Consider the following 57,671-nt stretch of genomic DNA (forward strand, 5'->3'; position numbering starts at 1 on the left):
TATTGAAGTAAATCAAACTTTTTCAACGACATAATCTCGATTTCTTTAAAATAATAGCAAATGGTCATTTTATCCAAAGGATATTTTTTGTGAAAATATTCTCTTCAAATATTGACGAAGAAACATTGTGATAAGTTTCAATTATTACTAACCAATTAAGTTATGCCTTATATACAATTGTCAATAAAAAAAAAGCAAGGACTAAAAATCCTTGCTTTTCTTAAGTAGACGGTCGATTTGGACCTGATAATTTTGGGTTACTATTTCCTGCCTTTGTCTTAGCTTTTTCTTCTTTTTCCTTTTGTTTTTTTAGCTCGTTATTCATATTTGAAAACACCTCCTAAATTTATTTTGTACTTCGCTTAACTTCTCATACATTTAAAAAATACTGTCGAAAAAGGATTCAAGTAATGTATATTTACCACTTTCTTTGCCGAATCCGTTCTAGTTTTGTCATGCTTGAAGGTGAATCAAAATAGAACAAGAATATGTATTTTAAGAAGCAAAAGGAGGGGGAAGTTTTATGTTATTAAAAGATGATGTTTTATTAAAGTTAGGTGAGTTAGAGCAATTAGTTGAAAACCTGGAGGATAGCCTCGTTATACGTTGTAATAATGAAAGAAAAGAAATTGCATCAAAAATACATCGATCCCATTTGCAATTGGAGAAAAAAATTAAAATGCTTGAGAAAAAAGTAAGCATTAAAATGAATTCTACACCTAAAACAATTAATAAATTTACGTATAAACTACAAAACCTAGGTTAATACGTGTTCTTTGACCGGATTGGAAACAAACTTTATAATAATATATATTCTTTTTAGAAATTCAGTAGCTTTTAAAGCTGCTTTTTATTTAGGAGGTACATTTTAATGGTTGAAGATCAGCTAATTGAATTAACAAAACAATTAATCGCATTAAATGAGGCTGCTTTTCAGTCATACAATTCAGTTAGGGAAACTGGGGTACAAGGAGATTTTTATTTAGAAGTAAAACCCTTTGCTGATCGAGTTAAACATATGTGTGACGAATGGTTACCACTTGCAACCGAATGGGTAGAGACCGTACAGCCAAAACATCTTCATTCCATACAATTAAAAAATACGAGTGAAAATTTACAAATGGTATCGGTTAAAGCATTCTTTCCGGATGCGAGTTTAAAAAAGTTTAAAGAACATATACGATCTGTTGATTATGTATTAAGAAGATTACTTGAAGAATTGACAAAATATCATAATAACCCTTAAAGAGATAATTAAATAGATATATCACCATTTGAATTCCCCTTCATATTGTAATAATGTGATGACTGTGTAAACGGGAGGAAATGCAAAATGAAGGGAAACCGTTCAAATAGTATAAATCCAATGTTGTTGCGTAATTATCAACCTCAAAATCACCAATATTCAGCACCTTTTCAACCATATGTTCAAGGGTATCAACAAGCAAATAATTACTATTATCATCCATTTGGAAACCCTCAACCATCTCAATTACCACAGCAGGGGCCATTTGGCTCTAGTTCTTATTTTCATCAGCAAGGAAATGGGTATTCTAATGATGTACAACAAACCCATATCTTTCAAAACCCATTACAGCCCGCAGAAGAATATCAAAACCTTAAATCACAAAATATGCAAAATCACTTTCTAAATCCATATCCGCCACAAGCTGGAACAGCCGTAAAACCTCAGCAAGGTGGCGTAAACTCGTTAATGAATTCTTTTAAATCACAGGATGGGTCACTAGATTTTAATAAAATGGTCAATACAGCCGGGCAGATGATGAACGCTGTCAACCAAGTTTCAACGATGGTCAAAGGGCTAGGAGGTCTCTTTAAGTCATAGGCTCCGAGGCCTTTTTATTTTTTGTTCATTACATAGTAAAAAGGAGTCATTATCTAACTCCTTTTTATCCCGTTTATTCAATTCTTAAGCGCTTTCCCTTTTCTTTAGGAATGGTGATCGTTAATAGTCCATCTTCGTAACTAGCATTAATTTTCTCTTCAATTATCGGACCCGGTAAAGGAATTGTCCTTGACGATCGTTGAAGCGTGTTCTTTTTATAAATTGATTTTTGTGATTCATCCTCTTTTGAAACTTTTTCTTTATGTTCAACAGTAATTGTTATATATTTTTCTAAAATATCTATATCTATTTGTTCTTTTTTTATGCCAGATAGTTTTGCCGTTATTATATAATTATCACCAGAATCACTAAATTCTACGGGAAATCCACTTAACGGAAAAGGTGATGTGAAAAAGTCATCAATACTTTGAAGAACCCCTTTAACAGGACGTTCCTGAAAAAGTTCATTGATTGATCGAAAAAGATCTTGAAATGGTTCTTGGAATAAGTTTTTCTTTGGTTCTTCTGGTAATTTATTAGACATTCACTCTACTCCTCTCGAAACATGCTTTTTTACAATTATTATATGTATTTGCTAAGGAATAAGTGATTTGATAATTGAGGATATAAATAACTATGAAAACGAACGTTTATTCGCTAAAATAGAGATATTGAGGTGGAAATTGATGAAAAGAAAAAAAGATCTTCAAGATCTCATACAATTTTTAAAAGAAGACACAACTTTTAATAAACAAATTGTTCATTGGCACACGCTGGAAGCCACACCCGCTAAAACAGTACCGTTTCCTTCAAATATACATCCAAAAATAAAGAGTTCGCTTGAAAAAAGGGGGATTGTTGACCTTTATACTCATCAGCGAATCGCATTTGATTACGCAATGGAAGGTAACAGTTTTGTAGCTGTGACTCCGACGGCTTCCGGAAAAACATTATGTTACAATTTGCCTGTTCTACAAACAATCATAAATAACCCTACTTCAAGGTCACTTTATCTGTTTCCTACAAAAGCATTAGCCCAGGATCAAAAAAGTGAATTGAATGAAATGATTGAAGAGGCTGGGGTACCAGTAAATAGTTACACATATGATGGGGATACGCCTGCAAATATTCGGCAAAAAGTAAGAAAGGCCGGACATATTGTTATTACGAACCCAGATATGCTGCATTCCGCTATTTTGCCACATCATACAAAATGGGTGGCCTTTTTTGAGAACTTAAAATACATTATTATCGATGAATTACATATTTATCGTGGAGTGTTTGGAAGTCATGTAGCAAATGTTATTCGCAGGTTAAAACGGATTTGTGAATATTACGGTAGCAATCCCATATTTATATGTACATCTGCTACAATTGCGAATCCGCTAGAATTAGCGGAAAAGCTAACAGGGGAATCAATGGAGTTGATTAACAATAATGGCGCTCCAAGTGGAAAAAAGCATTTTGTCTTTTATAATCCGCCTATTGTCAATAAGCCGTTAAATGTGCGCAGGAGTGCAACATTGGAAGTACGGGATATAGCGAAAGAAATGCTCGAGCAAAAGATTCAAACGATTGTATTTGCAAGAAGTAGGGTAAGGGTCGAAATTATTTTAACTTACTTACAAGAAGTAATTAAGCATCAATTAGGTGAGAAATCAATCCAAGGATACCGCGGCGGATATTTACCTACCCAAAGAAGAATGATTGAAAAAGGGCTAAGAAACGGTGACATAATTGGTGTAGTGAGCACAAATGCGTTAGAGCTGGGTGTCGATATTGGTCAATTACAAGTATGTATTATGACAGGATATCCCGGAACGATTGCTAGCGCTTGGCAGCAGGCTGGTAGAGCAGGGCGCCGCCAGGGGGAGTCACTGGTCATTATGGTAGCAAGTTCTGCTCCATTAGATCAGTATATCATTGAACATCCGGAATATTTTTTCAATCAATCTCCCGAAGTAGCGAGGATTAACCCGGATAACTTAGTCATTCTAGTGGATCATATTAAATGTGCAGCATACGAATTGCCTTTTAAAAAAGGAGAATTATTTGGTGAATTGGAAGTAGAGGATATATTAGAGTTTTTAGTAGATGAAAGAGTGTTGCATTATCGAAGCGAGAAATGGTATTGGATGCAAGATTCATTTCCCGCACATAATATTAGTTTGCGCTCGGCATCGCAAGAAAATGTCGTAATCATCGATATTTCCGATATAGCAAATGTAAAAGTAATCGGTGAGATGGATCAATTCAGTGCCATGACTCTCTTACACGACGAGGCGATATATTTGCATCAAGGGAATCAATACCAAGTGGAGAAATTAGACTGGGCAGAGAAGAAAGCATTTATTCGAGAGGTAGAAGCGGATTATTATACAGATGCTAATTTGGCCGTACAATTGAAAGTTTTAGAAGAGGATAAGCAAAAAACGGTAACAAATGCACATGTTTATTATGGGGATGTAACCGTACAAGCAATGGCTACTATCTTTAAAAAAATAAAATTTAATACTCATGAAAATATCGGCTCCGGACCTATCCATCTTCCTGAACAGGAATTGCATACAAATGCTGCTTGGCTTTCATTTGAAAGTCCATTACCTGAAAAGCAATTAGAGGAAGGATTAATTGGACTTTCTACTGCGTTAAATTCAATTGTACCTTTATTTGTCATGTGTGATCCTCACGACATACATGTAGTACCACAAATAAAAGCGATACAAAGTGAAAAGCCAACCATCTATTTATATGACCGATATCCTGGTGGAATAGGATTAAGCGAGAAAGTGTATGAAAATATATCCACTATTATGTATAAGACGATGGATATGGTGAGAAATTGTCCTTGTGAAAATGGTTGTCCATCATGTATTGGATTAGAAGGTGTCTCTTCAAATACAAAGAGGACCGTTTTAAATTTAATAGAATTTTTACTAGAGGATACAGGCTGCCTTACAAAGGATGAAAGTAAATGTCTATGAAAAATAAACTACAACGTTTTAGAACTCATTTTGGATTAGAAAATAACCAAAATGTGGAAAGTGACCAAGTGATCAAGGAAAATCGAAACAATGAGGAAATTCCATTTAGAACGATGTGGGAAGAAATGAATACTTCTATTTACTATTTTGAAAATGAGTACTGTTTTATTAGAGAAGTTCACTACCCTTTAGAGCATTTACATGGAAAATATCGGTTTCGTGATTTTTTGACGGCAATGGAAATGTGGAATGAATCCGAAGTTCATCATCCACTTTCGGCCTATGGATTTGAACCGCAAGAGTTATTTTTTTTTGATACTGAAACAACAGGTTTAGGAGGGGGCACTGGAAATACTATATTTTTATTAGGATATGCGAGTGTAAATAATAATGAGATTATTTTAAAGCAACATATTCTGCCTGAACCGGGACTTGAAATTCCTCTCTATCAAAGTTTTTTAGAGAATATCAATTATTCTACACTTGTTACCTATAACGGTAAGGCATTTGATTGGCCGCAAGTAAAAACAAGGCATACGCTTTTACGTGAACATATTCCGAAACTTCCATCATTTGGACACTTTGATTTATATCATGCATCTAGACGCTTTTGGAAAGATCAGTTGCCTTCAGTAAAACTGTCAAATATTGAACGGGATATTTTAAAATTTGAGCGGATTAATGATGTCCCAGGATATTTGGCACCAATGATTTATTTTGACTTTGTTGAACGAAAAAATCCTGAAGGGATATTTGAAATATTAAGGCATAATGAATATGATATTCTTTCATTGATCACGCTATATACGCATTTATCGTTCCAAATCCTTCAAAAGGATCCTAATCAAACGACTCGTGAAAAGTATCAATTAGGAAAGTGGTTTAACTATATTGGTGAAAAAGATGCAGCAATTCAAACTTTTGAACAGGCTGCCATAAATAATGATATTAATGCAAAATTTGAATTGGCGTATTTTTTAAAAAGACAAAAGCAATTTAACAAAGCAAATTCGTATTGGATGGATGTCGTACAATACGGCAATAGTGAAATTAAAAAACAGGCATGTATAGAAATCGCAAAATTACAGGAGCATCAATTTAAAAACTTTAATCTTGCGAAGGAATATACTGAAAAGGCATTATCTTTTCACGAACAAAACCAACAACATATTCAACCCGAAAAAGATAAATTTCTCCAAAATGCGCTAAAAAGATTAGCAAGACTTAAGAAGAAATAATTCCCCTATTTCCTGGGTAAGCGCAGGATTCGACGGAGGGTTTCAAAAAGTTTTACATCATCCGATAAAATTTAACAAAATGTCATCAAAAGTTTTAAAATCTGTTAAATTTTTGTGATTGTGTCGAATGTTTGAAACAGGTAAAATATAAAATTGCAAAGATCAAATAAAGTGATAATAAAGTAGCTATAAACAGTAAAATAATTGAGTTGGGGTTGAAAAAATGTATCGGGCTTTGTTTATTTTGTTTTTTGTCGTTGTCGGACTTACAGCGTTACTTTTTACTAGTTTAAAAGAAAGTTTTTATTCATTCTTTTAAAGTCGATTTTATATTATATCTTCAAAAAATAGGTATTTTCATTAGTACATGTTATAGCCTTTTAACATAGTTTGTTAGTGTATCAGACAAATTAATGAAGGGAGTTATGACTATGTTTTGTGGAAAGATTTTACCACCGGTGGTTCATCCAACTAAATGCTGTATAAATCACACTCAACAGAATTTTATTCAACCACATATTTTTCCTTCTCATACAACGAATGTGAATCATCAAGTAATCGGTCATAAAAATTATTATCCTCATACTGAATCATTTGTAAATGAGGTTACTAATGTAAATCTTGGTCCTGCTGTTGGTCCACCGCCAGTCGGACCGGGTGTGGGAGGCTTCGGGCCTGGATACCCTGGAGCAATGCCATATGGATTTCCATGTTAATAGAACGATAGAACAAGGATGGTAACGCCATCCTTGTTTTAGAATATTAATAATGAAAAAGGTGCGTATTCATAAGTGATTAAGGTAATATCTGTAACAGGCTATAAACCGTTTGAATTAGGTATTTTTTCCGATAAACATCCAGCGGTTGGAATCATTAAAAAGGCGATAAAAAAGGAACTTATTAGATTAGCGGAAGAAGGTCTTGAATGGGTTTTAATTTCCGGACAGTTAGGCGTAGAGCTTTGGGCAGCTGAAGTTATTTATGAAATACAAGGCGACTACCCTGCGATTAAGCTTGCGATTCTTACACCATTTGAAAATCAAGAAGAGAAATGGAATGAAAGCAATAAAGAATTTTACGATATGATTCTTTCTCAAGCTGATTTTGTCGATTCGATATCAAAACAGCCTTATACAAGTCCCCAGCAATTTCGAAATCGAAATAAAATTTTTTTGCATAAAAGTCAAGGTATGCTCATAGTGTATGATGTACAAAATGAAGGGTCACCAAAATATTTATATGAAGAGGCTAAAAAGTATAAAGAACAAAATCAGTTTGATATCATATCAATTGATTTTGATCAATTACAAATGTTGATTGAAGATGAAAAGTGGGATACATATTAAATTGACAAACATAGTTATTTTTGAAAGAATAATAATAATGGGCATCCTGCGAAAATATAAGGTGGTGTGTAAAATGTTATCTGATAAAGTGAAATTAACTGCTAAAGATATTTTAGAAAAAGAATTTAAAACAGCGGTACGAGGCTATAAACAAGAAGAAGTTGATAAATTTTTGGATTTTATTATTAAGGATTATGAAACATTCCATCAGGTAATTGAAGATCTACAACAGGAAAATATGCGTTTGAAGAAACAGGCGGATGATTCATTTCGCAGACAACCTTCGCAGCCAACGACAGGTACAACCAATTTTGATATTCTAAAAAGACTTTCAAATTTAGAAAAACATGTTTTTGGCAGTAAGTTAAGTGAATAATAAAATATGGATATAATTTCTTATTGCAAAATAGGAAAAAGTTCAATATAATAGATAAGCGGTCAAGCCGTAAGTTAATAACGTTCGGGTAATCGCTGCAACAGTAAATGTTGTTGAGGAAAGTCCATGCTCGCACGGTGCTGAGATGCACGTAGTGATCGTGCCTAGCGAAGTCATAAGCTAGGGCAGTCCGGATAACTCTGGATTGACGGCAGGGAAAATTCCTAAGTCCTAATTGGATATGGAGTGACTACCTTTAAAGTGCCACAGTGACGAAGCCTTGTGAGAAATTACAAGGGTGGAACGAGGTAAACCCCGCGAGCGAGAAACTCAAATTATGGTAGGGGCACCCTTTTTGAGGAAGTGAACGATAAAAGGGACAAGCAATTATGCTTGTAGATAGATGATTACCACCAGCGTACGAGATCTTTACCTGATCGCTTGTAGTACAACGGTACAGAACATGGCTTACAGAACGTTATTAAAGGTAATAAACAAATAAATTCATGCTCTCCTTTTGGAAGGAGAGCATTATTTATATCAATTACCCGTTCTACAAAATACAAATATATAAGAATTTGGAAAAATTTAAAAAATGAATACATAGTAAAAGGGTGACAGGATGTCAAATTTTTCATTGATTGCTACTGCAGCGATGGGGCTGGAAGCGATTGTTGCAAAGGAAGTAACTAATTTAGGATATGAATGTAAAGTAGATAATGGCAAAATAGAATATCAAGGGGACGCTAAGGCAATCGCCCGCAGTAATCTTTGGCTGCGTACTGCCGACCGGGTTAAAATAAAAGTCGGTGAATTTAAAGCCCTATCATTTGACGAATTATTTGAAAAAACAAAGGCACTGAACTGGGAGAACTTCCTCCCTGAGAATGCAGAATTTCCTGTTCAAGGGAAATCTGTTAAATCAAAACTATTTAGTGTGTCGGATTGCCAAGCTATTGTAAAAAAAGCGATTGTTGAACGCCTTCGAAAACATTATAAAAAAACTTCATGGTTTGAGGAAAATGGTCCGTTATTCAAAATAGAAATAGCGCTACACAAGGATATAGCTACTTTAACAATTGACACAAGTGGTGTTGGATTGCATAAACGAGGCTATCGCGTAAATCAAGGGGAGGCGCCTCTAAAGGAGACATTAGCTGCTGCTTTAATTCAGTTAACGAATTGGCACCCTGATCGACCATTTTTTGATCCGTTTTGTGGTTCAGGGACGATCCCAATTGAAGCTGCTTTAATTGGCCAAAATATCGCACCTGGTTTTAATCGTGATTTTGCATCAGAGTCATGGCCATGGATTGGTAAAAAGGTGTGGGAAGATGCACGAAATGAAGCGGAAGATTTAGCGAAATATGATCAACCATTACAAATTACAGGCACGGATATTGATCATCGAATGATCGAAGTGTCAAAGGAAAATGCGATCGAAGCGGGCTTAGGTGATTTAATTACATTTAAGCAAATGCAAGTTTCTGACATAACGACGAAAAACGAATACGGTGTCCTTGTCGGAAATCCTCCATATGGTGAACGCCTCGGTGAACGCAAAGAGGTTGAAAAAATGTATCGTGACATGGGAAAAGCTTTCGCTGAGCTTGACACTTGGTCTGTATATATTTTAACTTCGTATGAACAATTTGAAGAAGTATACGGAAAAAAGGCAACAAAAAAGCGGAAACTATTTAATGGATTTATTCGAACAGATTTGTATCAATATTGGGGACCAAGGCCACCCAGGGTGTAAATGGGTGGCAAAAGGCCACCCAGAGTATAATTGGTGGCAAAGGCCACCTAGAGTTTAAAACGTGTGGAATAACTTCCTGCATTTCGGAATATAATAGTAATATTTCAATGTGAAAGGAAGTTTACTTTTGACCTCAACTGATTTTGATAAAATCGCAAAAGCAATTACCAATACATACGAGCTCATACGATTAGATGAACAGCCTTCGGAAACTGCTCTGGAAATGCTGAAAGAAGCAGAAATATCGTTAAATGAAGCAAAAAGTTATGTATTAACAAAATTGCAATCCATTTCATAAGAACGCAAGTGTATGCTGATACACTTGCGTTTTTATGTGAAGCACGCTTTAAAAAATTTGTATAAATCGCTGGAGGAACAAAATGAGAACTGGACTACCTTTTACTATTGCAAAAGAAGAATCGTTTTATGAAAAATTAGGTGATTGGATTGGCGATGTCTTTTATGAAATTTTACCCGAAAAAGGGTTTGAATTAAGAGATGAACAAATTTATATGGCTTTTCAGATGGAAAAGGCTTTTAAAGATAAAAAGGTGGTTTTTGCAGAAGCAGGTGTTGGTACGGGAAAAACAATTGTTTATCTTTTGTATGCATTATGTTATGCGCGCTACACAGGAAAACCAGCTATTATCGCATGTGCTGATGAAACACTCATTGAACAACTGATGAAAAAAGAGGGAGATATTAAGAAATTGGAGGTCGCACTTGGTTTACAGGCCGATGTTAGACTCGCTAAATCTAGGGACCAGTATCTTTGTTTAAAAAAACTAGATACCCAAATGCAAAAAAATGATACCGATGACATTAATTCTATTTATGATAATTTACCTGAATTTGTTCATGCTCAAGGATCTATGCTTAAATATGAAAAATATGGGGATCGAAAGGAATATTCAAATCTATCCGAAAAAACGTGGAAAACCGTCGCATGGGATTCACTTCAAGATTGTTTTTCTTGTGATGTCCGACATCGTTGTGGGCAAACGCTTCATCGGGATTACTATCGTAAAGCCGCAGATATAATTGTGTGTTCCCATGATTACTATATGGAACATGTGTGGACGAAGGAATCACGAATTAGAGAAGGGCAATTGCCGCTACTTCCGGAAGCTAGTTGTGTCATTTTTGACGAAGGACATCTTCTTGAATTTGCTTGTCAAAAAGCATTAACTTATCGTATTCAAACGGAAACATTAGAAACATTATTAACGCGTTTAATGGAAAATGATGTTCGTGACGAAACCCTATATACGATTGAAAATGTTCTGTTTTTAAATGATAAGTTATTTGAGAATATGATAAAAGAAGCAACGCCAGTCGTAGGATCTGAACGATTTGAAATTAAAAAGTCAGCTCAGATACTTAAATTCGCTCAATCGCTGCGATTGCAAATTGACAAATTATCCGAACAGCTTGTATATGAAGGTGAAATGTTTGTATTAAATGAATACGATTTGCGAATTGTAGAGGAATATTTAGAACAAATTCTTTACTCATTAAAGCTGTTTATAGAAGATACTGAGGGAATTGTCTGGTTTGAAATGACTGAATCAGATCATACACTTGTTATAATGCCAAGACTAGTAGAAGAAGTATTACGAAAAGAAGTATTTTCAAAAAATATCCCATATATATTTTCTTCCGCAACTCTTTCAAATAATGGTGACTATTCATATATAGCCAATAGTTTAGGAATTGATTCATATTTATCTTTTAAAGTAGATTCACCATTTGACTATGAAAGCAATATGGAAGTTTTTATTCATCGGAATAATGGGACCCAATATGATGAATTTCTTTCTTTACTAAAGGAAGCTGGCGGCAGAAGCCTTTTACTATTTAGTTCTAAAGATTCGATATCTGAATTTAAGCGATACGTTCTGCAACAAAAAGATATAGGTTTAAATATGTTATTTGAGGGAGATAAGGAAATAAGTCATTTAGTTTCTCAATTTCAGGAAAATGAAGAAACTGTTCTTTGTGCTTATCACCTCTGGGAAGGGCTGGATATACCGGGTCCATCATTATCAAATGTGATGATCGCGGAACTACCTTTTCCTCCAAAAGATCCTGTTTTCGATGCTAAGAGGAAAGTTAGTGTCAATCCATTCAATGAAGTCGATGTGCCGTATATGTTATTACGCTTAAAACAAGGAATAGGTCGATTAATTAGGACTTCAACAGACAAAGGAACCATTCACATTTGGATGTCACCATCTGAAAATGATGAGATTTTAGATTCTATTTTACCTTTATTACCTGTTAAACCAGCTTTTTATAAATAATTTAGAGAAAAATCGGGGTGAAACGACCAAGTTTCACACCGATTTTTATTGTTCTCCCTTTTCAGAAGAATATGATAAAATATACATGATCTTGATTTTTCTAGGGAGGTTCAATTTAATGATATCAGAACATACAAAAGAAATAGAAAAAGAGTTTTTAGAATATGTGAAAAAAATGCAAGCGTATAATGAAGCACTTGGATTAATTTATTGGGATCTCCGCACAGGAGCGCCGAAAAACGGTGTCGATCAACGATCAGAGGTCGTTGGTATGCTTTCATCGGAAGTATTTCAAATGTCAACCTCTGAGGATATGGCAGCATACATAGCTAGTCTCTCCGGTATTGAAGATTTATCGGAGATTACGAAAAAGACATTAAATGAATGTCAAAAAGACTATGATCGTAACAAGAAAATTCCAGTTAAGGAGTTTAAAGAATATGTTATCTTACAGTCTAAAGCTGAGAGTGTATGGGAAGAGGCGAGAGAAAAAGCTGATTTTGAAATGTTCCAACCCTATTTAGAAAAAATTGTTGAATTTCAAAAAAAGTTTATTGGATATTGGGGGTATGAAGGAAATAAATATAATACATTACTTGATATGTACGAACCGGGAATTACGGTAGAAATTTTAGACCAAGTATTTGCTGAAGTGAGAGATGCAATTATCCCATTAGTCAAAAAAATATCTGATTCCTCAAACAAACCGGATACTTCATTTATTTTTAAACATTTCCCTAAGGATAAACAAAAGGATTTTAGTTTGAAAATATTAGAACAAATGGGCTACGATTTTAATTCTGGACGTTTAGATGAAACGGTACATCCGTTTGCTACAGGATTAAACCCAGGAGATGTTCGCGTTACGACAAGATATGATGAAGGTGACTGGCGCACAGCTGTATTTGGTACCATCCATGAGGGCGGCCATGCATTATATGAACAAAATATTTCAAAAAAATTAATCGGAACTCCACTATGTGATGGCACATCAATGGGAATTCATGAATCACAATCTTTATTTTACGAAAATATTGTTGGTCGCGATTTTTCGTTTTGGAAACATAATTACAATGTATTGAAAGAGTACGCAGATGGCCAGTTCGATGAAATAAATTTAAATGACTTTTATAGGGCAATAAATGAATCAAAACCTTCTTTTATTCGTATTGAGGCAGACATGTTAACATATCCGCTTCACATTATCATTCGTTATGAGATTGAAAAAGGACTATTTAACGATGAAATTGAAGTAAAAGATTTACCGCAAGTCTGGAACGACAAATATGAAAAGTATTTAGGAATTCGACCTGGTAACAACGCTGAAGGAGTTCTTCAAGATGTCCATTGGTCTGGAGGAAGTTTTGGCTATTTTCCATCCTATGCACTTGGTTATATGTATGCAGCGCAATTTAAAAATGCTATGTTAAAAGAACTTCCTAACTTTGATGAGTTATTGGCTACAGGAAACTTAAAGCCAATCAAAGAATGGTTAACAGAAAATATTCATCAATATGGAAAATTGAAAAAGCCATTAGAAATTCTACACGATGTGACAGGTGAAGGATTGAACGCTAAATATTTAATCGATTATTTAACCGATAAATACACAAAGGTTTATAATTTGTAATTCATTACTTATGGCAACTGGATATATTCCGGTTGCCTTCATTTTCATATATCGAAGGAGGAATAATTAGGAATTGCCGCAGCTTTTTATTATTTTGGCAGCGTTGTCGTGGGGATTTATATCTGTTTTTGTTAAAAAGCTATCGAATTACGGATTTACGGAAATGGAAATAGTTACAATTCGTGTCGTATATGCATTTATAATACTGATACCAATTATTATCTTACAGCGGAAAAACTCAGTTATTCGTATTAGGCTCACACATTTACCCTATTTTATAGGTACTGGACTATGTAGTATCGTCTTTTTTAATTGGTGTTACTTTACCGCTATGAATAAATTATCGGTATCGTTTGCTGTGATGTTATTGTATACTTCACCTGCATTTGTCGCTATATTTTCCTATCTTTTTCTAAAAGAAAGATTAACGAAAAAGAAATTGCTCGCGGTTTTAATAACGATTATTGGATGTGCTCTCATTGCGATAAATGGTGGGGTAGGTGCTTCGTGGGATCAATTAGGCTTTGTTATCGGATTAGGAGCAGGATTAGGGTACGCATTGTATAGTATCTTTGGAAAACTTGCTACTCGATATTATGATTCTATAACGATAACGTTTTATACCTTTTTTGTAGCATCACTTTGTTTAGTTCCATTTTATCGCTTTTGGGAAAAATTCAATCAGATACCAAATGAATTACACTTATATATGATTGGATTAGCCCTTGTACCGACTGTATTAGCATATATATTATATACGATTGGTTTGAATCGGATAGAAAGCAGTACGGCTGCTATATTAGCTACAATTGAACCTGTTGCAGCGATAATTATTGGTATTACACTTTTTAACGAAGAAATTACTTTTGTTCAATTTGTAGGAATCCTATGTATTTTATCTTCCGTACTTATTTTAAGTATAAAAAGAAAATCTATTAAATCACATAAAAGTGAATTAAGCCTTTTCAATGAAAAAACCCGCTAATGGATAAGCGGGTTTACTTCATCACCATAATTTAAATCCTTTTGACCCAGGAGGGGCGTTTTGAATCATATCCATAAACGGAACGGTGTATGCGATTAGGATTAAAGCTGCCAAGACAGTCAACCATATTTTCCAGTTTTCAAGAACCATTGGTGTCTTTTCGGCATTTTCAGCAATTTCGCCGATTGGAAAGTCTTGTTCTCCTTTAGGTGCAAAGAATGCTAAATTAATAACAATTACGATAATTAGTACAATTCCTAAGAAGAGAATGGAACCACCAATAGCTTGAGCAACTTGGTATGGAATCCAATCAAGTGCTTGTTGGGCATTTCCATAAGTAGTAAATGCTGTACGTCTTGGTGCTCCTAGAAGACCTTCGAGATGCATGGATCCTGACATAAATGCCATTCCGATTGTCCAACAAATCGCTTGAATAATTGCTAAACGATTCATTGCTTTTGTGAATACTCTTCCAGTTAAATGTGGAATTAACCAATAACTTATACCAAAGAAAGTTAATACAACTGTTGTTGCGACGGTTAAATGGAAATGACCTGTTACCCAAATCGTATTATGGACAACTTGGTCCATTTGGTTAGAAGCATTGATAATCCCACCTGCACCAGCAGGGATGAAAGCAACCATACCGATAAACGGAACTACAAATCTAGCATCCTTCCACGGAAGTTTTTTCAACCAACCGAATAATCCTTTTGCTCCTTTGGATCTCCCAAACATTTCAAATGTTGCAAACATCGAAAAGGCAGTCATTAGGGAAGGTATAATAACCATAAATGTTAGAACAACTTGAACGAACTTCCAACTAGCATCGATACCAGGTTCAGTTAACTGATGATGGAATCCGACAGGTATTGAGAATAATAAGAAAAGGATGAATACTAATCGTGCAAGTGAATCTGAGAATATTTTTCCGCCAATAATTTTTGGAATAATGACATACCATGCCATATATGCCGGTAGTAGCCAGAAATAAACAAGTGGGTGACCAAAGTACCAGAACAGTGTACGGCTAACAAGTACATTCACTGTATCCACTAATCCTAATGACCACGGTAGAAGTTGAAATAATACTTCACCTGCCACACCCAGTGTACAAACAATCCATAGTAATGAATTCACTACGACCATAAAGCATAATAACGGACTTGGTTTTCCGGGATTTTGCTTTCTCCATCTCATATAGGTAGCAATCATCGCACCACATGCAATCCAACTACCTACAATTAAAAGTGTTAATCCTAAGTAGAAAAGAAAATGTGCTTGTAACGGTGCATAAAAGGTGTAAAGCACTGTCGCTTTATTTGTTAAAATCATCCATGTTGCAAAAATGGTACCGATGACCATTACAATAAAACCAATCCAACCAGATAATCTAGCTTTACTAGATAAAGTTCCAGCAGTACGACTTACAGCTGCAAATTGAAAGCCCAAAATAAAATAGGTTGTAAGGCCTAATCCGAGTAAAACACCGTGGGCCGTTAATATTTCATAATAATTAATTCCACCGGGCAATTCCAACTTACCGGATCGCACGAGCGTTTGTAAAAGTCCCATTAACCCGCCAACAGCGAGTGCGATAAATGCTACAGTAATATAAGCCATAGATAATCTTGCATCACGTTTATCCACTTTACTAATTTGTGCGTTCATCATTTATCCACCACCTTAATTCTAGCTGACATCATATGATGTCCTGTACCACAATACTCATTACATATGATTAGAAATTCACCTGTTTTATTAAAGGTTGTAACATATTCACTTATATAACCAGGTTCTAACATCATATTGACATTTGTTCCCGCAATCTCAAATCCATGGACAACATCCTTTGTTGTCGCGATAATTTTTACTTTAGCACCTTTCGGGATTTCTACTTCTCCTGGGGTGAACGAGAAGGCAGCTGCAACTATTACTAATTCGTAATCCCAATCTTTGCCCTGTACCTTGTGTAACCCTGGTTTCGTAAATGGTTCGGTTTCACTAACTCTTTCGGGATCAACGAATGCTTTTGCACTCGGTGGCTTGTGTCCTTGATGAAAGGCTTGGATCCCGACAATAGATAAGAAAATAATAAGTGCTGAAATTCCAAACGTAAGCCACCATTTCTCATAGCGATGTAAATGCATAATCGATTCAACTCCAATCATTTATAAACGATTTAAATAAAGACCAAAAACTGCAAGCCATGAAATAACTAGAAAGGCTCCTACGATAAAAACAGCAATCAAAGTCCCTTTTAAAGATGTTGGTTCTTCTTTTACCTTTTTTTTAGACTGTGGAATAGCCATGCTTTATCACTCCATTCATTTTGAATATCTTTAGATCTGTTACTTTTATCATAGTGATAAAGAAAACATCCATCTGTGACTTTTATCACACTTTAGCGTACATTTTGTGATGAATATGTGAAAATCTGAACAAATATTTTTTTGAAATAGCTTTTCAAGGGGGAATAAGGGTGATATAATCAAAACACAGTTAAAAAAGTATTCACTCATATAATCGCGGGAATATGGCCTGCAAGTTTCTACCAAGCTACCTTAAATAGCTTGACTATGTGTGAGCAATGGGTAAATCAATAATTTACTATATTGATTTTTTCGTATTTCTATTGACATCTAGTTCAATGGACATTGCCACACTCATATAAAGATGAGTGCAATGACCATTGGACTTTTTTATTTGTCCCTTTGGTCATAATCTACTTGGAGGGAAGAAGAATGGAATTATTAAAGCAAAAAATTAAAAATGATGGGCTAGTCCTTTCGAATTCAGTATTAAAAGTTGATTCATTTTTAAATCATCAGATTGACCCTGCTTTAATGAAAGCGATTGGAGATGAATTTGCCGATAGGTTTCGTTTGGATAAGGTAACAAAAATTTTGACGATTGAATCGTCAGGAATATCCCCTTCATTAATGGCCGCTTTGGCTTTAGGTATTAACGTAGTATTCGCAAGGAAACGTAAGTCACTTACCCTTGTTAATGATTTGTATTCTGCAAAGGTACACTCGTTTACCAAAAATGAGACGAACGAAATATCTGTCTCAAAAAAATTTATTAATGAAAATGATCGTATTTTGATTATTGATGACTTTCTTGCAAATGGACAAGCGGCATTAGGTTTATTAAATATCGTTGAGCAAGCAAAAGCCAAAACAGTTGGGATAGGAATCGTTATCGAGAAATCTTTCCAAGATGGTGGTAAGCTCCTTCGCAATAAAGGCATAAGAGTAGAATCTCTTGCGCAAATCGATGCGTTAGAAGATGGGGAAGTGAAATTTAAAGAGGTGGAGGTCATGGCCTAATGCAAAACAAATTTAAAATGGCAACTATAGGCATTCAGCATGTGCTTGCGATGTATGCCGGCGCAGTCATTATTCCTCTAATAGTTGGTGGAAAGTTAGGAATGACGAGTAAAGAATTAACCTTTTTAGTTTCAATCGATATTTTTATGTGTGGAATTGCAACGATTCTCCAAGTATGGAAAAATCGCTTTTTCGGAATTGGATTGCCGGTGGTGTTAGGATGTACCTTTACCGCGGTAGGTCCAATGGTAGCAATAGGTTTACAAGATGGGATAACAGCAATATATGGAGCTGTAATTGCATCCGGACTACTAATCATTATTATTAGTAAATTTTTTGGAAAGTTAGTTCGCTTTTTTCCACCAATTGTTACAGGTTCCGTTGTGACAACGATTGGTATTACACTTATCCCTGTTGCAATGAATAATATGGCCGGTGGGGAGGGGAACCCACAATTTGGTTCGCTAAGTAATGTCGGTTTAGCTTTCGGTACATTAGTAATTATTATCCTTCTGCAACGATTTTTTAAAGGATTCATTCGATCGATTTCGATTTTATTAGGACTAGTTATAGGAACAATAGCTGCAGCATTTATGGGGAAAGTTGATTTTTCACCGGTAAGTGATGCTTCTATGTTCCATATGATTACACCGCTGTATTTTGGAGTTCCAACGTTTGAATGGTCAGCCATTTTGACAATGTTTCTTGTCGCGATGGTAAGTTTAGTTGAATCAACTGGTGTATATTATGCATTAAGTGATATTACGAATCAAAAAATTTCAGAGGATGATTTAGCGAGAGGATATCGTTCTGAAGGATTGGCAAGCGTGATTGGCGGAATCTTTAATTCATTTCCGTATACGACATTTTCACAGAATGTTGGGCTTGTCCAATTATCCGGAATTAAATCCAAAAATGTTATTTATCTTGTTGGAATATTTTTAATGATTTTAGGGTTAATTCCAAAGCTAGGAGCGTTAACGACAATTATTCCGTCATCAGTATTAGGTGGAGCAATGGTCGCAATGTTCGGATCGGTCATCGCTTCAGGAATAAAAATGTTAAGTAGAGTAGATTTAACTTCACACGAGAATTTACTTATCATCGCCTGTTCAGTTGGTATGGGAATGGGAGTAACCGTTGTACCCGGTCTTTTTGCAAATCTTCCTGAAAATATCCAAATTCTAACTAGTAACGGAATTGTAACAGGCAGCTTAACTGCTATCATATTAAATATTTTATTTAATATTGTTCCATCTAAGCAAAGAAGAAAACAAATCAAAGTTGTTGGTCAAAAGGTCTCATAAACTTATACCGAGAAACCATTTTCATCTCTCGTATTTTAAAGATCATAAGTCTAGTCACCCTTTTTATAATTTTTAATACAATATAGCTATAGAATGTTACAAAGTGAGAGTGCTACTGATTATGGAAAGGTATTACTGTGACTATTGTCGGATCATCAGCGAAAAAAATGAAAGATGCAGTAAATGTGGAAAAGATATTACACAAAAAATCAATATTCGAGTACAATATCAATCAAATTCGAGGTCTAACCAAAAAAGGTTCTGACCTTTTTTTGTTGAGAAATAGGTAAAAAGGCTTTCGAAGTGAGAAGAGAGCAGTTAAATAAACTGCTCTTATTTTTCAAGCATGAGTAAAAGATTTAGTTCACCTATCTGATCTAATTTTAGTGGAAAATATTGAGTATATTTTCGATTTCAAAAGAAGTGTATAATTAATTTGCACAACAACTCCTTCAAAACAGAAACCATTGCTCCTTAAGGGGGCTTTTTTTATACATAAATATGTTAAAGTTGATTGCTGTTTGCCATTAGGTTGATTGGAGCGGAAGGTGCGAGACTCCTGCGGAAAAAACGGTTTACGTGAGACCCCACAGGCGCGTCTAGCGCCGAGGAGGCTCACGAACCGCCCGCGGAAAGCGAGCACCTGGATCGGAAATCAACATCCATGTTTAACGGAGACTTATACATAAAATTAGCATGAAATGGAAAACATATCCTTACATATAGTAAGGGAGTTCGATAAGTGATGCCAAAAATATGTTCGGTTGGATTAGGAATTCCACCATATGAAATTTCACAAATTGACACAATGAACTTTGTTCACCAATTGTTTTCTAAAAACGTCAAAGATATCAATAGATTAATTAAAGTATTTGAAAATGGAGACATACGAACGCGCTATTTTGTGAAGGATATGGACTGGTTTAAAGAGGATCATACATTTGCAGAAAAAAACAAAGCGTTTATTGAAGAAGCAATTAACTTAGGAATAAAAGCTATAGAAAATTGTTTGCCTGCTGAAGAATACGGAACGATTGATGCGATTTTTACGGTTTGTACATCCGGTCTTGCCACACCAAGTATTGAAGCTAGAATTATGAATAGAATGCCATTTAGGGAAGATGTAAAACGTATTCCCATCTGGGGATTAGGCTGTGCGGGGGGAGCCGCAGGGTTGTCTCGTGCATATGAATATTGTCTTGCATTTCCTCAAGCAAAGGTTATTGTTTTATCAATTGAAATTTGTAGTTTAACATTTCAAAAAAATGATTTTTCGAAAAGTAATCTAATTGGAACATCACTATTTGCCGATGGAGCCGCATGTACACTCGTTGTAGGCGATAAGTGTAAAGAATTGGAAAATATTAGTAAACCAATTCCTACTATATATGGAACGGAATCACGGCTTATGCACGATTCATTAGGTGTTATGGGTTGGGATTTTAAAGATGATGGGATGCATGTTATTTTTTCTAAGGATATCCCAACAATTGTTGAAAACTGGTTACAGCCAAATGTGGAATCATTTTTAAAAAAGCACCAACTGAAATTAACGGATATTTCACAGTTTATTGCACACCCGGGAGGTAAGAAGGTAGTAAAAGCATATGAAAAAGCATTACAACTTTCGCCATCAAAAACAGCGGATACGAGAGAAGTTTTGAAGCAATTCGGTAATATGTCATCTCCAACTATTTTTTACGTTTTAAAACGTATTATGGATAATGATATAAAGCGGAAAGAATGGGGGCTAGCCATTGCGTTGGGACCCGGATTTAGCTCAGAACAGCTGTTGATGAGGTGGGAATAATGTTTTTTTATTTATTATTAGTAATCATCATTATTCAAAGATGTGTTGAATTATTTATAGCTAAGAAAAACGAAAGATTTTTGAAAGATCAGGGCGCTAAGGAATATGGTCGAAAACATTATCTTTTTATGGTTATGATGCATATTTGTTTTTTTGTTTCACTTTTGGTTGAAGTAACTTTCTTTGCGAAATCATTAAGTAGTTTATGGCCAATTTGGTTTAGTTTATTTTTACTCACGCAAATCGGAAGGGTATGGGTCATTCAATCTTTAGGAACATTTTGGAATACAAAAATAATTGTCTTGCCTGAAGCGACCATCGTATCAAAGGGTCCTTATAAATATATCAAGCATCCAAATTACCTTATTGTAACGACCGAATTGTTGGTTATACCTTTAATGTTTAATGCGTATTTTACTTTAGTCTGCTTTTTTATTTTGAATCAACTGATTTTAGCAATACGAATCCCTTATGAAGAACGAGTACTCTTAAAAGAAACTAATTATCGAACAATAAGTGAAATTCCCCGTTCTTTACCCAAACTTGTGAAACGTTCACGTTTAAAGTGAACGTTTTTTGTATTTGTTCTTGGGATACATGAGAAAATCCGTTAAAATAAGAAGTATTAAAAGGTAGGGAGTTAATTTTCATCATGACAAAAACAATGAATAAGCAACATACTGAAGAAAGTATTAACAACTTAATAGGATTAATTGAACGATTTAAACAAAATGGTGATTGGGAAAGGGTTGATAAAGCAAAAAAGTTATTGAAAAAACGAATTGATCATGAATTTATCATCGCATTTTGTGGTCATTTTTCAGCTGGTAAATCGACAATGATTAATTCATTACTTGGAGACAATGTGTTACCAACAAGTCCAATCCCGACAAGTGCTAATCTTGTCAAAGTGCATAAAGCTGCAAACGATTATGCAACGGTATTTTATCATGATCAATCGCAACTATTATTTCAAGCACCATATGATTTTAAAAAGGTAAAGGAATTTTGTAAGAACGGTGATGTAAGTGAAATTGAAATCGGTCAAGCAACATCAGATCTTGCAGAAGGTGTGACAGTAATGGATACACCTGGTGTAGATTCTACAGATGATGCTCATCGAATATCTACTGAATCGGCCATACATTTGGCAGATATCGTTTTTTATGTGATGGACTACAATCATGTACAGTCAGAATTGAATTTTATGTATACAAAAGATTTGCTGCGTAACGGTGTTGAATTATATTTGATCATTAATCAAATTGATAAGCATAATGACGAAGAACTGTCATTTAATGATTTTCAAAAATCTGTTAAAGAATCTTTTGCATCATGGGATGTGCATCCAAACGGAATATTTTACACCACGTTAAAAAAACCGGAGGATCCGAAAAATCAATTTCAAACTGTTAAACATTTAATACAAAATACAATGAATGAAAAAGAGGAACGAATTCTTACCTCTACGGAATCATCTGTTCACATTTTAGTACAAGAGCATTTTAAATGGCTAAAAGAAGAGCAAGAAGAAAAGGCAAAACAATATGAAGAAATCGTAAACCAATACCCAGTGGAAAAAAGGTCGACAATTTTCGAAGATGAAGAAAAAATGGTAGCGCAAATGGATGTGCTTCATACACGGGAAGAGAAATGGAAACAAACATTTAACAACGAATTGGATAAAATATTGACCAATGCTTATTTAATGCCATTTCAAACGAGAGAATTAGCAGAAAGCTATTTAGAATCTGTTCAATCCGATTTTAAAGTTGGTTTTTTTGGTAAGAAGACAGAGCTTGTAAGACGTGAAAGGCTTGACGCATTTTATAAAAATTTAACCACACAAGTGGATACACAACTTACTTGGCATCTGCGACAATTTGCAATAAATCAATTAAAGGAAACAAAAATCGCTTCTGACGAATTGCAAAGACGGGCACAACAATTATCGATCGATTTTGACGCGACATTAATTACTAATAGTGTTAAGCCCGGTGCAAGATTAACCGGGGAATATGTTCTTAATTATTGTGATGAAATTACTGAAACGATACGGAAACAAGCAAGAACGACCTGCCAGAGCTTTAGAGAAGACTTATGGAAAACGTTAAAGCCGGAAATTGAGAGTCAATATACTACCTTAGAAAGTTCGCTGCGTAAAATTAAGAAAGTAACGAACGCATTAAGGGTTTTGGACCAATTAGAATCGGAAAGAAATCAAAAGGAAGAGAACGTCTACTTACCGGTTTCAAATGTGGAAGAATCTTATCGTTCACTACGAAATGAGTGGGAAAATAATGAAAAGAAAATACGAATCTACTCACCGGAAAATGAAAAAGATGTAGAAAAAAATATTAAAAGTGAAAAAATAACTGAAACTAAAAAAGATAATATGTCTATTAATACTTCTCTTTCTGTTGATAGTATGATAGAAAAACTTAAAAAAGCTGTTTTTCTTTTAAAGGATAAAAAAGGTTTTCAACGCGTAACAGATGTTTTGGCTGCAAAATCTGAAAGATTAGAAAATCGTGAATATACAATTGCATTATTCGGGGCATTTAGTGCCGGAAAATCCTCATTTGCTAATGCGTTATTAGGAGAGAAAGTATTGCCGGTTTCACCTAATCCAACAACAGCGGCAATCAATCGAATTTGCCCACCAACAAGTGAGTACAAGCATGGGACGGCTATCGTTCATTTAAAATCTAATCAACATGTACTCGAAGATGTACAGAAATCGCTTAAGTTCTTCGGGACAAACTGCGATCGACTACATGATGCAGAGAATATTATTCATAAAGTGATTCAAAGTGCTTCTGGTAGTGATAAAGAAAAGATTCATTTATCGTTTTTAAATGCATTTTTATTAGGGTTTCCAAAATATAAAGAAAAACTTGGAGAAGACATTGTAACCGATTTACATGATTTTCGTGGTTTCGTAGCTAATGAATCCCAATCATGTTTTGTAGAATCAATAGATTTGTACTATGATTCAGAGTTAGCTCAAAAAGGCATTACCTTAGTCGATACACCAGGGGCCGATTCAATTAATGCCCGTCATACAGGAGTTGCGTTTGAATATATTAAAAACTCGGATGCAATTCTGTTTGTAACATACTATAATCACGCGTTCTCGAAGGCTGACAGAGAGTTTCTCATTCAATTAGGCCGCGTGAAAGATGCTTTTGAATTAGATAAAATGTTTTTTATCATTAATGCAATTGACTTAGCTAATTCAGAGGAGGAGCTTAGTGAAGTTCAATCATATGTCCATGATCAATTGACTCAATATGGAATTCGCTTTCCTCGCATCTTTGGAGTATCAAGTTTATTAGCGCTGTCAGAAGATGAAAATACATCGAGAATAAATTTATTTAAAAACGAGTTCAATCATTTTCTTGAAACAGATTTAATGAAAATGACAATTCAATCGGCAGAAACAGAATATCAAAAAGGAATACAAATTCTTGATTCCTATATTGCAACAGCATTGGAAGGTAAAGAAGAGAAAGAAAATAAAAAACAAGAACTGCTTAAGCAGAAAGAAAAAGTCCATTCATTGTTAACAAGTTCTTCTTCTGATTTTGTAGTGAATAAATTTTCACAAGAACAAAAGGAACTTTTATTTTATGTTAAACAAAGAGTGTTTTACCGTTTTCCGGACTTCTTTAAAGAGGCATTTAACCCAGCAGTTATTCAAAAGAATAATAAAGGTGCATTAAATATCGCTTTAGATGACTTACTAGATAGCATTGGCTATGATTTTTCACAAGAATTGCGTGCCACATCGCTTAGACTAGAGAATATTGTAAAAGAAGCCTTTGCACAGCAAATACATCAACTATCTGAACAGATTGCGAAAATACAAAAAGATATCCAATTCTCAAATTTTGAATGTAATCGTATGACTACACCAACGTTTCCAAATGCTTTCGAAAAGGTATCTAAAGTATCTTTAGAAAAGTCCTTCAAGCATTTTAAAAATGCCAAATCATTTTTTGAAAAAAATGAAAAGCAATTGATGCAAGAAGAATTAGAGGAATTACTTCGGCCGTTAGCTGATGAATATATAGATCAGCAAGGAGCATTGATTCAACAAAGCTTCACAATATTTATTGAACAACAGTTTTCACGGATGATTGAAGAAATGCTTCAAGATACGATAGAACAGTTTAATGGTTGGTTCGAAATATTGGATGAACATATCGATGTGAATGAATGGGTGGAAATTCGAAATCAATTAGCGAAATAGATGAAGGATAGAAAGGGAGAGGTTTTTTGAAACAAAATCGGTTTCATGCTTGTGCCACGTGCATTCATTTCTCCGCAGAAAAACTCGAACAGGGAATGAAATATACATGTCGGCGTTTAGGTTATGATACTAAACCCCATTATACGTTCGATTGTTGGAGTCCGAAGGAGCATATAAAGAAACTGATAGCTAAAGAACAGGGGGAGTAATCATGAAGTACATTGTAGACGTAGAATGGCTCAAAGATAATTTAAATAAGTCCGAAATAAGAATTGTTGATTGTCGTTTTTCTTTAAGGGACCCATTAGCAGGTGAACTTGCGTATAAGAAAGAACATATACCCGGAGCGGTTTATTTCGATTTAGAAAAAGATTTATCTGCCACTCCAACCGTGCATGGTGGCAGACACCCTTTACCTTCAATCCAATCTATTAAAGAAAAACTAGAATTATCCGGTATAGATGAGCGTGTTAAAATAGTTGTTTATGATGATGGAACTGGAGAGTATGCAAGCAGGTTTTGGTGGCTACTTAATTATTTAGGTAATAAGAATGTTTATATATTAAATGGGGGATATAAAGCTTGGAAGCAAGCAAACTACCCAACTGATAATGAAATCCCACATTTCGAGAAGCCTGTTTTTAACGTATCTTGTCATCCATCGATGCTAGCAACAATGTCGGATGTAAAAGAGAGTATAGAACAAGGTGATGCCATTTTAATTGACTCTCGAGCATATAACCGGTATATCGGATTAGAAGAACCAATAGATAAAAAATGCGGTCATATTCCTACTGCAATAAATAAAGTTTGGACAGAAGGATTTAAAGATGGCTTTTGGAAATCTATAGAAGAACAGAAAAAACGATTTTCAGAATGGAACGAATCTGATTCATTTATTGTTTACTGCGGTTCGGGTGTGACAGCTACACCTAATATTATCGCCTTATTAGAAGCGGGTTTTACGAATGTTCGGCTATATGCAGGTAGTTTTTCTGATTGGATATCGTATGAGGAAAATCCAATCGAAACAGGTGAATAAAATGTTGAAGGGACATTGTGTAAACACACATTGTCCCATCGTGTTATAATGGTATTTGTATCATTTAGAAAAGAGACCATTATAGGGTGATTCCCTTTTTATAGAGGTGTAGATATGGAGAACAAACCACATTTATTACTAGTTGATGGAATGGCATTACTTTTTCGATCATTTTATGCAACGAGTGTAACGGGTCAATTTATGATGAATTCGAAAGGGATGCCAACTAATGCTGTGCAAGGTTTTATGAAACACTTATTCTATGCGTTGGAGGATATCGAACCATCACACACAGCAATTTGCTGGGATATGGGTAGTAAAACTTTTCGCAACGAGATGTTTGCTGGATACAAGGCCAATCGTTCAGCACCGCCAATCGAGCTTATTCCTCAATTTGATCTTGTTAAAGACGTCGTGGAAGCATTTGATTTACCAAACCATGGCCTTGTAGGGTATGAAGCGGATGATTGTATTGGAACGATTGCTAAAGCTATGAAAAATGAAGCTAATGTCACGATAGTAACTGGTGATAAAGATTTATTACAGCTATTAGATGAACATATTGAAGTTCGTATACTGCAAAAAGGTTTGGGTAACTATAAAATTTATTCCGAAAGCCTATTTCAAGATGAATTAGGATTAACTCCAAAGCAATTTATCGACGTCAAGGCCCTAATGGGTGATACAAGTGATGGATATCCTGGGGTTAAAGGTATTGGAGAAAAAACTGCATTGAAATTAATTCAGGAGTACGGATCAATTGAACAGTTACTAGAAAATATTGATCATTTAACACCCGGACAGAGTAAGAAAATCGAAGAAGATATGGAAATGCTTCACTTATCAAGGAAATTAGCTGAAATTAATTGTCAAGTACCAATCAAGTTTTCATTAGAAACATCTTTACGCAAGCAAATACCGAAATCATTTTTTGAACTAATTGAAGAACTTGAGTTAAAAAATATTCGTCGTCATCTTATCCAATCTAAATGGGCAGAAAACATTGCATTAGCTTAAAGATGAAAAAGCATCCTTCATGTGAGGCTGCTTTTTCATCTTTTTCGTCTTATTATTTTTTATTTAGTTTTTTTGCCGCATTTTCCAGCTTAGACTTAGGTTCCTGTGCAAACTCCACATCGTCTTGTCCCCAACCTTGTGGATTGACGCCTGGTGCAATTGTCTTTCCTCTATTATTATTTTTCTTTGCCAAAAAAATCACCTCCATTTATAGAATTTCCAAAAAAATAAATATCAACATTATTTCAAGTATTAACTTTTCCGAGGATGTTGTAGTCATAAAATCTAATTTACTGTACAATGAAAAAGGATGTTTTTTGGGGAGTGAGGAGAAAAATGAAACATAGTAATATTTCACTAGACGAATATCTTTTATTATTAAGAGAAAAAGGCTTTAAATTTGAAGAAGATGTGATTGGTTTTATATATTTTGGAAAACAATATACGAAGGCTTCGGATCAAACAATAAAAGCGGCCATTGAAATTACATTAAAAACACAAAAACATTTCGACGGTAGCTTTTATATGTCATTATTAGAAACATTTCAGAACAAAAATATCGAATCGATGAAACAAGCATATACTTACGTACAACAATTAGGACTGCTGCCCGCATAAAAAAGTGCATTCTTACTAGAATGCACTTTTTTTGTTTGTTTTTTTCATAAATATTTTTAACTTCAGATTATTAGGCAGCTCTGCTATAACCATTCCAATTAAAATAAAAATGCACCCTATGCTCGCCACTAGGGTGAGTCTTTCGTCAATCCAAATATATGAAGTAATGGCAGCAAAAACAGGTTCCATCGTTAATATAATAGCGACCCTCGTTGGCGAAGTTGATTTTTGGGAACTCGTTTGAATAAAGAATGCTGCTGCAGTTCCTAAAATGGCCGTAATCATAATCGCTGTAATTAATGATGTTGAGTGATAAGTTTCAGGATTTAATATTAGTTTCCAGTCTTCAAATAATAGTGAACTTAATGTACAGAGAAATGCCACTGTAAAAATTTGAATTGTTGTCAGTGTAAGGACAGAAATTCGCCTTGCGAATATGTCGGTAAAAATAATATGGAAAGCAAAACCAAATGTACAAATTAAAACATAAATATCACCGACTGAAAAAGGTGAAGCTCCTTTGACAGCTAATAAATATAGGCCTATTGCAGCTAAACTTGAGCCAAAAATGGCAGATCGTTTCGGTTTATTTTTAAAACATATATAAGAAATGATAGGAACCATTACAACACTTAATCCTGTAATAAATCCAGCTTTTGACGGTGTAGTGTATAATAAACCAATGGTTTGAAGGGCATATCCAATAAATAAACAACATCCTAAAATCATACCTGGAAATAGTGTGCTTAATTGAAATTTGACTTTCCCTTTGTTTTTAAATAAATAAACGATGAAAATAATGACTCCCGCAAGAAAGAAACGAATCGCATTAAATAATAATGGTGGCAGAAGATCAATGGCATTTTGGACAACAACAAATGTAGAGCCCCAAATAAAAGCGACAAATAATAAAGATAGTTCAGCTAGAAATTTATTATTCAATGAGTCCCCTCCAAATCCTTAACCTGGATCGCTTTTCTGGCTAAATCATCCGCGGTTTTATTTTCAGAACTTGGAACCCATTTAATAAAAAACAGATCAAAGGAACTTATTAAAGTAAGTATACGATCCAATAATGTTTTATATTTTTCTTTTTTTGTATATTCCTTTTCAACTGCATTAACTACTGCAGTTGAATCAGATCGAACAGATATTGTTTGGAAATTGAAAGATTGACAAATTTCCAGTGCTTTTATTAAAGCAAGAAATTCCGCTTCATGATTATTATATATGCCAAGGGGGATTGAATAACGTTCAACTTTACCATGATGTTTAATAAATATTCCCGCGCCACTTTTCCCGGGATTTCCCGCACTGGCCCCATCTATATAAACCTCAATCAAATGCGCACACTCCTAACTCACACAATGTATAATTAAACACAATATCACTGTAAATCCTAACTATATTGTAATATAAATACATAATAATAAAAGGGGAACAATTTAAATGTTAAGGAAAAGCTATAAATAACAACCGTCTGGAAGGGAAAAAGAAGATGAAATATAAAATTAAGTGGCAATATAAAGGGGCGAAAACAGAGTCAATTTTATTGGAATCAGAATGGGCTTCGGATGACGTAATTGAAACATTAATGAATGATTTTCTTAAAACAGGAAGAACTGTTGATCTATCTATTGTTGATGAAATGGGCAATGAGTGGACAAAAAAGGAATTCTTAAAGTTAAAAAACATAACTGAAAATGAGCCGGAAAATATCATGATTTATTTCGATGGGGGCTTTGATTTACAAACAAGGTTATCTGGAATAGGTATGGTAATTTATTATGATAAAGGTGGTAAATCATATCGGTTGCGTGCCAATGACCAATTAACGGAACTAGAATCTAATAATGAGGCAGAATATGCAGCATTATACAATGCCGTCGTATTATTAGAAGGTTTAAACATAAAGCCTATCCCATGTACAATTCGTGGCGATTCTCATGGGCTATTGAAGCAATTAACAGGAGAGTGGCCATGCTTAGAACAAAATTTAAATCGGTGGTTAGATCGAATTGAAGAAAAGATAAATAAACTGGGGATCAAGCCATTATATGAACCAATCACAAGGAAGCAAAATAAAGAAGCAGATCAACTTGCATCTCAAGCATTAAAAAATATATTAGTGAATAGTCATATTGAACTTTAAGTCAGGTGTTGAAAAAGAAAGGAAGTTTGCAATGGAAAGATCTAAACTACTACTAGAAATAAATGAATTATTATCAACATATTGCGGAGATTGTCTCGTAAAGGCAGCTTTACGAAAAGAGTATCATAAAACATACGCCCATCAATTTTGTATTCAAAAATGTACGGTAGGTGAGCAGCTAAAAGAGCTTGGAAAGCAGCTAACATATGCTCATAAACGGTAAGAATAGAGCAACCAAAAAGGCTGACAATTTATCGTCAGCCTGCTTATTTTTATATTAGTATTATTATTATTTTTTCGTTACATTAGCAGCTTGAGGTCCACGGTTTCCTTCTACAATTTCAAATGAAACTTCTTGGCCTTCTTCTAAAGTTTTGAAACCTTCGCTTTGAATAGCAGTGAAATGTACGAATACATCATCTCCACCTTCAACTTCGATAAAACCATAGCCCTTTTCGTTATTAAACCATTTAACTTTACCGTTTTGCATAATTTCTATTCCTCCTAAATCTTACAGCACGCTGTGCCAAGAAAAAATATTGTCCATTAAACAGTCATTAATTTTTCTAATAAAAGAAAAATTTGAATATTTAATGATAATTTTAATATACACTAAAGTCTTTATATGCGTCAAGGAATGATGCGAATGAAAGTTAAATTTTATGAATTTTTAAATAAATAGCGAAGCCAAGTGTTCCTAAATCATTGTTCAAATAAGGGTATCTTGTTTAATCGTGACAATTATAGTAAACTTCATATTGAGGAAATGCCTTAAATCAGGTCCTTATATAAAATGGATATCAACTACTTTGAAAGTAGTTCGTAGAGGTTATTTTCAAATACATATTTTTTATATTATAAATGGGGGTTTAGGGATGCCTACGCCAAGTATGGAAGATTATATCGAACAAATATATTTATTAATTGAAAATAAAGGTTACGCTCGTGTATCGGATATTGCAGATGCACTATCCGTCCATCCCTCCTCTGTAACGAAAATGGTACAAAAGCTTGATAAGGATGAATATTTAGTTTATGAAAAATATCGAGGCCTCGTTCTTACACAAAAGGGAAAAAAGATAGGAAAGCGATTAGTTGATCGTCATGATTTGTTAGAACAGTTTCTAAAAATTATTGGTGTGAAGGAAGAAAATATATATCAAGATGTTGAAGGAATCGAGCATCATTTAAGTTGGAATTCAATCGACCGCATTGGAGATTTAGTACAATTCTTTGAAGAGGATCCTAAACGCTCAGAAGATTTAAAACAATTACAACTAAAAAACGAAGCAGAATAAAAGAACCGTATTCATGCGGTTCTTTTAATGTTCTGTTAGAAAATGGAAGGATAGTACGTAAAAAACCGATCATTTTCATCTTCATTTACTAACGTTTCTACCCCACTTTGATTCCAATCAATATTAGTTCCATTTAGTAACCCTTCCTTTGTTTCTAATAAAGCTTTTCGATAAGAGATTATTCTACCGCTGGAAGTTTGGAAGCTAATAATTTCTCCTTCATCATTTCGTTGAACTTTTGAAATATATTCCATATGAATGATTCTCCTTTCTAATTAGAATGGTAGTTAATACTATTTTGGTGTGTATATTTGAAAAATAAACATATAAAATTATTTCCTTATATATTGAATCTTTTTAAGATAGAAAAAGTATATAATGTAGGTAAACTATTTTTAATTGAATGGAGGCCATACACTTGGGTGAAAATAAATCAGTTAAATCGGATATTCAAATTGCTCAAGAATCAAAATTAAAACATATAAAGGAAGTAGCAGAAAGCATTGGGCTAACCGAAGATGATATTGAATATTATGGAAAATATAAAGCGAAAATTACTTATGAAAAAATACATAGTTTAAAAGAAAATAGAGATGGTCGATTAATTTTAGTTACGTCAATTAATCCAACAGCTGCTGGTGAGGGAAAATCTACGGTTACAGTAGGATTAGGAGATGCAATGCATCAGTTAGGGAAGAAGGTTGTAATTGCGTTACGTGAGCCATCTTTAGGACCTACTATGGGGATGAAAGGCGGAGCAACTGGTGGTGGTTATGCTCAAGTATTACCTATGGAAGATATCAATCTTCATTTTACCGGTGATCTTCACGCAATAACTGCCGCAAATAATGCACTAGCAGCACTTATGGACAATCATATCCATCAAGGAAACCAATTACAAATTGACCAAAGACGAATTGTTTGGAAGCGTGCGCTAGATATAAATGACCGGGCTTTAAGGCAAATTGTGATAGGTCTTGGAGGCCCTTCGCAAGGTGTTCCCCGTGAAGATGGATTTGATATTACAGTAGCTTCAGAGATAATGGCCGTACTATGTCTATCAACAAGTCTCGAAGATTTAAAGCAAAGATTAGCCAAAATGGTTGTAGGATATAATACTTCCAAACAACCTATTACAGTTGGAGATTTAGGCGTTGAAGGAGCACTTAGCTTATTATTGAAAGATGCATTGAAACCGAATCTCGTTCAAACAATTGAACATACACCAGCATTAGTCCACGGTGGACCTTTTGCAAATATCGCTCACGGCTGCAACAGTGTCATGGCAACGAAATCTGCATTAAAATTGGCAGATTATGTAGTAACGGAAGCAGGATTTGGGGCAGATTTAGGAGCGGAAAAATTTTTAAATATTAAAGCTAGGGCTGCAAATATAAAACCTGATGCCGTAGTTGTTGTAGCAACAATTAGAGCATTAAAAATGCATGGAGGTATGTTAAAGTCGGATTTGCAACATGAGAATGTTTTAGCATTGGAAAAGGGTTTGGAAAATTTGCAAAAACATATAGAAACGATTTATAACTTTGGTTTACCAGTAGTCGTTGCGATCAATCGATTTATTACAGATACCGATGCAGAAATCAATACCCTTACAAATTGGTGTACTGAACAAAAAGTTCCGGTAGCATTAACCGAAGTGTGGGAAAAAGGTGGAAAGGGTGGTTTGCAATTAGCAGAGTTGGTGATTGAACAAATTGAATCGAATAAGCAAACATTTGAGTATCTTTATGATTTGAACCTCCCTATAGAAGAAAAAATTAAAAAAATAGTGCAAAAGGTGTATGGGGGATCTGATGTAGAATTTTCTACAAAAGCAATGAAGCAATTAAAGGAATTTCAAGAATTTGGATGGGGTCAATTGCCTGTTTGTATGGCCAAGACGCAATATTCATTATCTGATGAACCTACCAAATTAGGACGTCCGAAAAATTTTACGATCCATGTTCGTGAATTAGTACCAAAATTAGGAGCTGGATTTATCGTCGCACTAACCGGTGATGTGATGACGATGCCTGGACTTCCTAAAAAGCCTGCTGCTTACCAGATGAATATCGATGAAAAAGGAAGAGCAATAGGATTATTCTAAAGAGAAACAGGCGAAAAGCCTGTTTTTTTGTTTGGGAATTTCCCCCACTAATATTATTAGAACAAATTTATTTTTCTGAAAAGTATTTACAAATGACTACATGTATTTTAGTATTACTAAAGGAAGAAAAAACTTCCAATTTACTAGAAGGGAGAATTAAATATGCGTTTACTTACTAAAAGAAGTTTAAAAAAGAAAAAGGATAACACCACGTAGAGAAAAGGAAAAGTTGAGGAGGATATGATGATAAATCCAATGACAGAAACAATAAAAATCGTAAAGTATCATGAAGATTTGGCAAAATCAATTGCTGAAATGTGGAATGAAAGTCGTGATAGCTGGGGTGGAGATTCGGCGATTATGACTGAAGAGCAAGTGCTTGAAAAAGAAGCGAATTCGGAAGATTTATTCCTATACCTCGCTTTGGATGGAGAAAAGGTAGTTGGATATTGCGGAATATCTGAATATAAAGAGGATATAGAAGCACTGTATATTCGGTTATTAAATGTGCACCCTGATTATCATGGCAAGAAAATAGGTAAACAACTTGTTTTAAAGGCAGTTGAAAAAACCGTTGAATTAGGCTGGCCGCGTATTGACCTTTACACATGGCCAGGGAATGTTAAAGCTGTGCCTTTATACAAGAAATGCGGTTTTTTCTGGGAGGATCGCGATGATACGACCCACTTAATGAACTTTATCCCATTAGTCTTACAAAATGAAATAACAAAACCACTTTTTCATTCGATTGATTGGTATGAAGATAATGTTAGAGAGATTGAAGTGAAGCCTGATGGTATAAAAGAAAATGGATTCACTTACTTTGAATATGTATGGGAAAATGAGGAGCATTTTCTTCGTGTTCAAATAGAAAAGAGCGGTAGAGGGATTCGTTTAATTGAAACGAATGATATCCAAATCGAACTTCTAATGGAACAACATACACAAATCGAAGGAAGAGAATCGAAACTTCAACTTGAAATACAAAGTAAACAGAATGATGCGATTGAAGTAACACTAGAAGGCTGTGAAAATGAAAGAATCCATGTACAGGGGAAAATGGAAGAAACATTTAAACATAAAAAAATAATAGAATTTCCATTTCAGATAAAACGTGGTGAGGAACCTAATGAATGGATCACTCATCCTAAAGCTGAAGTTAAGATTGAAATGAATGGTCGGACGTCTTTGTTTGCTGTTGGCGTTTTTCCAAAAAAAGCGATGAAAGTAAAGCCGGTTTATATTCCGAAAAAATTTGACACGAATAAACAACAATTCTGTTATATAGAAATTGAAAACTATTTAAAAAATGAAGCTGAAATTTTTATAAATCTGTCACCTAACAAATTAGTAAAGTGGGAGAAAAATAGCTATTCATCGATTATTTCCGATACTGGTATGATAAAAATTCCTTTCCAAATTAAGAAATATGGCTTTTTACAATCGGAGTGTACAGTAGTCGTTCAAACGGCTGAAGAAACCTTTGATTGGCAGGAAACATTAGCATTTTCTATGCCTTACTTCGGTGTGAAAGATGGTGGGTTTGATCAAGAATTCTATTATTTGCAAAACGGATTTTACTCAGTATACGTTCGTAAAAGGGACAATGCAATTTCATTTGGAAATGAACAAAAATTTAACCAAAGAACGTTCCTTCTTCCACCGAAATTCGGCAAACCATATGTGGCCGAATTAACAAAGAAACAAGCATCTTCATATGAATGGAAATACACTGAGACATCAGCAATTATGAAAATTCATTATGAGATTGAGAAGCCATCGAAGCAAAATGTAGCACTATGTTTTGAATTATTCAGTGAAGGTTTATTAAACTATTGGCTAGAAATAGAAAATGTATCCGGATCAATAATAGAAAAATTGTATATTTATCAGCCAATAAGACATGAGCTAAATCAAACTTATCTACCATTAAACAATGAAATCGTTTATTTTAATGATGCAAAAATGACCGATTTAAACCAATTAAATAGTAAGGATGTAACTAGTAATTGGTTATTTTCTGACGATAAAAAGGATCCTCATGGAATAACTTGGGATACTCAAGTGAAAATTGGATTTGAGGGATGGTTATTATATTTAGAGGAAAATACCGGAAATATTCTTAATCATGAAATAATAAAATCAAAAAAAATCTGCTTTTCATTAGGTGTCATTAAAACCGTTGAGGAATTTCAACTATTTGCAAATCATACATTTGAGCAACCAATTATCAATGAAGTGGAACTTAGCACAAAAACGCGGAATCCAATTATTTCAAGCGGCGAGGTAGAATTGGTATTAAAAAGGAGTCAAAATCGTTATTTTAATGGTGTCTTGTCTTTATTAAAAAATGATGAACCACAGAGAAAGTTAAGTATTGAACAAGAAAATAATGAAGCCTTGAAATTTATACACCGTTTAAATGATGGACCATTTGTACCTCTTCACTATACACTTAAAAATGAATCGCAAACGATACAAGGTTCGTCCTTATTTTTACGAAAAGAAATTCGACCGATTTATTCTCGAAAAGTAGAGGAGAACGATCAATTAATTTATGAAGTTGAAAATGGTAAATTACAATTTCGTGCTGCACCTGGATTTTTTCCAACGTTGTATTCCATTCGATACAAAGGGAGGGAATGGTTAGATTCATCGTTTCCAAATCCAGAACCAAAGGCATGGTGGAACCCTTGGGCCGGCGGATTCAGTTCCCATCTCAGTGGGATAAGTCTCTTTTCATACATTAAAGAGTCATCACATACATCTTTTGTAAAAAAACTGGATCAATATGAAAACGTATGGGAAGGCTTAGCAATTGAAACAAACATAGAGCATCACGAAAAATGGAAAGGGTTAAAAATTACTCAATACTTTTTAACTATTCCAGGAGTTCCCATTATTACACATTATACAGAATTAACTCATCCGACTCGGACGATCAATCAATTTGTGTATACAGATGTGTTTTTGAAGAAAGAAACGACAGTTCAATTGCATAATAAAAATGGTTCGAATAAATTTAAAGCTGGATTCGAAGAACACATTTTTCGCTTAAGTAATCCGACTACTTTTTCTGATAGTGAACAAACACAATATTTACAACTCGTTTCAGGTAAAGATTCGTTGGATTCAGAATGTATTTTTAGTGAGGAATTTGCTTTAGTCAACACAACCGACTTTATAAATAATAGCCCGGGTCATACAAAAAAAACAGATCCTATTTTCATGTTATTTCCCCATCAACAAGTTGATAAAGAAATGATCAAGAACTTGAAATCAATTAAATTTTAAGGGAGCTAGCGATGAAAATTATTGACGCACATATTCATTTCTCAAATATACGCTCTTTTCATGAAACGGCAAAGGAGCAATCTTTTGTCGATTATTCAAAAAAAGGGATTATAAATGAATTTGAAGAAGCAGGGGTCGTTCTAGGTATCGGTATGGGGTTAACGGAGACATTGGGAATCGGTTTTCCTGATCCAAAGACTAATACACCAATGGGGTTGGATTTGGATTCTAGTTTACCGAACAATATTGTTTATTGTGTGGGAGTTAATCCATATACATTAAATAAAGAGACGCTCGTTTTACTAGAAAATGAGTTACAAAATGATAATGTAGTAGGAATAAAGATTTATTTAGGTTATTATCCTTTTTATGCATATGATGAAATCTATCATCCGGTTTACGCTTTAGCTGAAAAATATGATGTCCCTGTCGTTTTTCATACAGGTGATACATATTCGGAACGGGGATTATTAAAATATTCCCATCCTTTAACATTAGATGAGGTCGCAGTTCGTTTTCGTAAAGTTCGTTTTGTAATGGCGCATTTTGGCGATCCATGGGTATTAACTGGTGCGGAAGTAGTGTATAAAAATTCGAATATGTTTGCTGATCTTTCTGGATTAATTGTCGGAACAGAAAAAGAGCTAATGAATTATTCGGAAGGAAGGTTTTTAGATCATTTACGACACGCATTAGTATACTGCGACCATTATGATCGATTATTATTCGGGACCGATTGGCCATTAGCACCTATAAAACCATATATAAAATTCATCCAACAATTGATCCCGGAAAAATATCAAGAAGATGTGTTTTATAATAATGCAGTAAAGGTTTTCCCGAAAATAAAAAATAAACTCTAACGATAAAAAAACTCGTATTACCATGTAATACGAGTTTTTTGTATCCTTATAATTTAAATGAACTTTTCAATGATACAACACGGTTGAATACGAGTGAACCCTTAGTTGAATGCTTCGGATCGACATTGAAATAGCCATGTCTAAAAAATTGAAACTTGTCATTCGCTTTAGCACTTTCCATATTAGGTTCAACAAAGCCTTTTGCAATTTCAAGGGAATTTGGATTGATATGGTCCAAAAATGTTCCATCCTCATCTTCTTCATCATCTAAAATTAATGAATCATAAAGTCGAAATTCAGCCGGTATCGCTTTAGTTGCTTCAACCCAATGAATTGTCCCTTTCACTTTTCTTCCAGTGAATCCCGTTCCACTTTTCGTTTCCGGATCATACGTGCAATGTAATTCAATAACCTCTCCGTTTTCGTCCTTAATAACATCTTCACATTTAATAAAATATGCATGTTTCAAGCGTACTTCATTGCCAGGGAAGAGACGAAAGTATTTTTTAGGCGGATTTTCCATGAAATCCTCTTGTTCGATATATATTTCACGCGAAAACGGAATTTGTCTTTTGCCCATTTCCGGTACTTCCGGATTTATTTCAGCATCAAGCATTTCAACTTGTCCTTCAGGATAGTTTGTAATTACTACCTTCAATGGTTTTAAGACGGCCATCGTTCTAGGTGCTTTAAGTTTTAAATCCTCTCGAATAAAATGTTCAAGCATTTGGACATCAACGGCACCGCTACTTTTGGAGATGGCAAGTTCTTCACAAAAAGCACGAATTGCTTCAGGTGTAAAACCTCTCCGTCTGAGGCCGGATATCGTTGGTAGGCGCGGGTCATCCCACCCATCCACAATATTTTCTTCAACTAATTGTTTTAGTTTTCTTTTACTCATTACAGTATTTGTTAAATTTAATCGGCCAAACTCAATTTGTCTTGGTGTTGATTCCATCTCACATTTTTCTACAACCCAGTTATAAAGGGGGCGTTGATCCTCAAACTCAACCGTACATAATGAATGAGTGATCCCTTCGATTGCATCTTCAATAGGATGTGCAAAAGCATACATCGGATAAATACACCATTTATCACCTGTATTATGATGTGTCGTATGCGAAATACGATAAAGAACAGGATCCCTTAAATTAATATTCGGTGAGGACATATCAATCTTTGCTCGTAGTACCTTTTCACCGTTAGCGAATTCGCCATTTTTCATTCTCGTAAATAGATCAAGATTTTCTTCAATACTACGATTTCTGGAAGGACTTTCTTTGCCTGGCTCTGTTAACGTACCGCGGTACTCTCTAATTTCGTCTGCGGACAGATCTTCAACATAGGCAAGTCCTTTTTTGATTAATAAAACTGCTTTTTCATACATTACATCAAAGTAATTAGAGGCGAAAAACAAATTTTCCCATTCGTAACCTAACCATTTTACATCTTCTTTAATTGATTCAACGAACTCGATATCTTCTTTTAATGGATTGGTATCATCAAAACGTAAATTTGTCTTTCCATTAAATTCATCTGCCAATGAAAAGTTGATAAAAATTGATTTGGCATGTCCAATGTGTAAATACCCATTTGGTTCTGGCGGGAAGCGAGTTATAATTGTATCGTGTTTTCCGCTATGTAAATCTTCAACCATTATGTCTCGAATAAAATTGGATGGCGTTGCTTTTTCTTCCATTAATAGATCACCCTTCTTACATCTTCATTTTGGATATTCTAATATTATAACAAACTAATGAAAACAGTAAACATTTCTCTTGATATTATAGGCTGAACCAACACATTTTTATAAATAACAAAGAAAACATGGTAAAATATAAAAGTGAGATAAAGGGAGGTACTATGACTGAAAAATCTACATCTATCCATCATTTTTATGAAAAGCTTTTAGTATTAACAGAGCACATGCATACTGACACAGCGAAAAGAATGGCAGAGGAACGTCATCGATGGTTAGAAATGTACTTAGAACAATTTTTTAAAGAATGGAATGGTGACCAGTGAGATCATTAACAGTTGAACATTTATCAAAAGCATATGGAGAAAAGCAACTGTTTCACAACATATCACTTCAAATAAATGAAAAGGATCGGATTGGTCTTATCGGTGTTAATGGGACTGGGAAATCGAGTCTTCTAAAAATTATAGCTACTATTGACGATCCTGATTCCGGTGAAATCATTCATCCTAACGATTATGAAATTACATATTTAGCGCAAAATCCCGAATTAAATCCCGAACTAACAGTGTTGGAACAAGTGTATGCGGGTGATTCTGTGATAATGAAATTATTACGTACATACGAATTAGCTCTGCTCAGATTAGAAAAGGAACCGTTAAATGAAAAATATCAGGAAGAACTTTTTAAATTGCAAGCAGAAATGGATGCGTTAAATGCATGGGATGCAAGTGCAAATGCAAAAACCATTCTTTCAAAACTAGGGATTATTCAAATTAATAAACGAATTGGAGAACTATCAGGCGGACAGAAAAAAAGAGTTGCGCTTGCACAAGTGTTAATTGACACGCCGGATTTATTAATATTAGATGAACCGACAAACCATCTAGATTATGAAACAGTCAAATGGTTAGAGATTTATTTATCAAAGTATCCGGGAGCTGTATTATTGGTTACACATGATCGCTACTTCTTAGATCATGTAACTAATCGAATCTTCGAAATTGATAATGGAAATGTGTATTCCTATACTGGAAATTACCAATCTTTTATAGAAGCAAAATCGATCCGTGAAGAAGAAGCTGTACAAACAGAGACAAAGCGTAAAAACCTGTATCGCAGAGAATTAGCTTGGATGAGACGTGGTGCGAAAGCAAGATCGACAAAGCAAAAAGCAAGAATTCAAAGATTCGAACATTTAGAATCAACTATTGGCCAAATACCATCGAAAGAAAACATTGATATTGGCTTACAAAGCAGTCGATTAGGAAAACAAGTATTTGAATTTCAACATGCTTATAAGTCTTATTCGGATCGAACGATTCTTAAAGACTTCAATTGGTTAGTAAAGCCTGGTGATCGAATTGGTATTATCGGAAAAAATGGCAGCGGAAAATCCACTCTTATGAACTTAATTGCTGGAAAAATCAAATTGGATGAAGGGAATCTTTCACTTGGAGCAACTGTTAAAATTGCCTACTATCAACAAGAAAATGAGGAAATAGATGATTCAAAGCGAATGATCGAATACATCCGTGAACAAGGGGAAATAGTGACGACGTCTGATGGTGAATCGATATCTGCCACACAAATGCTTGAACGATTTTTATTTCCACTAAATACTCATGGAACACCAATTAGAAAACTCTCCGGAGGAGAAAAAAGAAGACTATATTTATTAAAGCTTCTTATGGGAAAACCAAATGTTTTGTTAATGGATGAACCAACGAATGATTTGGACACTCAAACACTAACTGTATTAGAAGATTATCTTGAAGAATTTCCGGGTGTCGTAATCTCCGTATCGCATGATCGCTATTTCTTGGATAAAACGGCTGAGCAATTACTCATCTTTAATGGAGAAGGGTCAATCGATCGTTATTATGGAACATACAGTGAATATTTGGAACAAAACACGAAAATTGAGAAGAAAACTTTAGTTAAAGAGAAAAATTACACGCCAGAATCTGTAAAGAAACCATTAATAAAGAAAAAATTATCATATAATGAACAAAAAGAATGGGAAGAAATTGATCATGAAATAGAAAAGACGGAAAACGACATTGAATCCATTCAAAATGAACTTAATCTAGTTGGCAGCGATTTTGAAAAGGCACAACAATTAACGGAACAGTTAGATCAACTAAATGAAAGATTAGAATATCTTATTGAACGTTGGAGTTATTTATCTGAACTTGTCGATTCGTTTTCTTAAAAGCAATAAAATGCAAGCATAATAAATTCAAAAACAAGTAGCGTATGTTAAAATAAAGTAATGATTTTAAGTGAAAGGTGGTATGTAGCCGTGAAAATTATTTCAATAGAACCTACCCCAAGTCCGAATACGATGAAAGTAATTTTAGACGTAGAACTACCTGCCGGAAAGAGTAATAATTATAAAAAAGAGCAAATGAATACCGCTCCCCAATTTATTAAAGAGTTACTAGAAATTGAAGGGGTAAAAGGAATCTACCATGTAGCGGATTTTATAGCTGTGGAACGAAATGGTAAATATGATTGGCAACAAATTTTGCCAAAGGTGAAAGAAATATTTGGTGATGAGGAAACAGACCAAACAGAAACGTCTCAAATTGATGAGCACTTTGGAGAAGTGAATGTTTCCGTCCAAATGTTTAAAGATATTCCTTTACAGGTGAAATTATCTGACGGTGAACAAGAAAAACGTTTCGCATTACCAGAAATATTTGTTAACGCTATGAACAAAGCACAGCTAGAAGGAGATAATTATGTGCTTTTACGAAAATGGAAAGATTTTGGGGTTCGCTATGGAGATCTAGAACAAATTGGTCAAGAAGTAGTAGAAGAATTAAAAGCAGCCTATCCTGAGTCACGTTTGAATGATTTAGTGGAAGCAGCAATAAATCCAAAGTTGACAAAGGAATTGCAATTAAAGAAATTAATTAAAGTAACCCCAGAAATGTTAAATGACTCAGATTGGAGAAAAAGATACCAGTTGCTTGAACAAATGGAAGAACCGACAGTAGATGAACTTCCAGTATTAGAAAAGGCATTACAAGATGAGAATGCATCGATTCGAAGATTAGCAGTTGTCTATCTTGGAATGATAAAAGATAAACGAGTACTTCCATATTTATTTAAAGGTTTAAAAGACAAAGTTGTAACAGTGAGACGGACGGCAGGGGACGCTCTTTCAGACCTTGGTTTTAAAGAAGCAATTGAACCGATGATGGAGGCATTAACAGACAAGAGTAAAATTGTTCGTTGGAGAGCGGCAATGTTTCTATATGAAGAAGGTGATGAAAGAGCTGTTCCTGCACTTAAAAATGCTGAAAATGATGATGAATTTGAAGTTCAGTTACAAGTAAAAATGGCGTTAGAGCGAATTGTTGGTGGCGAAGAGGCAAAAGGTTCTGTTTGGAAGCAGATGCTGGAAGCTCGTAAAAAAATTAACTAATCAAGCGAACAGGAGGATGTAACTATGTCGATGGCATATGAAGAATACATGAGAGAATTAGTAAAACCGATGCGAGAAGAATTGAAAAGTGCTAATTTCACAGAGTTGTTAACAGAGGCCGATGTGGAAAGTTTTATGGAAACAGCAAAAGGCACAACACTAGTTGTTGTAAATTCTGTTTGCGGTTGTGCAGCAGGATTGGCAAGACCAGCGGCTATCCAAGCAGTACAAACAAATGAAAAAAAACCTGATCAATTAGTCACAGTGTTTGCCGGTCAAGATAAGGAAGCAACTGCAAAAATGCGTGAGTATTTTAAAGGATATGAGCCTTCATCCCCTTCTATGGCCCTTCTTAGAGGGAAAGAAGTTATTCATTTTATTCCAAGGGATGATATAGAAGATTATGATGTGGAAGAAATTGTAGCCAATTTAACCAATGCATTTAATAAATATTTATAATTAACATGGTGACTATGGCACCCTTTATTGAAAATTGAAAAATAGAAAGGCCGACAAACACTTTCATTTTTAAAGCTTTGTCGGCCTTTCATACATTTTAATTAATCAGTAATCGTTAAATAAACAAAGTACGCCAATAAAATAAAGATACCAATATAAGTTAATGTTGCTTCCACAAAATCACTCCTCAAAATTAATATTCAACATTTCCTTAATAGATATGTATAAGGAATAAAGTTAGCATATACGTATTATTATAAAAATACTCCTTTTACATAAATGAAAAATACGATACAATAATAATATAAAGCGAATGAATATTAAGAAAATGTATAAATATCATATACTACTATATAACTTTTTTGTGAATATTGAAACCTTTTTGTTTGCTGTTCGTCAATATAAGTATAAAATAATTGAACACTAGAGTTCATATTTAATAGGCAGGCTTTTACATCGGAAAGGATTTTGGCACATGAAACAGTGGCTTAGAAAATCAGTTGTCGTACTCGTCTCCATATTAACATTTGGATTAGTAACACCTACACATGCATTTTGGAATGAAAACCAGGAAGTAGATAAAGCTAAACAAGAATCAGCAAATTCTAGCTTTCAGCAAACTTCTACAAATGAGAATGTTTTTATAACGAATAAGGACAATGTAGATAGGCAACAAATAATTGATCAGTTGATGATGGAAGCAGAAAAGCAATCATATGAAAAATTTGGTAGCAAAATCACACCGGTTATTGAGGATGAATTTCGGGAAATTATTCTTCCAAAAATACAAGAAGCTATTGAAATGACCATTGCTCAATATCCGAAAGAAGAGTTGTCATCATTAGCCATCACAGAAACACCAAGTGCAGGGGTTAGTGAAAAAATCTTTCATATTTATAATGTGAAAACAAGGGAAGACATTATTCGTTTCCATGTAAGAAGAGATCACCCGCCAATGGATGGATACTATTTTAATTTTCATTATCATACACGTTTTGATGAATACCAAACACATCACGATTTGGGAGAAATCTATTGGGATAAAAATACTCCCCCAAAATGGATGTCTATGTAATAGATAATAGATTCATTAAAAGTCGGCGATTCAGCCGATTTTTTTTATGCTACTCGTAACCTATGATATAATTTAATAAAAAAATTAGTTTTCGAGGAAGTGCAACCGATGAGACAATATTTAAATCTTTGTAAGCATGTACTAGAACATGGTGTAAAAAAAGAAGACCGTACCGGTACGGGAACCTACAGTATATTTGGCTATCAAATGCGTTTTGACTTGCAAAAGGGTTTCCCGCTTCTAACAACAAAGAAGCTTCATATGAAGTCGATTATTTATGAGTTGCTTTGGATGTTAAATGGGGACACGAATGTTCGTTATCTCCAGGATAATGGTGTGAGAATTTGGAATGAATGGGCAGATGATAATGGGGATTTAGGTCCTGTATATGGACATCAATGGCGTTCTTGGACGGCTCAAAATGGGGAGACGATTGATCAAATTTCTAACGTTATTCATCAAATTAAAACTAATCCCGATTCTCGAAGGCTAATTGTTAATGCATGGAATGTTGCTGAAATAGAGGATATGGCACTTCCACCTTGTCATTGCTTTTTTCAATTTTATGTTGCTGATGGAAAGCTTTCATGTCAATTATATCAACGTTCTGCAGATATATTTCTCGGTGTGCCTTTTAATATCGCTTCATATGCTTTATTAACAATGATGATTGCACAAGTTTGTGATCTTGAACCAGGAGAATTTGTTCATACACTGGGTGACGCGCATATATATACAAACCATATTGAACAAGTGAAACTACAATTAACACGAGAACCGAAAGATTTACCAAAAATGTTGATTAATCCCGAAGTTAAAGATATATTTAATTTTAAATTTACCGATTTCGAAATTCATGATTATAATCCACATCCACATATTAAAGGAGTAGTAAGTGTATGATCTCTTTTCTCTGGGCACAAGATGAAAAAGGTGTAATAGGTCGAAACAACCAACTTCCATGGTATATTCCCGAAGATCTAAAATATTTTAAAAAAACAACTATGGGCCATCCAATCGTAATGGGAAGAAAAACGTTTGAATCAATCGGTAAACCTTTACCAGGAAGACAAAATATTATCATAACACGAGATGAAAATTTTCATGCAAAAGATTGTCTTGTATTCCAATCAAAGCATCAATTATTAAACTGGGCTGATCAACAAGATAAAGAAGTTTTCATTACAGGTGGTGCCGAAATCTTTGGTTTACTTATGGATAAAGTTGATCGACTGTATGTAACGAAAATATTTGCAAATATTGAAGGAGATACGTATTTTCCAATTATCGATTGGTCGGAATGGGAATTAATATCTAGTGAAAAAGGCCCTAAAAATGAAGAAAATCCTTATGACTACGAATTTCAAGTCTACGAAAGAAAATAAACAGTTATACTTTTTGTGAAGAAATGTTAGCTCCCATTATGGAGCTTTTTTTTATAGACAAACTTTAAAATGTTCTCTTCTTACATAAATGTAAGTAAGGAGATGATGAAATGGCTAAAAGGAAGAAAATCCTCTTTTTTAGTGATTTTGGTGTAGATGATATGGTTGCGGGGTTGTTTAGCTATTATAGTAAAGAATTAGAGTTTGTCGGTGTTGTTGCGGATTATGGCAATATTTCTAAAGAGGATGCCTTGCGAAACGTTGAGTTTTTTAAAAATTTAACAGGGATTTACGATATCCCAGTTTTCGGAGGGGCAGAAATTCCTCTAACTGGCGATTTGCCGACATATTATCCCGAAATTCATGGTCCGTCCGGATTAGGCCCTATTATTCCTGAATTTTATACGGATGGTACATTAGAAAATTTTAATAATATTAATGATTTAATTAAAAAATATGAAAATGAAATTATTATTTTTAGTGCTGGAAGATTAACTTCTTTAGCTACTATGTTTATTTTGTATCCCGAGATGATGAAAAAAGTAAAGGATATCTATTTAATGGGAGGGGCATTTCTTACTGCAGGGAATGTAACTCCTGTTGCCGAGGCGAATTTCTTCAGTGATCCTTACGCTGCAAATCTTGTCATGCAATTGTCACCCAAAAAAATTCATATCGTTCCATTAGATGTTTCAAAACATGCAGTCTTAACACCAGATTTCGTTAATAAACTAAACGAGCATTATTTAAAAACAAATGATAAAGTAGGTCAAATTATTAAACCGATGATTGATTATTACTATAAATTCTACAAAAAAATGAATCCAAATTTAATAGGGAGTCCCATTCATGATTTACTTGCTATGTGGGCAGTTAGCGATCAAAGTAATATGGAATATATTGAAGTGCCCGTCAAAATTTCAGTTGAAAAAGGAGAATCGTTTGGACAGAGTATGGGGGATTTCCGGGAAACGATTATGAAGGCCCCGTGGCCCGTCCACCGTCTTGCATATCAATTTGATTATTCATTATTTATTAATCAAATATATACGACACTTACTAGTAAAAAAGTAAGATGATCGTTTTATTGGAAGTAAAAAAATGTTTGCCCCTTAATATTACGTGTTATAATAAAAAGAATGTAAAAGCGGGGTGACAAAAAATGAAAAAAATCCTCACTTTACTTTTGGGAATTTTGCTTTTCTGCAGCGGATGTACGTTCGGAATAAAAGAACATACAATGAAAGAATTGAATGTTACGAATAAACCTGTTCCTAAGGATTTAGCGATCGTATCTGTCGGTGATTCACTAACACAAGGTATTGGAGACAGTACAAATAAAGGTGGATATATTCCTTATTTAGCAAAAGATCTTGAAACGATGCGTATGATAAAGAAAGTAAATTTTCAAAATTTCGGAGTTAGAGGAAATAGAACAGATCAATTATTAAAAAGACTTCAGCAAAAAGAGCTAGGTGCATCGATTTCTAAAGCAGATTTAGTCATTATTACAATCGGTGGCAATGATATTATGAAAGTATTTAAAGATAATTTCTCTAAATTAGAAATGTCAAAATTTAATCAAGCTCTAATCGGTTACAAACAAAGGTTAAACAATATAATCAAAACTATACGAAAGAAAAATCCGCATGCTGGAATCGTTTTAATAGGGTTATACAATCCATTTATTAAGTGGTTTTCCGACATAAAAGAAGTGGATGAAATTATTTATGAATGGAATAATACAAGTAAACAATTAATAAATAACTATAAAAAAACAATGTTTGTACCTGTTGCTGATATATTTGCTAATCAAGAAGAAAATTTGCTTTACTCAGATAATTTTCACCCGAACGATCACGGATATGAACTCATTGCAAAAAGAATTTATAGCTTTTTAAATAATGAGAGGAAACTTAAAAATTTAATTGAGTAAAGTGCAATGGGAGAAGGGCGGCAATGAAAAATCAACATTGGAAAATTGCATTTTTTAGTCTATTAGCTATAAACATTATAATTGTATTTACTATATGTTACTTTATATTTATACCAGGCACTTCGACCATTCATAAACAACCTTCGAACGGTGGTAAAGTAAATTTTAAAATAAACACCGATAAAAATAATTTAACAAAATTAATTAATCATTATATTCAAAAAGAAGGTTTAAATGGTCCAATTGACTATAGTGTTCAATTGAGCGACGAAGTGGAATTATATGGTATAATTAAAGTTTTCTCACAAGATGTCCAATTAAAAATGACTTTTGAACCAGAAGCACAAAAAAACGGGGATTTACTGTTAAAACAGAAATCGATTTTAATTGGAAATCTGAATCTCCCTGTAGAATTTGTATTAAAATTTATTCAAAAATCATATAAATTTCCTGATTGGGTAACGATTCAACCGAATAAAAAAACAATCTATGTTGCTTTGCAAAGCATGAAAATAAATAATGAAATGATCGTTCATGCAGATCGTTTTGATCTAAAAAATGATGATATTTCCTTCACTTTACAAATTCCAACAGAATAACAAGATTGAGGATACCTAATGAGGTATCCTTTTATAATATTGCAACGTTTTTAAAAAAACTTTAACTAAATAACAATAGTGAGCCATCAATTAATACGAGACTATAGGCTAAATTCGGTTTAAGAGTGATGTTTGGATAGGTTTTTATTATTTCTTTTGTTATTGAATCCATTATTTCGATCGTACCTGTCATAGGGGTTAATGATATATAGTCAGTTGCTTGCATATATGCGACATTCGTAAAAAGTGTCTTGTCATTTTTAATTTTTACATCGACATGTTGATGAGGTCTTCGGAGATTAATAAAGCGAACAGATGTAATCGGGGATTCGATGGCTTTCTTATCGAAATATTGTATGAGTTGATATTTATTATTTGAACCGACAATTGTTAAGGTATAGTAAGTATTTGGTTTAAAATCCACTGTTTTATTAATAAGAGTGGATAACTGTGTACCTGCTGGATAAATGTCAATATGATATTTTCCTGTTGGCAATGTAATATATTGACTAATTTTTTTGAAATCGATATCCTTTAAAACTCTTTTTCCGTTTAAGTAAATATCAATTTTGCCAATATGGTCCGTTGCACAAAGAAAACGAACATACGAAGGTTGTTTATATATTTTTTCTCTTTTCATTTTATTAGCTAAGTTTAAATAATGTACATGCTTTTGATAGCATTGTAGATGTTTTTCCGGATCTATATGTTTATAAAAATTAGTTAATAACTCGTATTTTGCAGCCTTTTGGAAATACCTCCAAATATCTGTCATTATTTTCGCTCCCTTTTTCTATAAACTTCATCATTATATGCGTCCAACTAGTGCTTTGTGAGATAATGTATTAAAATACTTTAATAAAGCCAATAGGGAAGTGAAAAAATGAAAGTAGAAAAGGCAACATTTGCAGGTGGCTGTTTTTGGTGTATGGTTAAACCTTTTGATGAGCAACCCGGGATTGAAAAGGTAATTTCCGGTTATATAGGTGGGACTAAAGAAAATCCGACGTATGAAGAGGTCTGTTCCGGTACAACTGGACATACAGAAGCAGTTCAAATTACTTTTAACCCCGAAGTTTTTCCGTATGAGCGATTATTAGATGTTTATTGGCAACAAATCGATCCGACGGATGCTAACGGTCAATTTTTTGATCGAGGGGTATCATATAAACCGGCCATTTATTATCATGATGAAAATCAGCGGCAAACAGCATTAAAATCGAAAAAACAGTTACAAGAGAGTGGACGTTTTCAAAAACCTATTGTTGTCGAAATAATCCCGGCTACGACCTTTTATCCAGCAGAAGATTATCATCAACATTATTACAAAAAAAATGCTCTGCACTATAATGCCTATAATGAAGGATCAGGTAGGGCTTCGTTTATTAGAAAACATTGGAGTGATATATATGAAAAATAATGAATTGAAAATAAAATTAAATCCTTTGCAATATGAAGTAACTCAAAACAACGCTACAGAACCTCCATACCATAATGAATATTGGAATCAATTTGCTGATGGGATATATGTTGATATCGTATCTGGAAAACCATTGTTTAGTTCAAAGGATAAATTTGATGCAGGTTGTGGCTGGCCAAGCTTTACTAAACCAATCGAGGAGCAAGAAATAATAGAAAATACAGATACAAGTCATGGAATGGTGCGAACAGAGGTACGTAGTAAAACAGCAAATTCCCATTTAGGCCATGTGTTTAATGATGGTCCAGGTCCTACGAAGCTTCGATATTGCATCAATTCGGCATCTTTGAGATTTATTCCTAAGTTTAAAATGGAAGAAGAAGGGTATGGTCATTTATTATCTCTATTTAACGAAAGTGAAAATGAAAGATAATTTACTTAAAAATAATAAAAGGGTGGATAAAATCCACCTTTTTATATTTTAAAGTTTGATATAAGTTCTCGTAAGTTTTCAGCTTGTTTTGATAGTTCAGATGCTGAGGCTGTAACTTCTTCCATTGCAGCGGATCCTTCTTCTGAAGCTGCGGCCGTCGTTTCTGTATGTCCAGCAGTAATCTCCGCAATTTCACTTACTGAAGTAAAAGAGGATGTTACTTCATTACTTAGCAATAGAGTTTGTTCAATTTGTGAAACCATTTCTGCGATAACATTACTTGTATCGTTAGATTGTTGAACTATTTTTTGCAGAGATTTATTCGTATCATTGGATATTTCAACCCCGGATAATATTGCTTGAACACCTTGTTTGTTTTGCTCAATAATTTTTTGAACCTCGTCTTGAATGGAATGAATAATTTTTGTTACTTCCTTCGCCGCAGTTTGGGATTGTTCTGCTAGTTTTCTAACCTCATCGGCAACAACAGCAAAGCCTCTACCATGTTCACCGGCACGGGCAGCTTCAATCGCTGCATTTAATGCTAATAAATTTGTTTGTTCTGAAATACCGGTGATTGTATTGATGATTTTTGTAATATCTTCTGATTTTTTTCCTAATGCATTAACAGTAGTGCTAGTATTTGCCATCGTTTTTTCAATACCCATAATTTCGTTGGACGCATCCAAAACGGACAAGCTTCCTTCCTCAGCAGCACGTTGCATATTTAACGCAGACGCCTTTACTTTATCTGCATGAATATTTAATGTTTTTACAACATTTTCCAAAGACTTCATTTTTTCTAACGATTCTTCCATTTGGGAGGAAGTTTGCTCACTACCTGCAGCAATTTCACTCGAAGTCTCGGCTATTGACATAATTGTTTTTGATGTTTCTTCCGCTGAAGCTAATAGTTCTTCACTACTTGCAGAAACATTCTCCGACATCATTGATACCTTCTTGACTAAGTTTGCTATTCCTTCGATTAAAATATTTGTATCGCGAGCAAGACCTGAAAGTTCATCATTCGCTTTTACTTCAATCCGCTTCGTTAAATCTCCACCCGCATTTGCAATATCAAGTATGGAAGTACTGATTTTCCTAACACTAGTTTTGATATTTTTGGATAAAATGATTGCAAGCAGGATTGATAAGATTAGTGCAAATAATGAAAATCCAATTGTTACTGATTTAGCGATAGTAGCTTGAACATGTAAATTTTTGATTCTTTCATTCGTTGAAGCAGTTTCCGAATCTATAAATAACTGAATATTATTCGTCATTTGTTTTATATAATCTTGACCTCTTGCGGATTGGACTTCCTTACCAGCTTCAGCAATGGACCAAAAATCTCTAATTTCCACTACCTTTTTAATCCATCCTACCCAAAAATGATAAGCATTTTCAATACCGTCCAATTTTTTTAATTGTGAATTGTTACCTTTGAGCAACGACTTCAAATCCTTCACCGTTTGATCGACATGATCCGTTTCTTTTTCTAACGATTTTAGGAAGGATTTGTCTGCAGTTAAAACATAACTTAGTTCTGCTTTTTCAATCATGAGTGAAGAATTTTTAATATTATTCACTTTCTCATGAACGACTAAATCTTGCTTTACAACTCTATTAATTTCTGACTCTAGTTTTGTCATATTAACATAGGATGTTATTGTTAATCCGATTAACAAAACGGTAAGTATACCAAAAGAAATAATAACTTTTCCCCTAATCGTTTGAAAATAATTAAAAACCTTACCCTTTCTCTTTAGATTATTTGAATTTCGAAAAAGGTCCGTTTTCTTAGCTTTTTCTTTTTTTGATTTAGCTGTTTTTCCTTTCTCGGTAGTATTCTTTCCTTTTATCAAACCTTTTCCCCCTTATATGTACAGAATTATGTAATTATTACTAATTATTATTCTAACCGTACTTCGCTGAATTATCTACAAATAATTAAAAATTTTGTCGAAAAAATAGAAGTTTTATACGATAAAAGTAATAGAACCTTTATCACGTATTCCATTAAAATCGGAGTTGAAATATAATTAATAGAGAAAGGTATAGATAAACCATTAGAAAGGCGTGATTAAATGAATAAATCCTTTTACCATTACTTAATGAAATTTCGCGACCCAAAGCCTAAAGATAGTATTTCTGAATTTGCTAATCACGCGTACAAAGACCATTCTTTTCCAAAAGGACTATCGACTTACAATGAACTAAGTACCTATTTAGAACTTAATGGAGATTATCTAACATCAATGACAGTCTTCGACCAAGTTTGGGAATTATATATAGAAGAGAAAAACTATAATAGTTGATAAAATAATCAAAACTATTTTGATGACAAACAAACGGTTCAAAACAGCATTTTAATCAAAACCCTTCACCTTGAAATTGCATATACTAACTAATAATACTTAGGTTGTGTTTCAAGGAGACGGGAGGAAATGAAAAATCACAAAAATCCAAAGTATGAAATAGGTGATATTGTAGTAATAACGAAGTATGGATCGGTAGGGAAAATTACAAATATTAAACTTATTGATGGACAATATTTATACGAAGTAAATGATAGCGGTGGATTATTTAAAGAAAATGGAATTATGTTACTTACTGATTATAAAGGTGAATTGTTTGATAAAGAACAAATCGATATCGAGTATAAATTCTTTTTTGGCGATTTAGTTCAAGTAAAGGGTTATAAAGACGAATTATTTAAAGTGGTTGGTTTTCGGACTGAAATTTGGCGTTATCAAGAGGATGCCTGGGAAGATATAATTTATGAGCTTACAAGGATACATGATGGGGAATGGCTTGAGGCTGATGAAGCAGAACTCATACTAATTGCAGATTCCGAGCATGCAGACGCGTTTTTAAGGAAATTTGGCTTTGTCTATCCAGCAATAAAAACAAACAAACCATTATTAATCCCTCCACCAAATGAACAATTAGGTCATAAAATTGATTGCCTACTAGATAAATACAATGATTACAAAACATTATACTTAATGTTTCACGATGAAAATTATGTTTCGACCCTTCGAACAATTGAAAGGCAACTGTTAAATCTATCGTATTTTTTGAATGGCAATTTAGAAAAAGACAATGTAGATCCCTAACATGATAAAAGAAATAATGAAGGCTGTAAATAAGATAGATAAGATGTTTTCCATTGCATGTACAATTTTTTGTTCAAATAATTCGGAATGTATCCACGTTTTTAATCCGTGTATGCGGCCCATAATCATACTTCCCTTCAAATTAATTGTGACTAATAAATCAATATGCTTGTCCCGCAAAAATGATGACATTAAATTTCGATTGCATAATATTTATTTAAATAACATACATTTTTAAACTAAGGAGGCGATTTTTATGAAAGAAATTGAAGTGTTTATTGACACTGAGGAGATAGCTGAATTTTTCTTTCAAGAATTAATTAAAAGAGGGTATGCTCCGAATGAAGAAGAGGTTGAAGAAATCGCCGACATTACATTTGATTACTTAATTGCAAAATCAATTATTGATGAGGAACCAGAGGAAGACACATATTAAGCAAAAAAAGCTTTCCGAATGAGGAAAGCTTTTTTGTTTATTTAAAAACAATGTTATCTTTTTCGTTCTTTAGCTGAGAATTCCTTTTCATGAGCTATTTGTTCGGCAACAATTTGGTCTTCAGGAATATGATTATTTTTCTTTTGTCCATTGATTCGATTGCGATTTTTCTTACCCAAAGAGTATCCCTCCTTCTTACGTTTATACTATATATAGTGCCCAAAAAGAGATTAGACATTACTCTCAAGAATTTATTTGCATCCTAATAAGGAAAACAGTAAAATTAAAATACTGGATTTTAGAGGAGGAATATTATGAGTGTCCATATTAATGCGAAAGAGAATGCAATTGCTGAAACCGTACTACTGCCGGGTGATCCGCTTCGTGCAAAATACATTGCGGAAACATTTTTGGAAGATGTAACATGCTATAATGAAGTACGCAATATGTTTGGATATACCGGAACATATAATGGCAAGAAAGTCTCTGTTCAAGGAACGGGAATGGGAGTTCCTTCCATATCGATATACATAAATGAATTAATGCAAAGCTATAACGTACAGAATCTAATTCGGGTTGGTACGTGCGGTGCGATTCAAAAAGACGTGAGAGTACGTGACGTGATATTAGCTATGACTGCATCAACTGATTCGCAAATGAACCGTTTAACATTCGGGGGAATCGATTATGCACCAACTGCTAATTTTGATTTATTAAAAAAGGCTTATGACGGTGGAGTTGCTAAAGGACTAAACCTAAAAGTTGGAAGTGTGTTTACTGCAGATATGTTTTATAATGATAATGCAGAACATGAAAAATGGGCAAAGTATGGTATTTTAGCGATAGAAATGGAAACAGCAGCATTATATACTCTTGCAGCTAAATTTGGTCGTAAAGCATTATCAGTATTAACTGTTAGTGATCATTTATTAACGGGTGAAGAAACCTCAGCAGAAGAAAGACAAACGACGTTTAATGAAATGATAGAAGTTGCATTATCTACTTTGGTTTAACGGCTATTTTAAAGAATAGAGGCTAGCACCCTGTTAGTCTCTATTTTATTTTGCACTACGTTGATTAAAGAAGAAAGGTGAAAATATGAAGCGAATTATTACGATTACATCAGTGCTTCTACTACTTAGTGGTTGTAGTTGGGGACAGAACGATCATACAATATCTAAGGATAAAAATGAGTCTATTCAAACGAACAATAAAACACCTGAAAAGAAGGTTGAAGGAAATTTATTGCTAGAATCGAAGTACTTTAATCACATTAAAGACGTGAATGGACAGAAATTAATAGAAAATAATTCGAACATCTTAGCTCTTGTTAATAAGACCTATTCAATTGGTAATTATATTCCTAATGATTTAGTTCGTCCAAAAGTACTATTTTCTTTTGGTGATCAAGATATTGAAAAAAGTTATATGAGAAAAGAAGCAGCTGGTGCTTTGGAAAAAATGTTCCAAAATGCGAAATCAGATGGCATCGATTTATATGCTTCCTCCGGATACCGATCATACAAACGGCAAAAAGAAGTACTGAATGCTGAAATTGCAAATGTCGGAAAAGAAAAGGCGGTTCAAGCGGTGGCTATTCCGGGTCAAAGTGAACATCAAACCGGATTAGCAATGGATATCACAAGTAAAAGTGTGAATTTTCTCCTAACAGAATCATTTGAAAAACAAAAAGAAGGGATATGGCTTCGAGAACATGCCCATGAATATGGGTTTATCCTCAGATATCCGAAGGGAAAAGAGAAGATTACCGGATATGAGTATGAGCCATGGCATTTCCGCTATGTTGGTAAAAAGGTTGCGACAATAATTTATAAAAATAACTGGACTTTAGAAGAGTACTTTAAGCATGTAAAGAAAGCATAAAGCAGGCGCAGCCTGCTTTTTTTACCCGTAATGCAGACAAAAAAGCTTTTCTTTCTTAAAAAGGTAAAAGCTGATAAAATAAAGAAGTTAGTATTTCGATTTGTAAACCTCGTAATGTAAATGGGTATGAAAGTGGTGAAGCTCTTTGGATAAAGAAGAAAATAAAGATTTCGATTCAAAAGAAGATCAAACTAATGGCTACATAAGAATTAGAAAATTTAAATTTGTTATGCTTATTTTTGTGCTTATTTTTGCAACTGCAGGTATAACCACCTTTGCTTTAGCTTTTGGGGATGAAAAGGCTGTAAAGGTAGGTGTTAATCAGAGGACGGAGTTTAATAAATTATATGATACGTATGATGAATTAAACAAAAAATATTATAAAGATATAGATAAAGAAAAATTAATTAATGGTGCGATAAATGGAATGCTGGATTCATTAGATGATCCATATTCTGACTATATGACCAAGGAAGAAGCAGAGAAATTTCATGAAAGCATTTCATCATCGTTTCAAGGAATAGGTGCTGAAATACAGGAGAAAGATGGAAATATAGTAGTAGTATCTCCAATAAAAGGTTCACCTGCTGAGAAAGTTGGCATTAAACCTAATGACAAAATATTAGCGGTTGACGGAAAAAGTATTCGTGGGATGAGTGCAAACGAAGCTGTTCTATTAATACGAGGTGAGAAAGGGACAAAAGTGACCCTAACTATTCAACGAGCAGGCTCCCATGATACGACACAAATGACCATCACTAGGGATGAAATCCCGGTAAACACTGTATACGCTGAAATGTTGAAAGACGGTATTGCTAAGATTCAAATTACAAGCTTTTCAGAGAACACATATAATGAGCTATTAACTGCATTGAATGAAATGGATTCAAAAGGCATGAAATCACTCATTATTGATCTTCGTCAAAATCCTGGTGGCCTTCTTGACCAAGCGATTGAAATTTCTAATCTATTTATTCCAGAAGGAAAGACAATACTTCAGGTGGAAGATAAAAATGGAAAGCGCGAAGTTATAACTGCCAAAGACGGTAAAAAAATTAAAGTACCATTAGCAGTCGTAATCGATAAGGGAAGTGCTAGTGCTTCGGAAATCTTTGCCGCAGCAGTAAGTGAATCCGTTGGAATACCTTTAGTTGGAGAAAAATCCTTCGGTAAAGGGACTGTTCAAACAGCTACTGATTTTAAGGATGGTTCCAATATGAAATTCACAACGGCAAAATGGCTAACACCAAATGCTAATTGGATACATCAAAAAGGGATCGTACCAAATTATCAAGTAAAAATGCCGAAATATGCTGAATTACCGCTAATCAATCCGGATTCTAAATATAAAGTTTCATCATTATCGAATGAAGTTAAAGCTGCTGAAGAAATGTTGAAAGCTCTTGGTTACAATCCTGGAAAAATAGATGGATATTTCGATGAACATACTAAAAAGGCAGTAATGAATTTCCAAAAAGACACGAAATTAAAAGCTAACGGAAATTTACAAGGGGATACTACGATTCAATTAATGAATAAGATAAGGGAAAAAATCATTAAAAATGATACACAAGTAAATAAAGCGATAGAATTATTAAAAAAATAAAAAGAAAAGAAACTGACATTAATTATATGTCAGTTTCTTTTCTTTTATAGCGGTTTCATTTAAATTTTATTTATAGTAGAATAAAATGAATGGGGGAAAAGAAAGGAACGCAAATGGATGGATAATGAACTATACAAACTTGAATTAATATTCCGAAATATATATAGAAAGATGAAGGAGCAATTTAATTCAAGAATGAATGAGTATGTAACGACAAATGAATATATGGTTTTAAAATTGATGTATAACGGAAAAATGCGTGTAACTGATCTTTCTAAAACTTTGGAAGTATCAGCAAGCCATATTACAAGTATAACTGACTCCTTAGTACAAAAAAATTTAATTGAAAGAAGTCGTTCAAGTAAGGATCGCAGGGTTGTGGATTTAGAATTAACAACTGAGGGAAGAGCACTAATTAAAAATCTTAATCAAATTACTTCAAATTATATGCAGGAAATGTTCGGTGTATTTACAGATGATGAAAAAAAAGAATTAATCACACTTTTACATAAGCTTGAAAATCAATTATTCAATGAAACGAAAGAATAAATACTTTGCAAAATGAAAAAGGATATTCCAATAGTAAAGATACCAAACTTTCTTAAAAAAGTATGTTTGAAAA

Annotated in this window: 59 protein-coding genes, 1 other RNA gene and 1 riboswitch; of the genes, 47 read left to right on the top strand and 13 right to left on the bottom strand. The window is 34.0% G+C overall.

Annotated features, from left to right (window positions below; translation table 11 throughout):
- The first annotated feature begins 523 nt into the window (after nucleotides 1-523).
- From B5V89_RS08220 to B5V89_RS08230, 3 genes are all read left to right on the top strand, one after another.
- The gene (locus B5V89_RS08220) at nucleotides 524-766 is read left to right on the top strand and encodes a hypothetical protein (RefSeq protein WP_066228544.1); all 243 of its coding nucleotides are present in this window, start codon (nucleotides 524-526) and stop codon (nucleotides 764-766) included.
- Nucleotides 767-871: 105 nt separating this feature from the next.
- Complete coding sequence (locus B5V89_RS08225; RefSeq protein WP_066228541.1) at nucleotides 872-1,246, top strand: YppE family protein; 375 nt, start codon at nucleotides 872-874, stop codon at nucleotides 1,244-1,246.
- Nucleotides 1,247-1,333: 87 nt separating this feature from the next.
- The gene (locus tag B5V89_RS08230; protein WP_066228538.1) at nucleotides 1,334-1,846 is read left to right on the top strand and encodes a YppG family protein; all 513 of its coding nucleotides are present in this window, start codon (nucleotides 1,334-1,336) and stop codon (nucleotides 1,844-1,846) included.
- A gap of 73 nt (nucleotides 1,847-1,919) precedes the next feature.
- Here the strand turns inward: B5V89_RS08230 and B5V89_RS08235 are convergent, their stop codons facing one another.
- Nucleotides 1,920-2,390, bottom strand: coding sequence for an Hsp20/alpha crystallin family protein (locus tag B5V89_RS08235; RefSeq protein ID WP_066228533.1), 471 nt, complete (start codon nucleotides 2,388-2,390; stop codon nucleotides 1,920-1,922).
- A gap of 142 nt (nucleotides 2,391-2,532) precedes the next feature.
- On the opposite strand from B5V89_RS08235, the gene B5V89_RS08240 reads away from it, so the two are divergent.
- The 11 genes from B5V89_RS08240 (at nucleotide 2,533) to B5V89_RS08285 (ending at nucleotide 14,467) form a co-directional block, all read left to right on the top strand.
- Nucleotides 2,533-4,830 (top strand): DEAD/DEAH box helicase, encoded by a 2,298-nt coding sequence (locus B5V89_RS08240; RefSeq protein ID WP_108071416.1) that lies wholly within the window; start codon nucleotides 2,533-2,535, stop codon nucleotides 4,828-4,830.
- Nucleotides 4,821-6,068, top strand: coding sequence for a ribonuclease H-like domain-containing protein (locus B5V89_RS08245; protein WP_108071418.1), 1,248 nt, complete (start codon nucleotides 4,821-4,823; stop codon nucleotides 6,066-6,068). Before B5V89_RS08240 ends, B5V89_RS08245 begins: the two co-directional genes overlap by 10 nt.
- A gap of 431 nt (nucleotides 6,069-6,499) precedes the next feature.
- Nucleotides 6,500-6,784, top strand: a complete 285-nt coding sequence (locus tag B5V89_RS08250) for a CotD family spore coat protein (protein ID WP_066228525.1) — start codon at nucleotides 6,500-6,502, stop codon at nucleotides 6,782-6,784.
- Between the two features lie 78 nt (nucleotides 6,785-6,862).
- Nucleotides 6,863-7,414 carry an SLOG family protein gene (locus B5V89_RS08255; RefSeq protein WP_108071701.1) on the top strand — a complete coding sequence of 184 codons (552 nt, stop codon included), beginning with the start codon at nucleotides 6,863-6,865 and terminating at the stop codon, nucleotides 7,412-7,414.
- A 73-nt stretch (nucleotides 7,415-7,487) separates the two neighbouring features.
- The gene (gpsB, locus tag B5V89_RS08260) at nucleotides 7,488-7,790 is read left to right on the top strand and encodes a cell division regulator GpsB (protein WP_066228522.1); all 303 of its coding nucleotides are present in this window, start codon (nucleotides 7,488-7,490) and stop codon (nucleotides 7,788-7,790) included.
- Between the two features lie 80 nt (nucleotides 7,791-7,870).
- An RNA gene (gene rnpB / locus B5V89_RS08265) (RNase P RNA component class B) lies at nucleotides 7,871-8,266 on the top strand.
- 146 nt (nucleotides 8,267-8,412) lie between these two features.
- Nucleotides 8,413-9,549 carry a THUMP domain-containing class I SAM-dependent RNA methyltransferase gene (locus B5V89_RS08270; RefSeq protein ID WP_066228519.1) on the top strand — a complete coding sequence of 379 codons (1,137 nt, stop codon included), beginning with the start codon at nucleotides 8,413-8,415 and terminating at the stop codon, nucleotides 9,547-9,549.
- Nucleotides 9,550-9,676: 127 nt separating this feature from the next.
- Nucleotides 9,677-9,847, top strand: coding sequence for a hypothetical protein (locus B5V89_RS20060; protein WP_160331418.1), 171 nt, complete (start codon nucleotides 9,677-9,679; stop codon nucleotides 9,845-9,847).
- Between the two features lie 82 nt (nucleotides 9,848-9,929).
- Nucleotides 9,930-11,852, top strand: coding sequence for an ATP-dependent DNA helicase (locus tag B5V89_RS08275; RefSeq protein ID WP_108071420.1), 1,923 nt, complete (start codon nucleotides 9,930-9,932; stop codon nucleotides 11,850-11,852).
- 118 nt (nucleotides 11,853-11,970) lie between these two features.
- Nucleotides 11,971-13,482, top strand: a complete 1,512-nt coding sequence (locus B5V89_RS08280) for a carboxypeptidase M32 (RefSeq protein ID WP_425319823.1) — start codon at nucleotides 11,971-11,973, stop codon at nucleotides 13,480-13,482.
- A gap of 73 nt (nucleotides 13,483-13,555) precedes the next feature.
- Nucleotides 13,556-14,467 (top strand): DMT family transporter, encoded by a 912-nt coding sequence (locus tag B5V89_RS08285; protein ID WP_108071422.1) that lies wholly within the window; start codon nucleotides 13,556-13,558, stop codon nucleotides 14,465-14,467.
- 21 nt (nucleotides 14,468-14,488) lie between these two features.
- On the opposite strand, the gene B5V89_RS08290 is transcribed toward B5V89_RS08285, so the two are convergent.
- Genes B5V89_RS08290 through B5V89_RS08300 form a run of 3 tightly spaced genes read right to left on the bottom strand, consistent with a single transcriptional unit; the run spans nucleotide 14,489 to nucleotide 16,779 of the window.
- Nucleotides 14,489-16,141 (bottom strand): b(o/a)3-type cytochrome-c oxidase subunit 1, encoded by a 1,653-nt coding sequence (locus B5V89_RS08290; protein ID WP_066228513.1) that lies wholly within the window; start codon nucleotides 16,139-16,141, stop codon nucleotides 14,489-14,491.
- Complete coding sequence (locus tag B5V89_RS08295; RefSeq protein ID WP_108071424.1) at nucleotides 16,138-16,617, bottom strand: cytochrome c oxidase subunit II; 480 nt, start codon at nucleotides 16,615-16,617, stop codon at nucleotides 16,138-16,140. Before B5V89_RS08295 ends, B5V89_RS08290 begins: the two co-directional genes overlap by 4 nt.
- Before the next feature lie 21 nt (nucleotides 16,618-16,638).
- Nucleotides 16,639-16,779 (bottom strand): subunit I/II of b(o/a)3-type cytochrome C oxidase, encoded by a 141-nt coding sequence (locus B5V89_RS08300; protein WP_066228507.1) that lies wholly within the window; start codon nucleotides 16,777-16,779, stop codon nucleotides 16,639-16,641.
- A 186-nt stretch (nucleotides 16,780-16,965) separates the two neighbouring features.
- Nucleotides 16,966-17,067: riboswitch (purine riboswitch) on the top strand.
- 144 nt (nucleotides 17,068-17,211) lie between these two features.
- Between B5V89_RS08300 and B5V89_RS08305 the strand changes: the two genes are divergently transcribed.
- The 7 genes from B5V89_RS08305 (at nucleotide 17,212) to B5V89_RS08340 (ending at nucleotide 27,230) form a co-directional block, all read left to right on the top strand.
- Complete coding sequence (locus B5V89_RS08305) at nucleotides 17,212-17,799, top strand: xanthine phosphoribosyltransferase (RefSeq protein WP_066228506.1); 588 nt, start codon at nucleotides 17,212-17,214, stop codon at nucleotides 17,797-17,799.
- Complete coding sequence (locus B5V89_RS08310) at nucleotides 17,799-19,106, top strand: nucleobase:cation symporter-2 family protein (protein WP_066228503.1); 1,308 nt, start codon at nucleotides 17,799-17,801, stop codon at nucleotides 19,104-19,106. The genes B5V89_RS08305 and B5V89_RS08310 overlap by 1 nt, the downstream gene beginning before the upstream one ends.
- 745 nt (nucleotides 19,107-19,851) lie before the next feature.
- Nucleotides 19,852-20,916, top strand: a complete 1,065-nt coding sequence (locus B5V89_RS08315) for a type III polyketide synthase (RefSeq protein ID WP_108071704.1) — start codon at nucleotides 19,852-19,854, stop codon at nucleotides 20,914-20,916.
- Nucleotides 20,916-21,485 (top strand): isoprenylcysteine carboxyl methyltransferase family protein, encoded by a 570-nt coding sequence (locus tag B5V89_RS08320; RefSeq protein ID WP_108071426.1) that lies wholly within the window; start codon nucleotides 20,916-20,918, stop codon nucleotides 21,483-21,485. The genes B5V89_RS08315 and B5V89_RS08320 overlap by 1 nt, the downstream gene beginning before the upstream one ends.
- Before the next feature lie 83 nt (nucleotides 21,486-21,568).
- Entirely contained in the window at nucleotides 21,569-25,171 is a 3,603-nt protein-coding gene (locus B5V89_RS08325; RefSeq protein WP_108071428.1) for a dynamin family protein, read from the top strand.
- Nucleotides 25,172-25,382: 211 nt separating this feature from the next.
- The gene (locus B5V89_RS08335) at nucleotides 25,383-26,213 is read left to right on the top strand and encodes a sulfurtransferase (RefSeq protein WP_108071430.1); all 831 of its coding nucleotides are present in this window, start codon (nucleotides 25,383-25,385) and stop codon (nucleotides 26,211-26,213) included.
- 114 nt (nucleotides 26,214-26,327) lie between these two features.
- Nucleotides 26,328-27,230: a 5'-3' exonuclease gene (locus B5V89_RS08340; protein ID WP_108071432.1), complete on the top strand. Its 903-nt coding sequence runs from the start codon at nucleotides 26,328-26,330 to the stop codon at nucleotides 27,228-27,230.
- A gap of 52 nt (nucleotides 27,231-27,282) precedes the next feature.
- Here the strand turns inward: B5V89_RS08340 and sspL are convergent, their stop codons facing one another.
- A complete protein-coding gene (gene sspL, locus B5V89_RS08345; protein WP_382284969.1) occupies nucleotides 27,283-27,423 on the bottom strand; it encodes a small, acid-soluble spore protein L in 141 nt (46 codons plus the stop codon).
- 143 nt (nucleotides 27,424-27,566) lie between these two features.
- On the opposite strand from sspL, the gene B5V89_RS08350 reads away from it, so the two are divergent.
- Nucleotides 27,567-27,848 carry a DUF6123 family protein gene (locus B5V89_RS08350; protein WP_066228483.1) on the top strand — a complete coding sequence of 94 codons (282 nt, stop codon included), beginning with the start codon at nucleotides 27,567-27,569 and terminating at the stop codon, nucleotides 27,846-27,848.
- Between the two features lie 15 nt (nucleotides 27,849-27,863).
- Here the strand turns inward: B5V89_RS08350 and B5V89_RS08355 are convergent, their stop codons facing one another.
- Together B5V89_RS08355 and B5V89_RS08360 are read right to left on the bottom strand one after the other, a co-directional pair.
- Nucleotides 27,864-28,790, bottom strand: a complete 927-nt coding sequence (locus B5V89_RS08355) for a DMT family transporter (protein WP_108071434.1) — start codon at nucleotides 28,788-28,790, stop codon at nucleotides 27,864-27,866.
- Nucleotides 28,787-29,191 carry a reverse transcriptase-like protein gene (locus tag B5V89_RS08360; protein WP_066228476.1) on the bottom strand — a complete coding sequence of 135 codons (405 nt, stop codon included), beginning with the start codon at nucleotides 29,189-29,191 and terminating at the stop codon, nucleotides 28,787-28,789. Before B5V89_RS08360 ends, B5V89_RS08355 begins: the two co-directional genes overlap by 4 nt.
- A 155-nt stretch (nucleotides 29,192-29,346) precedes the next feature.
- Here B5V89_RS08360 and B5V89_RS08365 point away from each other — a divergent pair, with 155 nt between their 5' ends.
- Both B5V89_RS08365 and B5V89_RS08370 read left to right on the top strand, forming a co-directional pair.
- The gene (locus B5V89_RS08365; RefSeq protein WP_107919892.1) at nucleotides 29,347-30,000 is read left to right on the top strand and encodes a reverse transcriptase-like protein; all 654 of its coding nucleotides are present in this window, start codon (nucleotides 29,347-29,349) and stop codon (nucleotides 29,998-30,000) included.
- A 31-nt stretch (nucleotides 30,001-30,031) separates the two neighbouring features.
- On the top strand, nucleotides 30,032-30,223 hold the full coding sequence (locus B5V89_RS08370) for a zinc-finger domain-containing protein (protein WP_107919894.1): 192 nt from the start codon (nucleotides 30,032-30,034) through the stop codon (nucleotides 30,221-30,223).
- Between the two features lie 66 nt (nucleotides 30,224-30,289).
- Here B5V89_RS08370 and cspD read toward each other — a convergent pair whose 3' ends face one another.
- On the bottom strand, nucleotides 30,290-30,490 hold the full coding sequence (gene cspD / locus B5V89_RS08375; RefSeq protein WP_066232576.1) for a cold-shock protein CspD: 201 nt from the start codon (nucleotides 30,488-30,490) through the stop codon (nucleotides 30,290-30,292).
- A 385-nt stretch (nucleotides 30,491-30,875) separates the two neighbouring features.
- Between cspD and mntR the strand changes: the two genes are divergently transcribed.
- Nucleotides 30,876-31,298 carry a transcriptional regulator MntR gene (gene mntR, locus B5V89_RS08380; RefSeq protein WP_066232574.1) on the top strand — a complete coding sequence of 141 codons (423 nt, stop codon included), beginning with the start codon at nucleotides 30,876-30,878 and terminating at the stop codon, nucleotides 31,296-31,298.
- Between the two features lie 35 nt (nucleotides 31,299-31,333).
- On the opposite strand, the gene B5V89_RS08385 is transcribed toward mntR, so the two are convergent.
- Complete coding sequence (locus B5V89_RS08385; RefSeq protein WP_066232571.1) at nucleotides 31,334-31,552, bottom strand: DUF3892 domain-containing protein; 219 nt, start codon at nucleotides 31,550-31,552, stop codon at nucleotides 31,334-31,336.
- 149 nt (nucleotides 31,553-31,701) lie between these two features.
- Here B5V89_RS08385 and B5V89_RS08390 point away from each other — a divergent pair, with 149 nt between their 5' ends.
- The 3 genes from B5V89_RS08390 (at nucleotide 31,702) to B5V89_RS08400 (ending at nucleotide 37,562) form a co-directional block, all read left to right on the top strand.
- Nucleotides 31,702-33,405, top strand: coding sequence for a formate--tetrahydrofolate ligase (locus tag B5V89_RS08390; protein ID WP_108071436.1), 1,704 nt, complete (start codon nucleotides 31,702-31,704; stop codon nucleotides 33,403-33,405).
- A gap of 243 nt (nucleotides 33,406-33,648) precedes the next feature.
- Nucleotides 33,649-36,699, top strand: a complete 3,051-nt coding sequence (locus B5V89_RS08395; protein ID WP_181294634.1) for a GNAT family N-acetyltransferase — start codon at nucleotides 33,649-33,651, stop codon at nucleotides 36,697-36,699.
- An 11-nt stretch (nucleotides 36,700-36,710) separates the two neighbouring features.
- Entirely contained in the window at nucleotides 36,711-37,562 is an 852-nt protein-coding gene (locus tag B5V89_RS08400; RefSeq protein WP_108071440.1) for an amidohydrolase family protein, read from the top strand.
- Nucleotides 37,563-37,608: 46 nt separating this feature from the next.
- Here the strand turns inward: B5V89_RS08400 and B5V89_RS08405 are convergent, their stop codons facing one another.
- A complete protein-coding gene (locus tag B5V89_RS08405) occupies nucleotides 37,609-39,261 on the bottom strand; it encodes a glutamine--tRNA ligase/YqeY domain fusion protein (RefSeq protein WP_108071442.1) in 1,653 nt (550 codons plus the stop codon).
- Nucleotides 39,262-39,425: 164 nt separating this feature from the next.
- Here B5V89_RS08405 and B5V89_RS20065 point away from each other — a divergent pair, with 164 nt between their 5' ends.
- The 10 genes from B5V89_RS20065 to B5V89_RS08450 all read left to right on the top strand — a co-directional run bounded on the left by B5V89_RS20065 (nucleotide 39,426) and on the right by B5V89_RS08450 (nucleotide 48,151).
- Complete coding sequence (locus B5V89_RS20065; RefSeq protein WP_181294635.1) at nucleotides 39,426-39,587, top strand: HD domain-containing protein; 162 nt, start codon at nucleotides 39,426-39,428, stop codon at nucleotides 39,585-39,587.
- Complete coding sequence (locus B5V89_RS08410) at nucleotides 39,584-41,476, top strand: ABC-F family ATP-binding cassette domain-containing protein (protein WP_108071444.1); 1,893 nt, start codon at nucleotides 39,584-39,586, stop codon at nucleotides 41,474-41,476. The genes B5V89_RS20065 and B5V89_RS08410 overlap by 4 nt, the downstream gene beginning before the upstream one ends.
- A 90-nt stretch (nucleotides 41,477-41,566) precedes the next feature.
- Nucleotides 41,567-42,697 (top strand): conserved virulence factor C family protein, encoded by a 1,131-nt coding sequence (locus B5V89_RS08415; RefSeq protein WP_108071446.1) that lies wholly within the window; start codon nucleotides 41,567-41,569, stop codon nucleotides 42,695-42,697.
- 24 nt (nucleotides 42,698-42,721) lie between these two features.
- Entirely contained in the window at nucleotides 42,722-43,156 is a 435-nt protein-coding gene (locus tag B5V89_RS08420; protein ID WP_108071448.1) for a BrxA/BrxB family bacilliredoxin, read from the top strand.
- 475 nt (nucleotides 43,157-43,631) lie between these two features.
- Complete coding sequence (locus tag B5V89_RS08425) at nucleotides 43,632-44,231, top strand: YpjP family protein (protein ID WP_108071450.1); 600 nt, start codon at nucleotides 43,632-43,634, stop codon at nucleotides 44,229-44,231.
- A gap of 108 nt (nucleotides 44,232-44,339) precedes the next feature.
- A complete protein-coding gene (locus B5V89_RS08430) occupies nucleotides 44,340-45,134 on the top strand; it encodes a thymidylate synthase (protein WP_108071452.1) in 795 nt (264 codons plus the stop codon).
- On the top strand, nucleotides 45,131-45,616 hold the full coding sequence (locus tag B5V89_RS08435) for a dihydrofolate reductase (protein WP_108071454.1): 486 nt from the start codon (nucleotides 45,131-45,133) through the stop codon (nucleotides 45,614-45,616). The genes B5V89_RS08430 and B5V89_RS08435 overlap by 4 nt, the downstream gene beginning before the upstream one ends.
- Before the next feature lie 110 nt (nucleotides 45,617-45,726).
- Entirely contained in the window at nucleotides 45,727-46,695 is a 969-nt protein-coding gene (locus tag B5V89_RS08440) for a nucleoside hydrolase (protein ID WP_108071456.1), read from the top strand.
- An 83-nt stretch (nucleotides 46,696-46,778) separates the two neighbouring features.
- The gene (locus B5V89_RS08445; RefSeq protein ID WP_108071458.1) at nucleotides 46,779-47,552 is read left to right on the top strand and encodes an SGNH/GDSL hydrolase family protein; all 774 of its coding nucleotides are present in this window, start codon (nucleotides 46,779-46,781) and stop codon (nucleotides 47,550-47,552) included.
- A gap of 23 nt (nucleotides 47,553-47,575) precedes the next feature.
- The gene (locus tag B5V89_RS08450; RefSeq protein WP_108071460.1) at nucleotides 47,576-48,151 is read left to right on the top strand and encodes a YpmS family protein; all 576 of its coding nucleotides are present in this window, start codon (nucleotides 47,576-47,578) and stop codon (nucleotides 48,149-48,151) included.
- Nucleotides 48,152-48,212: 61 nt separating this feature from the next.
- On the opposite strand, the gene B5V89_RS08455 is transcribed toward B5V89_RS08450, so the two are convergent.
- A complete protein-coding gene (locus B5V89_RS08455) occupies nucleotides 48,213-48,926 on the bottom strand; it encodes a DUF4397 domain-containing protein (RefSeq protein ID WP_108071462.1) in 714 nt (237 codons plus the stop codon).
- 108 nt (nucleotides 48,927-49,034) lie between these two features.
- Here B5V89_RS08455 and msrA point away from each other — a divergent pair, with 108 nt between their 5' ends.
- Nucleotides 49,035-49,571 carry a peptide-methionine (S)-S-oxide reductase MsrA gene (gene msrA, locus B5V89_RS08460; protein ID WP_066229863.1) on the top strand — a complete coding sequence of 179 codons (537 nt, stop codon included), beginning with the start codon at nucleotides 49,035-49,037 and terminating at the stop codon, nucleotides 49,569-49,571.
- Nucleotides 49,561-50,004, top strand: a complete 444-nt coding sequence (msrB, locus tag B5V89_RS08465) for a peptide-methionine (R)-S-oxide reductase MsrB (protein ID WP_066229862.1) — start codon at nucleotides 49,561-49,563, stop codon at nucleotides 50,002-50,004. The genes msrA and msrB overlap by 11 nt, the downstream gene beginning before the upstream one ends.
- A gap of 41 nt (nucleotides 50,005-50,045) precedes the next feature.
- Here the strand turns inward: msrB and B5V89_RS08470 are convergent, their stop codons facing one another.
- Complete coding sequence (locus B5V89_RS08470) at nucleotides 50,046-51,869, bottom strand: methyl-accepting chemotaxis protein (protein ID WP_108071464.1); 1,824 nt, start codon at nucleotides 51,867-51,869, stop codon at nucleotides 50,046-50,048.
- Nucleotides 51,870-52,091: 222 nt separating this feature from the next.
- Between B5V89_RS08470 and B5V89_RS08475 the strand changes: the two genes are divergently transcribed.
- The 3 genes from B5V89_RS08475 (at nucleotide 52,092) to B5V89_RS08485 (ending at nucleotide 53,559) form a co-directional block, all read left to right on the top strand.
- Nucleotides 52,092-52,322, top strand: coding sequence for a YozE family protein (locus B5V89_RS08475; RefSeq protein ID WP_107921455.1), 231 nt, complete (start codon nucleotides 52,092-52,094; stop codon nucleotides 52,320-52,322).
- 129 nt (nucleotides 52,323-52,451) lie between these two features.
- Nucleotides 52,452-53,123 (top strand): hypothetical protein, encoded by a 672-nt coding sequence (locus B5V89_RS08480; RefSeq protein ID WP_107958467.1) that lies wholly within the window; start codon nucleotides 52,452-52,454, stop codon nucleotides 53,121-53,123.
- A gap of 256 nt (nucleotides 53,124-53,379) precedes the next feature.
- Complete coding sequence (locus B5V89_RS08485; protein ID WP_066229854.1) at nucleotides 53,380-53,559, top strand: YozD family protein; 180 nt, start codon at nucleotides 53,380-53,382, stop codon at nucleotides 53,557-53,559.
- A 53-nt stretch (nucleotides 53,560-53,612) separates the two neighbouring features.
- On the opposite strand, the gene B5V89_RS20440 is transcribed toward B5V89_RS08485, so the two are convergent.
- Nucleotides 53,613-53,738, bottom strand: a complete 126-nt coding sequence (locus tag B5V89_RS20440) for a hypothetical protein (RefSeq protein WP_235598292.1) — start codon at nucleotides 53,736-53,738, stop codon at nucleotides 53,613-53,615.
- A 135-nt stretch (nucleotides 53,739-53,873) separates the two neighbouring features.
- On the opposite strand from B5V89_RS20440, the gene deoD reads away from it, so the two are divergent.
- From deoD to B5V89_RS08505, 4 genes are all read left to right on the top strand, one after another.
- Nucleotides 53,874-54,572 carry a purine-nucleoside phosphorylase gene (gene deoD, locus B5V89_RS08490; protein WP_066229851.1) on the top strand — a complete coding sequence of 233 codons (699 nt, stop codon included), beginning with the start codon at nucleotides 53,874-53,876 and terminating at the stop codon, nucleotides 54,570-54,572.
- Nucleotides 54,573-54,657: 85 nt separating this feature from the next.
- On the top strand, nucleotides 54,658-55,443 hold the full coding sequence (locus tag B5V89_RS08495; RefSeq protein WP_108071466.1) for a M15 family metallopeptidase: 786 nt from the start codon (nucleotides 54,658-54,660) through the stop codon (nucleotides 55,441-55,443).
- A gap of 145 nt (nucleotides 55,444-55,588) precedes the next feature.
- Nucleotides 55,589-57,049, top strand: a complete 1,461-nt coding sequence (locus tag B5V89_RS08500; RefSeq protein WP_244913473.1) for a lmo1851 family serine protease — start codon at nucleotides 55,589-55,591, stop codon at nucleotides 57,047-57,049.
- A gap of 117 nt (nucleotides 57,050-57,166) precedes the next feature.
- Nucleotides 57,167-57,598, top strand: a complete 432-nt coding sequence (locus tag B5V89_RS08505; protein WP_108071468.1) for a MarR family winged helix-turn-helix transcriptional regulator — start codon at nucleotides 57,167-57,169, stop codon at nucleotides 57,596-57,598.
- Nucleotides 57,599-57,671 lie beyond the last annotated feature (73 nt).

The sequence above is a fragment of the Heyndrickxia sporothermodurans genome (assembly GCF_003055045.1).
Taxonomy (GTDB): domain Bacteria; phylum Bacillota; class Bacilli; order Bacillales; family Bacillaceae_C; genus Heyndrickxia; species Heyndrickxia sporothermodurans.

What these genes read in the sequence shown, in the direction of transcription:
- B5V89_RS08235 (WP_066228533.1), bottom strand. Translation starts at nt 2,390, where the DNA reads ATGTCTAATAAATTACCAGAAGAACCAAAGAAAAACTTATTCCAAGAA.
- B5V89_RS08310 (WP_066228503.1), top strand. Translation starts at nt 17,799, where the DNA reads ATGCAAAACAAATTTAAAATGGCAACTATAGGCATTCAGCATGTGCTT.
- B5V89_RS08445 (WP_108071458.1), top strand. Translation starts at nt 46,779, where the DNA reads ATGAAAAAAATCCTCACTTTACTTTTGGGAATTTTGCTTTTCTGCAGC.
- B5V89_RS08365 (WP_107919892.1), top strand. Translation starts at nt 29,347, where the DNA reads ATGAAATATAAAATTAAGTGGCAATATAAAGGGGCGAAAACAGAGTCA.
- B5V89_RS08340 (WP_108071432.1), top strand. Translation starts at nt 26,328, where the DNA reads ATGGAGAACAAACCACATTTATTACTAGTTGATGGAATGGCATTACTT.
- B5V89_RS08305 (WP_066228506.1), top strand. Translation starts at nt 17,212, where the DNA reads ATGGAATTATTAAAGCAAAAAATTAAAAATGATGGGCTAGTCCTTTCG.
- B5V89_RS08390 (WP_108071436.1), top strand. Translation starts at nt 31,702, where the DNA reads ATGGAGGCCATACACTTGGGTGAAAATAAATCAGTTAAATCGGATATT.
- B5V89_RS08435 (WP_108071454.1), top strand. Translation starts at nt 45,131, where the DNA reads ATGATCTCTTTTCTCTGGGCACAAGATGAAAAAGGTGTAATAGGTCGA.
- B5V89_RS08505 (WP_108071468.1), top strand. Translation starts at nt 57,167, where the DNA reads ATGGATAATGAACTATACAAACTTGAATTAATATTCCGAAATATATAT.
- cspD (WP_066232576.1), bottom strand. Translation starts at nt 30,490, where the DNA reads ATGCAAAACGGTAAAGTTAAATGGTTTAATAACGAAAAGGGCTATGGT.
- B5V89_RS08450 (WP_108071460.1), top strand. Translation starts at nt 47,576, where the DNA reads ATGAAAAATCAACATTGGAAAATTGCATTTTTTAGTCTATTAGCTATA.
- B5V89_RS08335 (WP_108071430.1), top strand. Translation starts at nt 25,383, where the DNA reads ATGAAGTACATTGTAGACGTAGAATGGCTCAAAGATAATTTAAATAAG.
- B5V89_RS08275 (WP_108071420.1), top strand. Translation starts at nt 9,930, where the DNA reads ATGAGAACTGGACTACCTTTTACTATTGCAAAAGAAGAATCGTTTTAT.
- B5V89_RS08370 (WP_107919894.1), top strand. Translation starts at nt 30,032, where the DNA reads ATGGAAAGATCTAAACTACTACTAGAAATAAATGAATTATTATCAACA.
- B5V89_RS08225 (WP_066228541.1), top strand. Translation starts at nt 872, where the DNA reads ATGGTTGAAGATCAGCTAATTGAATTAACAAAACAATTAATCGCATTA.
- B5V89_RS08430 (WP_108071452.1), top strand. Translation starts at nt 44,340, where the DNA reads ATGAGACAATATTTAAATCTTTGTAAGCATGTACTAGAACATGGTGTA.
- B5V89_RS08300 (WP_066228507.1), bottom strand. Translation starts at nt 16,779, where the DNA reads ATGGCTATTCCACAGTCTAAAAAAAAGGTAAAAGAAGAACCAACATCT.
- B5V89_RS08290 (WP_066228513.1), bottom strand. Translation starts at nt 16,141, where the DNA reads ATGATGAACGCACAAATTAGTAAAGTGGATAAACGTGATGCAAGATTA.
- B5V89_RS08325 (WP_108071428.1), top strand. Translation starts at nt 21,569, where the DNA reads ATGACAAAAACAATGAATAAGCAACATACTGAAGAAAGTATTAACAAC.
- deoD (WP_066229851.1), top strand. Translation starts at nt 53,874, where the DNA reads ATGAGTGTCCATATTAATGCGAAAGAGAATGCAATTGCTGAAACCGTA.
- B5V89_RS08385 (WP_066232571.1), bottom strand. Translation starts at nt 31,552, where the DNA reads ATGGAATATATTTCAAAAGTTCAACGAAATGATGAAGGAGAAATTATT.
- B5V89_RS08400 (WP_108071440.1), top strand. Translation starts at nt 36,711, where the DNA reads ATGAAAATTATTGACGCACATATTCATTTCTCAAATATACGCTCTTTT.
- B5V89_RS08230 (WP_066228538.1), top strand. Translation starts at nt 1,334, where the DNA reads ATGAAGGGAAACCGTTCAAATAGTATAAATCCAATGTTGTTGCGTAAT.
- B5V89_RS08405 (WP_108071442.1), bottom strand. Translation starts at nt 39,261, where the DNA reads ATGGAAGAAAAAGCAACGCCATCCAATTTTATTCGAGACATAATGGTT.
- B5V89_RS08295 (WP_108071424.1), bottom strand. Translation starts at nt 16,617, where the DNA reads ATGCATTTACATCGCTATGAGAAATGGTGGCTTACGTTTGGAATTTCA.
- B5V89_RS08280 (WP_425319823.1), top strand. Translation starts at nt 11,971, where the DNA reads ATGATATCAGAACATACAAAAGAAATAGAAAAAGAGTTTTTAGAATAT.
- B5V89_RS08350 (WP_066228483.1), top strand. Translation starts at nt 27,567, where the DNA reads ATGAAACATAGTAATATTTCACTAGACGAATATCTTTTATTATTAAGA.
- B5V89_RS08485 (WP_066229854.1), top strand. Translation starts at nt 53,380, where the DNA reads ATGAAAGAAATTGAAGTGTTTATTGACACTGAGGAGATAGCTGAATTT.
- B5V89_RS08420 (WP_108071448.1), top strand. Translation starts at nt 42,722, where the DNA reads ATGTCGATGGCATATGAAGAATACATGAGAGAATTAGTAAAACCGATG.
- msrB (WP_066229862.1), top strand. Translation starts at nt 49,561, where the DNA reads ATGAAAAATAATGAATTGAAAATAAAATTAAATCCTTTGCAATATGAA.
- msrA (WP_066229863.1), top strand. Translation starts at nt 49,035, where the DNA reads ATGAAAGTAGAAAAGGCAACATTTGCAGGTGGCTGTTTTTGGTGTATG.
- B5V89_RS08250 (WP_066228525.1), top strand. Translation starts at nt 6,500, where the DNA reads ATGTTTTGTGGAAAGATTTTACCACCGGTGGTTCATCCAACTAAATGC.
- mntR (WP_066232574.1), top strand. Translation starts at nt 30,876, where the DNA reads ATGCCTACGCCAAGTATGGAAGATTATATCGAACAAATATATTTATTA.
- B5V89_RS20065 (WP_181294635.1), top strand. Translation starts at nt 39,426, where the DNA reads ATGACTGAAAAATCTACATCTATCCATCATTTTTATGAAAAGCTTTTA.
- B5V89_RS08315 (WP_108071704.1), top strand. Translation starts at nt 19,852, where the DNA reads ATGCCAAAAATATGTTCGGTTGGATTAGGAATTCCACCATATGAAATT.
- B5V89_RS08245 (WP_108071418.1), top strand. Translation starts at nt 4,821, where the DNA reads ATGTCTATGAAAAATAAACTACAACGTTTTAGAACTCATTTTGGATTA.
- B5V89_RS08440 (WP_108071456.1), top strand. Translation starts at nt 45,727, where the DNA reads ATGGCTAAAAGGAAGAAAATCCTCTTTTTTAGTGATTTTGGTGTAGAT.
- B5V89_RS08455 (WP_108071462.1), bottom strand. Translation starts at nt 48,926, where the DNA reads ATGACAGATATTTGGAGGTATTTCCAAAAGGCTGCAAAATACGAGTTA.
- B5V89_RS08320 (WP_108071426.1), top strand. Translation starts at nt 20,916, where the DNA reads ATGTTTTTTTATTTATTATTAGTAATCATCATTATTCAAAGATGTGTT.
- B5V89_RS08220 (WP_066228544.1), top strand. Translation starts at nt 524, where the DNA reads ATGTTATTAAAAGATGATGTTTTATTAAAGTTAGGTGAGTTAGAGCAA.
- gpsB (WP_066228522.1), top strand. Translation starts at nt 7,488, where the DNA reads ATGTTATCTGATAAAGTGAAATTAACTGCTAAAGATATTTTAGAAAAA.
- B5V89_RS08240 (WP_108071416.1), top strand. Translation starts at nt 2,533, where the DNA reads ATGAAAAGAAAAAAAGATCTTCAAGATCTCATACAATTTTTAAAAGAA.
- B5V89_RS08270 (WP_066228519.1), top strand. Translation starts at nt 8,413, where the DNA reads ATGTCAAATTTTTCATTGATTGCTACTGCAGCGATGGGGCTGGAAGCG.
- B5V89_RS08425 (WP_108071450.1), top strand. Translation starts at nt 43,632, where the DNA reads ATGAAACAGTGGCTTAGAAAATCAGTTGTCGTACTCGTCTCCATATTA.
- B5V89_RS08495 (WP_108071466.1), top strand. Translation starts at nt 54,658, where the DNA reads ATGAAGCGAATTATTACGATTACATCAGTGCTTCTACTACTTAGTGGT.
- B5V89_RS08475 (WP_107921455.1), top strand. Translation starts at nt 52,092, where the DNA reads ATGAATAAATCCTTTTACCATTACTTAATGAAATTTCGCGACCCAAAG.
- B5V89_RS08395 (WP_181294634.1), top strand. Translation starts at nt 33,649, where the DNA reads ATGATAAATCCAATGACAGAAACAATAAAAATCGTAAAGTATCATGAA.
- B5V89_RS08480 (WP_107958467.1), top strand. Translation starts at nt 52,452, where the DNA reads ATGAAAAATCACAAAAATCCAAAGTATGAAATAGGTGATATTGTAGTA.